The sequence below is a fragment of the Staphylococcus sp. 510 genome, assembly GCF_057219715.1.
The window spans coordinates 57672-115342 of the sequence record NZ_JBXVVK010000008.1 but is presented as its reverse complement, the minus strand read 5'-3'; the positions used below and the strand labels follow the sequence as shown (position 1 = coordinate 115342).

Genomic DNA, 57671 nt, shown 5'->3' with positions numbered 1-57671 from the left:
TACAAATACATAACATCTAGGAGGATCATATGGTTATTTCAAAAAAACTTGCTTCAGCTACATTAGGTGTTCTTATTATTGTTTTATGTGTTGCAACGTTTTTAGATCAATCGATTTCTAAACATTTAATGGATCAAAACTCGTTATTCGGCACTATTTTCCAAAATTACGGACTCTTCCCACCCACAATTGTACTAATAATATCTATGATTATTTTTAACTATTATGTGTTTAAGACATTTAAGAGTAGATTGGCTCAAACTATCATTTTGATAGTATCTTTTGTTTATACATTAATTAAGACTAATGCATTGGTATCTGAAACTGTACAATACATGATGTCTACATCAGAAAACATTAAAAAGCATAAACCTATGGGCATGGCAAATAACGAAGGAAACACTGGTGAAGCTTTATCTATTGGATTGAGTTTCTTAATTTCATTTATTATCTTAATCGTTATAGCATTCATTTGTTATCAATTTTGGCTAAAACGTATAGATATGTCAGAATTAGAAAGACTATTCAAAGTCTCTATGATTAGCTTTATGATATTACTCATCGGATTAGAACTCGTTGACAATATGAAAGAACTTTGGGGTCGTGTCAGACCATATGAAATTGAAGATAAAGCAGGTCATTTTACCAATTGGCTAACAATTAATGGTAATACAGGGCATAGTTCCTTCCCTTCTGGACATACTGGAAACGGCGCTTTCTTCATGTTCTTTGCATTTTACTTTAAAAAACTATCAACGAGACAGTGGATGTTTATTATAGGATTAATCTATAGTGTATTGATGGCTCTTAGTAGAATAAGAATTGGCGCTCACTTTACGAGTGATGTCACTATGAGCTTAATTATCATGTTTAGTTTAATGTTAATTGCTGATTTCCTTATCAAAAAATTAACAACTCACCACTCAACGCCACACTACGAATAAAAGTTTTATCATACTGATAGTAGCCTGAGACACGTAATTGATGTCTCAGGCTACTATTTTTACTTCCTATAAATCGACTTTGCCATTTCTAAAAATGCATATGCACCTTTGGACAAATGATTGAGTTTATCATATTTATAAGCTAACACAACGTGATTAGCATATTTAGAAGCATCGAGTTTGATAAAATGTCCTTTAAACTGAGACATACTATTTTTAACACTCTCAGGAACATAAGTCATACCTAATCCTTCATTTACTAATCTTAATGCATTATCAACACTCATTGTCTCCATTGCAATTTGTGGCGTGATATCATGATTTTCTAGAATTTGATCTGTAAGATGTCTTAACGCCATATTGGGTTTCAATAATATAAATCGTTCATTTCTTATATCATCATGTATGTCTTCCGCATTTTTTTCCTCACTTTGTTGACTTAAGAGTAATGCGTAATCAGGAGGTAATGCTAAATAAATCGCTTCTGAATATAAAACATCATATTTAAAAGTCCCTTGATAAAACGGTAATATCGTTAATGCGATATCTATTTTATTATCTATCAGAAGCTGCTCTATTCGATGAGACGGCTCTTCAATTAACTTTAATTCGATACCGGGATACGCTTTTATAAATTCAGGCAATATATCGTATAACGTATGAGCTGCTAATATGGGATTCACACCTATTACTAATCTTCCCTTTTTTAATTCTGAAATATTCTGTAATTCTTGCTTCATTTCTTTATATGTATAGTTAATTTGGTTCATATAATCTAAATAGCGTTCACCAGCATACGTTAATGTGATAGGGCTACTTTCTCTATTTATGAAAGTAACACCTAATTCAGTTTCTATGTCCTTAATAAACTTACTCAAATATGGTTGAGAAATATATAAATGTTTGGCTGCTCGAGATATACTACCAAAACGTCCTACCGCTTCTAAATATTGGACCGAATTTGTGTTAATCATTAACTCACCACTTTCTCCTTATAACTATTTAGTTATGACTTTTATATCTTAATACGTCTTTTACAAATCACGATTTCAGGTAGATAATAATCATTGTCAACAAATCGACAAAAATTAAAACTTAATATAATTAAATAGTTATATCTCATGAAATCTAATTTGTATGGCTTCTATAGAATTGATTTTTCAACAATTAAGTTAGTCGTATCCATTATTATAACTACTTTTACAATTTATTTACTATTAAAACACTATTCGAACCATTTTAGGTCATAATTCAAGCTTAGGAGGAATCATATATGAATAGAAATGTTATCGTAACAGAATCAGGTCAAAGTATTGGCTATGCTATCGCACAAGCGTTTGATCAACAAGGTGATCGTGTATTCATTTTTGATATGAGCAAAGACGCTGCTGAAGCAGCAGCTCAGTCATTAGAGAAAGGTGTTTAGATGTTACAGATGAAACGACGGTTAAAAATGCTATCAAAGATGTAACTAATCAATACGGTGCCATCGATGTTTTAGTTAACAATGCTGGCATTCAATATATATCTAAAATTGAAGACTTCCCATTAGACAAATGGAACCAAGTTATTGGTGTTATTCAAACAGGCACATTCTTAATGACTAAACATGTATTACCAAGCATGAAACAACAACAACAAGGCCGTATTATCACTATTTCATCAGCACATGGTGAAATGGCTGATCCATTCAAATCAGCGTATGTAGCATCTAAATTCGCACAAATTGGTTTCACAAAAACAATTGCACTTGAAACAGTCGATGATGGTATTACTGCAAACGCTGTATTACCTGGACCTGTTCGTACAAAATTAATCGAAAACCAACTTGCAAAATTAGCAGAACAAGATGGTACTACTGAACAAGAAGCAATGGAAAAACATATTACAAGTAAATCACCAATGAATCGCTTATTAGAACCTTCTGAAATAGCTGATACTGTTGTTTTCTTAGCATCAGATGGTGCATCTGCGATCACAGGTGAAACAATCAGTGTTTCTGGCGGTTCAAACGCATAATTCATAATTAATATTTAAGAAAGAAGGCATTTTAATATGAGTCAATTACAAGAACAATTAATCGGTACATGGTCATTAGTAAGTTATCAAGATGAAGATGAAAATGGCCAAATTTTCTATCCATTAGGCAAAGATGCAACTGGGTTTATTATGTATAATCCAGATGGTTATATGTCAGCTCAATTGATGCAACAAGGTCGTCCTGCTTATGCATCTGGTGATCTTCACACTGGTACTAAAGATGTAATGGCGAAAGCTGCACATGGCTATTTAGCTTATGCTGGTAAATATGAATTAGATGAAGAAAACCAAACCGTTTATCATACGATGAACGTTAGTATGAATCCAACATGGTTAGGTGATACACAACCACGTATATTCAAACTTGAAGGTCATACACTTAGCATTGAAAATGGAAACAATCCCAATCAAAAACTCGTTTGGCAACGCGTTAATCATTAATTATTCATAACATAAAGAGCAATCCCCGTCAGAAGGGATTGCTCTTTTTTGTATACATCAAAACACTGCCGATAAGTTATGATATCTTATCGACAGTGTATATTAAAAAGCTTGATTTTATGATGGTACTTCAGTACGTTTTGTACTATGTTTTCTAATAGCTGCTGCTAATAAACTAGATACAGCACCAAAAATCATAAATCCAATAAGCATCCACATTGTTGAATTCAACTCAATATGGTGGTTCATATAAATGATTTCTTTTAAGCTTGTAGCATAATGTACGAATGGATTCCAATCTACAATATAACGTTGATAGAACTTAGGTAACATTTGCTTTGGTAACATTACCATTTGCATACTAAAGAACATTGCAATGAAGAAGATTGGCACAGATTTCATACCTAACCAAGTCATTGTTCCTAATATTAAACCAACAAATCCCATAATCGCTAACGCTACAAACGTTGCAACACGGTTTGGATGATCGAAGTCAAATCCTAGTGCGCCTCCCATAAAGTACACATATGCAAAGCTACCAAGAAATGCTGCAATCACTGTAAAGATAATTTGTCCTACAGAAGCTATTAAACGATGTGCAATTTTAATATTACCACTTGTTCTAAATGCGAAGAATAGTAGAACAGAAATAACAATTGATCCCATCCAAATTGGCATAAACATTAAGAATGGTGCGTTACCGTCACCTTGATGGTCTTTTACTTTATTGATTTTTTCATTATCCACTTTAACAGGGTTAGTTACAGAATCAATATCTTTAGCATCAACTTTAACATTTTGTTTTTCTAATGTTTGAAGACTTTGTTTAGTAATTTGTTTGTTAATATTGTCACCCATACCTGACAATACATTTGTAGCCATTTGAGAACCTTGTAAACTTGATCCTTGGCTTACAATTGTTTTTAATTGTGCTTGTTTGACATCAACACTTTGATTACCCATTTTTTTAGCCATCATTTGTGCTTGTTGCGCTGGCACTTCACCAGATTCAACTTTCTCTTTCATTTCAGCTTTTTTGCTGTCCATGACTACTTTTTGAGTTTTACTCATCGCATGTTTAGAAAAATCTTTTTCAAATATAGCAGCGCCATAATATTTTTCATCTTCCATGCCTTGTTTAGCATCTTTTTCGCTATCTACTTTGACCCATTTGATTGCTTTAGAATCACTATCTAATAATTTATCTTCTAGTTTGTCACCAATATTCATCTTTTTACCTTGAATAGAAGTACCTTCATCGTGATTTACAATTGCGATTGGCATATCTTTAGGTTTAGGATTAAACGCTGGATAAAATGCAATTGCAAAAATCATTAATATTAAAATGATTGCGATTGGTGTCAACCATAGTAATTTGCTTTTAAATATATTCATAACTTTTCCTCCCTTGAAGCAATTCAACATTGTGTTGAATATTTATCACTTTTCCAATTATAATGAGTTTAAATAAATAAACAACAATCAATTAATAGAAAAACGTCCGTTATTGAACACAATGATGAATATTGTCTATTAACTAAGGGAGGTTTTACATTTTTGAAAGAAGATAGACGCGTTCGCAAAACTAAATCTGCAATTAAGTATGCTTTCATACAATTATTGAAAGAACGAAGCCTTGAAAATATTACAGTTCAAGATATTGCAGATAAAGCTGACATCAATCGAGGTACTTTTTATTTACATTATGAAGATAAATATTTACTCCTCACTGATATGGAAGATGAGTGTATAGAACAAATTTCTAAATTCACTCAATTCTCAGAGATTCAAGGCGATAATGTAGAAATGATAGCAACATTATTTATTGATAAAGTGTTGCGTAACATTATTCAACATGTGTATGATAATCTAGACTTTTACAATACGATTTTGAGTTTAGAAAGAAAAAGTCGCTTAGAAGAAAAAATAAGCGATTTGATACAATATAATATGAAACATCAAGTCAGTGTCGATAACAAAATTGAAGGCATCCCTGAAATGTATTTTCATAGTTACGTATCTGGTGCTACAATATCTATCATTAGGTATTGGGTATTAGACTCAAACCGTATCTCTGTTGACGAATTAGTGACACACATTTTTAAAATTATTTATTACGGTCCACTAAGGATTATGGCCGAACAGAGATATAACCATATGAATTAAACACATTGCTCGATAAACATAGTGATGCGTTTGAAAAAAAGCTTTGAAAGGACTTTAACAAATGATCACTGCATATAAACATTCAAATCAAATTAATAATGAAATTATTGAAACACCAATAGATCAACAAGCATTATGGATTAATGTTGTTGAACCTGATAGAGAAGAAATCGAATATTTAATGGATCACTATCATTTACCTGAAGATTTTATACGAGATCCATTAGATTCAGAAGAAAGCGCACGTATCGAATATGATGAAGACACTGGATACTCTCTCATTATTATCGATTTACCATTAATCAATTCTACTAATCGTAGTGTTTTATCATTTATTACGATTCCGCTGGGTATCGTCATTGGAAATGGTATTGTTATGACAATTTGTGATGCTGAAAATGAGTTCTTAGAGAATTTTTCAAGACAAGATAATATTAATCTCAAATTTCATAGTCGATTCGCTTTAGAAATATTAACTACTATTGCGAACCATTATAATAGAAACTTAAGATTGCTTAATAAATCAAGAATTCGTATTGAAAGAGAATTAAAGAATAACATTACAAATAAACAACTTTTCAAATTAATGGAAGTTGAAAAAAGTTTAGTCTACTTTTTAGCCGCATTAAAAGGTAACGATACCATTATTAAAAAATTATTCCGTTTGCCTGCTATTAAACGATTTGAAGATGACGAAGAGTTACTGGAAGATTTAATTATTGAAAATAACCAAGCGATAGAAACTACTGAGTTACATCAGCGCATTTTAGAAAGTATTACAACATCCTATGCATCACTATTATCTAATGATATGAACACCATTATGAAAACTTTAACAATGTTTACGGTGTTACTAACCCTTCCAACACTCGTATTTAGTTTCTTTGGTATGAATGTTCCATTACCATTAGATGATCATAGTTATATTTCTTGGATTATCGTTGTTGGTATCTCACTGATACTTGTTGCGATTGTCAGTGTATACTTATGGCGAAAACAGAAGTTATAACCAGTTTTAAATATAAAAAGATGGACAGTACTAGAGTTCAATGTACTCTAACTGTCCATCTTTTTATTTTATTGAACTTCTTTATATTTTTTTCTTTTAGATAAGACAAACGTTACAATCACAGATACTACAAATGCAATGACCATACCGATTAGATAATGTAACCAACCACCATGGTTAGGATTGATTGAAATAAATCCTGGTATACCTGCAGTCCCCAATGCAATAGCTTTGACTTTAAAGAATGAAATATAGGCTGCTCCTAAACCAGAGCCAACGATGGCACCAATAAATGGATATCGTAGTTTCAAGTTAACACCAAACATGGCTGGCTCTGTGATACCTAAAACTGCTGAAATACCTGCTGCTGAAGCAACACCTTTTAATTTTTTATTATTTTTTATAATAAAGAATGATGCTAAGGCTGCCCCACCTTGTGCCATATTAGACATCGTAGCAATTGGGAATATAAATGAACCGCCCGTTTTAGCTTGATCTGCAATCAGCGTTGTTTCCACTGCAATAAAGCTGTGATGCATACCTGTAATGACAATAGGTGCATATAATAAACCGAAAATTAATCCTCCAATAGCACCACCGAATTCATATAACCAAGTTAATCCATCAGATAACCAATAACCTAGTTGTCTTGTAATTGGGCCAACAAATAAAAATGTTAAAAACGCTGTGATAAAGATAGATAACAATGGTGTTAATAAATTGTCCAATACAGTTGGAACTACTTTACGCAACCACTTTTCAATTGTGGCTAATATATAAGCTGCCACAAGCATAGGCAATACTTGTCCTTGATAACCCACTTGGTTAATATGTAATCCAAATACATCCCAATGTGGAATCGCTTTACCTGCTTCTACTGCTTTTGGAAAATCATAGGCATTCATTAAACTTGGATGTACTAAAATCATACCGAGTGCAGCCCCTAAAAACGGATTGCCCCCAAACCTTTTAGCAGCACTAAAACCAATTAAAATAGGTAACAATGTAAATGGCGCATTCGCAAATATATTAATCATATCTGCTAGTCCTGCGAATTGGCTGTGTACCTCAATTAAAGATTTACCTGCATAAAATAAGTCTTTAGCTGTTAATAGATTGTTTAAACCCATTAATAAACCACCAGCTACGATTGCCGGAATAATTGGTACAAAAATATCAGATAGCATTTTGACAAATCGTTGTAATGGATTCATATTTTTAGTCGATTTGTCTTTCACTTCAGAAGTCGTAGACGCTTCTTTACCAGTGATATGTTCCATTTCGTTAAATACTTTATTAACAGTTCCAGACCCTATAATAATTTGATATTGTCCACCAGTTGAAAATGTTCCTTTAACAACATCCATTTTAGATAAGGCTTCTTCATCAACTTTACTCTCATCATTCAATATTAATCTAAGTCTGGTTGCACAATGGGCCATTGAATCTAAGTTCTCTTCGCCACCAATGGCATTAAGTATCTCTTCTGCAGATTGTTTATAGTTCATTTGTCTAATCCCTCCCATTTTTAGAACCGGTTCCAAAATAACTACTTTAATTGTAACCGGTTCCAATAATTAAATCAACACCACCTTTTTACTTTTTGATTAAATTTAAAAGTATTAGCTTTATCAATGTCATTGAACAGTTATGAATACGGGTATATATGAATACTATACGCATAGGGGGCTACAACTTGAAAGAACGTGGACACATCGAACAATTATGGCGAGAAGAAAAATATCGTGTTTTACTGCATAGTCAAAAACAATATGATGCTATTCGAGAAAAACTAAAATCGCAAGTTTCTTACGAGGAAATTCGTATGATGATTGAACATGCTATCACTATTGAACCCAGTCAAGGAAGTGTCATCAATGCTTATGATCATATGTGGGGATACTTTAAAAAATGGGCTACTGACGAAGAAAAGCAAAGTGCTCAAAAATTAAAGAAACTATTTATTAACCATGACGTATCCATTCATGATTTAATGTCATTTTTAAGTATATTAGCTGATAAATATAACGTGCAGTATATACAACAAAGTACAGTATTAAATGAATAAAAAAGAGGTCGTGACAAAAGCGTTAAGGATTTGTGCAGAACCAAACGATGATAAAGAACTACTTCCTTATTCATAGGTTAGTAGTTCTTACAAACTCAATAGTTGAGTTTGTTCATTTGAATTGTTTTCCAAATTTTGTCGAATCGTGAGTGTTTGCCCAACTTGCATTGTTTGCAGAAATTGGAATACCAATTTCTCTATGTTGGGTCCCTTCTGCCGATAATCCTGCTTTTGGGACGCCGTTAATCGGTTTCCCAGAGCAAAAAGCTTTATATCTCAACCTCTTAATTTTGTGTCAAAAAGGTAGTCACCTTTAATCCACATTAAATGTACATTATGTTAAATTCTAAAGAAAGATTAATTCTAAGATGTATCACAAAATAATAATAAACAATAAATAGAACTTAATGCTATAACATCCAGTGAAAGTTATTGTCATGCTTCATTTAATTTGTTATCACTTCGGGGGGAGTATTTCAAATTAATGATTATAAAAATCGCTACTTAAAAATTGATGCTTCATCATACTTTAATTTTCAGAAGATGTGATTTCTCAGGATGCCACCCTATTTCTATATTGGTCAAAATCAGCTGCATGTTCTAGTTGATATATCTTAAAGATTTCAAACCAATGTCATTATGCCTTTACACATAGAGTTTATGTGTGATGAAGAAATAAGGATTGTATGCGTTAAATCTCGATGTTTATTCTTATTTTAAGTTGATTATTTATTCACTAAATATGGCGTATGTGATTCTGTGTTGTCTCTCTCTTTTGTTGTTATATCTAAGATGTGAATATAACGTACATTTAAAACCACAGATTAACAATCCAAGATTTAAATGTTTTAAATTTCTTTTGGATTGAAATCTATTATTATTATCCACTAAATATTTCATTCTCACTCTATTGAAAATTTCCAAATACTCTTTACTACATTTCTAAATTTCCATTTGTATTGCAAACAACACAAAATTGACTACGTTTTCACAAAAATTGCTATAATAACTTTTATTTTTAACTATTACTATTTGAATGAAAATCTATTATAATAACTATTATTATTCAATCGCATATTAAATGACTTAGACTATGAATATTCTCATATATATTCAATTTGAACAATTTATAAGTGATTATTATATTTTAATACTAAAAAACTAAGAGGAGTCACATCACATAACATGTCATGCCATTTATCCCTATTCACTCAACATCAAACGCAGCCATGTCGTAATATTAATCAAATCATCATATTATTTTCATTAAGTCATGAATTAAGGATTAAAATTAACGGTGAACTTAAAGATTTAGATGCTCATATTGCAATTATTAATCATGGTGATATATATGAAATAAAAAATGCGACACATTTAGTTCAATTAAATATACCTATTTTTTATTTCTACATAGAAGATACGTCGTTTTTTGAATGTTACTTTGATAGACATTTATTGCAATCAAGTGATTACATCAAAACGCTATTACTTCAATTATTACAACAAGATTCAAAAGACCATAAAGACCAACAAGTCTGCTCTAAAATCATACAAACCTTATATAAAGAAGCAGTAATAAAATTAGAAGGCAATTATATACCTAACATTGCAGTAAATTCTCCTTTATTTGCAAATTGTCTTCAATTTCTAGATGAACAATTGACTCAGCCAATTTCTTTAAAGGATGTTGCTCATAATAGTAGTATTTCTGAATCTTATTGTTCTAATTTATTTAATCGATATTTGAATATGAATTTTAAAGACTACTTTACAAGTCTAAAATTATGTCATTCTATTAATCTACTTATGACCTCTCATTTATCAATCAACGCTATATCCGAAACATCTGGTTTTACTAGTCATACCAATTTTACTAATCAATTTAAAAACTATTTACAATTTAGCCCTAAACAATATCGTACTTATATCAATCAAATTGATACTATGCCACATTTAAACATTGTTGATTACGATAATGAGGCATTTTTACCACTCATAGAAAACTTTAATTTTAATGATCAAATAACTACAGAAATTACGAAAATTGACTTAGAACATTTTGATCCTAAAGATCATTCAAAAGCTTCCAAAGCATTTATCCGACTTGATAATTTCAATGAATTATTTCACTTCACCTTCAATGACTATTTCGATATAGACTTTTCATTTTTACCTGAACCGGTCATACTTATCAACGATATAAAGGATTTAACAACGAATCAAATCAATTATCATTTATTATATAGATGCTTTGATAAATTATTCGAACGACATATCGGCTTGGCAATGACCATTAAATCCAAAGAGGATTTTAAGGCAGTTAATCATTTCGTCTTGATGTTTTTACAAGGTCATACAGACTATCAATTAAATAAAAAGACAGTCAAACTGATGCTCATTTTTGATTCAGCAACAATGACCATACATGATATTCATCTATGTCATTTAAAAATTAGAAATAAAAATAGAGATATCAAATATGGTGTGACTATAGATGGATTATTGCATCAAGAACAAACGTTAGATAAAACATATGATATTTTAAGAAGACTCAATTTTGATTATTATTTAATAGATATTGAAAATATAGAAACGACATTATCCTTGATTAACAAAAGGAAAACATATAATCATACAACCACTCATTTTGATAATTATAAGCAATTTATCATGGATTCTGGTATAGACTCCACACGCTTTGTGTATGATTATTTATCATTAAAATGTTTCAAATATACTAACAACGGTACACATCCATTACAACTCGCCGACTTAGTGTGTCATATTATTGCGCTATTACGCTATGGTGGTGGCATTAGTTACCAATTGATTGCAACGGGGTCAATTTATATTTCTCTATTTAATGAATTCGGTAATGCACTTCCCCTCATTCATATTTATAAAATGGCACATGCATTTGTGAATGAACCTATTCAAATTTCTAATAATTACATCATGAGCCGAAAAGATGGTAATTATCATTTTATTTTATTTAATAAAATCAATGATCGATATTTATCTGATACACAACTAGAATTCATATTTAAAAATCATTTAAAAGCAAATTCATTAATTACTATCCAAACGTTGAATAATGAACATGGCACTATTGATAATTTATTACCGAAGAGTAGACAACAACTGTTTCTTGATAAGGAGATGGTTGAACAACTAGAACGTTCGAATCACCCAAAAACTGAATTGTCACTCCTAGAACACGATAATCAAGATATCAAGTTGATTTTAAAACACGATGAAGTGAAGTATGTTTGTATTAAACCTAATTAATGATTTAAATATAGCTAAAGTTTAACAATGGTCATTTAAGGATATAGTTGTCACTAAGGAGATGATTATATTGGATAATCAAAAAGCAACAGAAGCGATTGAAAAAGTATTAGATCATTCTAAAGTCGGTGTATTATCTACTGCTTTTAATAATAAACCTAATAGTAGATATATGGTGTTTTATAATGATGAATTAACGCTTTATACTAAGACAAATATCAACTCAATTAAAGTTGAAGAGATTGAAGATAATCCTTATGCCTATATTTTATTAGGTTATAATGAGACTACTAATCATAGCTTTGTTGAAATTGATGCAACGATTGAAGTTGTTAAAGATCAAAAAGTCATTGATTGGTTATGGGAAACACAGGACAAATCATTCTTTGATTCTAATAAAGACCCTGAATTATGTGTGTTAAAAGTTATTCCTAAGTCTATCAAACTAATGAATGACAAAGATTTAGATACACCTTTCACAATTGAATTATAATGATATAGCGAGTATAGAACACAACTCCAAAATCATAGCACAAAGGCGATTAAAAAATATAAATCATCTTTGTGCTTTTTTATATTTAATATCACATTTACACATGTAATTGAATAAATGCCACTTAACTAAATGATAGAGGAGCTTATGTATAAAAACATTTACGTGACTCAACTTGTACGACCAATGGATCGTCCAATACTAATCCGTAAAATTAATCCTTTCAGATATATTTTTTGTTAATTAATGACAAATGCGTATATTTTATGAATTTTCCAATTAATAATAAACACTTATATTTTGAATTTAATTGCAAATTACTCTAATTTTCTGTATAAATGAAATAGAAAACAACAATACTAAAGGAGAATATATAATGAAGAGTAAAAAAGGACTAGGTTTTGGTCTTATCGCAATTATGCTTATTGTATGTATTGTTTTAGTTGTCGCAATGATGGCTGGCGGCAAAAAAGAAACATACTATGGTGTTATGAAAAATGATACTACAATAGATAAAATGATTAGTGAAAAAGACGAAAAAATTGAAAAGAACATTAAACTTCCATCAGATGCAAAAGTATCTGTTAAAAAAGAAGATTTTGTTATGATTACTAAGAACGAAAAAACTGGCAAAATTGCTAAAGTGAAAAAAGTAGATCATGACGATGTACCACATGGATTAATGACTCAAATCCATGATATGGGACATATGCATATGTAATATAAAAAGGAAGCAAGTCATCAATGGCTTGCTTCCTTTTTATTTGTATATATTGCTCGTATTCACATAATTCCAACCATTAAAAATGGAAGTACTTTTAAGGGTCACAGTAGCTTTCGCTACTGCGTAAGAGGGTGAAGAACAGAAATTTTATATTTCGTCGTTCTTCACCGGCACAAGATGACTAGGTTTGTTACAAGCATCGCGTAGTAACTTACCAGTCATCCACTGCCTCTAACCATTAAAAATGGAAGTGCTTTTAAGGTTCACAGTAGCTTTCGCTACTGCGTAAGAAGTACTAACCATTAAAAATGGAAGTACTTCTTTAAATGCATAAGAGCCCCTAATCGCTAATGCGATTTTCTCCTCTTCGGTTCGCCTTAGCTTGCGCTAATGCATAAGAGCCCCTAATCGCTAAAGCGATAAGGGGCTCTAAAAATGTCAGATTTATTATTTTATAGTGATTTTAAATACTCTTGGCCTTGTTTCTTATCATATAAGTTTTCCCATTTTGCGATAACTACAGTTGATAAAGCGTTACCCATAACGTTAACGACTGTACGTACCATGTCTAATAAACGGTCAACTCCTATAATTAATGCAAGTCCTTGAGCTGGTAATCCCATTGCACCTAATGTTGTTAATAAAACAACGATTGAAGTACCTGGAACTGCTGCCATACCTTTTGATGTAAGCATTAATGTTAACATTAACACAATTTGTTCTGTTAACGTTAAATGCATACCATACATTTGTGCGACGAATAAAGCAGCGATTGATTGGTACAATGCTGAACCGTCTAGGTTAAATGTATATCCAATTGGTATAACAAATGATGTAATTTCTTTTGGTGAACCAAATTTTTCCATCTTTTTCATCATTACTGGTAATACAGCTTCTGAGCTTGATGTTGAGAAAGCTAAAAGAATTTCACTTTTTAGTATTTTCATAATAGAGAAAATACTTATGCCACACATTCTTGCTACAATTCCTAATACTACAACTACAAAGAATACCATCGCGAAGACGACAACTAATACAAGTTTAAGTAGAGGAAGTAAAGCTGATGCACCAAATGTAATAATGGTTGTACAAATAAATGCAAAGACACCTAATGGTGCTAATTTTAAAATTTTGTTAATCATCCAGAATACTGCTTCTAATGTACCACTTAAGAAAGATTTAACAGGTTCTGCTTTTTCACCGATGGCAGCTAAGCCTAAACCGAAGAATACAGCAAAGAAGATAATTGGTAATAATTCTCCTTTAGTTAAAGCTTCAAAAAAGTTTGTAGGTACAATGTTTACAATGGTATCAATAAAATGATTACCGTATGTAGATTGTTCTGCAGCGTGTGCAGATGATTGATATTTAGAAATATCGCCCTTTGGTAGTTTGGATGGATCAAGTCCAGAACCTGGTTTGAACAAGTTACCAAAAATAATCCCAAGACCAATAGCGATTGTTGTTATAATCTCAAAGTAAAGTATTGTTTTCCATCCATAGCGACCTACAGTTTTCGACTCCCCTACGTTCGAAATAGATAACGCTAAAGAACAGAACACAACTGGAATAACGATCATTTTAATTAAGTTTAAAAAGACGTCTCCAAATGGCTTTATGTAGTTAGCCGCTTCTTCATTTCCATATAATATAAGTCCAACGACAACACCTAGAACCAACGCAATTAATACTTGCACTGGAAGACTAATTTTTCTCTTGAATAGAGCCATATTGCAAACTCCCCTTCATCTGACATCACTTAATTATATCAGATAACTTAAAAATAGCTATAATTTTTTAAATAACAAATACAAATAATTGTGTTGAAATTTCTAAATATTTGTGAAACCAGAGTATTTTACTACGGTTACTTTTACCATTTTTATTGTTTTAATCACAATTCTAACTACATATTAAACTTACACAATAAGAAAAAAAGGTTACCGATTTTTTAAATCGATAACCTAAAAATATTTTGACTAATTTGAGGGCTTATAATTTTTATTAAAGTAATTATGTTTAGCACTCTTTAGACTTTTCTTAGTTTCAGTATCAAAACCTTCTGCAAAGATACCTTTATTTGTACTTATAGGTTGTATCACGTAAGTTACTTTAGGCTCATCTTTAAAAATAACTTCCTTATAATACACACCTTTTTTAGCACTATATAATGTTTCTTCTTTTTTTATCTTATCTTTTAGATGATGTTCTTTAAAATAACTATCGACCATTTCAATATTTTTATGGCCTTGATATGTTTTAAGTGCGAAGAAAAATGCAAATGCTAAAACTAACGAAATGATTAATATAATAATAATTCTAATTAATTTCTGTTTCCTACTCATTTTATAGACTCCTTTTGCCTTATCTTAATTAGTATGAACGAAAAGCATACATTTTTAAAGTCTTATAAAACTTTTGTAACAAAATATTCTTATCTGAATTTTGTACTTAAACGCTTGTCTATACGTTATTATAAATATTGTCTAACATCATCAAGTGGCAAACGTACTGATTCATGCGCTTCTTGCGCCCCTTTACCTACTGCAATAGCTACAACAGGTACAAAACGATCACTATCTAAACCTAAAACGTCTGCAATATTAGCTTTATCAAATCCACCGATTGGATTCGTATCATAGCCATGAGATTTAGCTACAAGCATAAATTGCATCGCCATTAAACTACTATCAATATTTACGATATCTTTCATGCCTTCTCTTGATAGCCCTTTATAATGAGGAAGCACCCAACTTAACATTTTATCTTTAATCTCTTCAGTCATATGTTTTTTACTTACTGCATCACCATAAATTTGTTCAGCTTTTTCATAATTTTTTAAATCACCAAAAACAATAATCATCGCAGAAGATGTGTTCACTTGTCTTGAGTTCATCCCAAATGATGGTAAGATTTTCTCTTTACCTTCTTCAGAATCCACTACCATTAATCTCCATGGTTGCATATTTACGGATGATGGTGCTTTCGTTGCTTTTTGAATCATTTCATCCATTTCTTCGTGACTAATTATATATTCGGTATCAAATACTTTTACAGATTTTCTTCCTTTTAATACATCATCAAATTTTGAGATTCTTTCCATAAAGTTCTCCTCTTTCTAAATAAGTCGTTTGATATTACAAAACAATTAAGTTTTATTATAATTTTGTAATTTTTAAATGAAAAGCAATTTGCCTATATCACTTAGAACGGCACTTGACAAGTCATACACTTCATAATATTGTTAGCTTAACAAGGAGTGATTTAATGTATGTAGAAAATAGTTATTTAAGCAAACAATTATGCTTTTTATTCTATGTTTCATCTAAAGAAATTATCAAAAAGTATTCTAGTTATTTAAAGGAATACGAACTCACGTACACTGGTTATATAGTGCTAATGGCGATTGAAGAAGATGAGAAACTTAACATCAAAACTTTAGGTGATAGAGTTTTCTTAGATTCAGGCACTTTAACACCATTACTAAAAAAATTAGAAAAGAAAAATTACGTCGTTCGAACTCGTGAAGAAAAAGATGAAAGAAACCTTCAAATTTCACTGACTGATCATGGTAAAAGTATTAAAAAACCATTATCTGAAGTGTCACTAAAAGTATTTGGCGAATTTGATATCGACGTTAACGAAGCGAAAGAATTAATCAACCATCTTCAAATGTTTGTTTCTAAAAACTTTGATAAATCCACAGAAAAGTAATACTTCTATAGAGAAAAAGACAAAAGTAAACTTTCCCTCAACATTCATATCTTTCTTTTATACATGTAAATCCAAGTTATGTGAACAAATGTTTCATATTGTAAGCTTTTGTCTGTATTCTCTAGAACTAATAATCACTCCATAAATCCTTTTTACTTTACCTCACCCTAAACAGTACATATAATGAATCTACAATTAAATATGATTCAAATTTAGTTAATTAAAAGGAGCGAATCGTATGCCTAGTAATGACTTCTTTAACAATGCATTTTTAAAAAATGACCCTACTGATATGTTTAGAGATTTAGGTAAGCAAGTGTTTAATCAGTTTTCCTCACAAGCATTTCCCGCCAACCTATATAATGAAAGTGATCATTATTTAATAGAAGCTGAACTTGCAGGCGTAAAAAAGGAAAATATATCATTAACTTTTGATCATCATACATTAACGATTAAAGCTAATAAGTTTCTAGAACCTCATCATGGACAAGCGCAATTGAATGAACGTTCTAACGGAGAACTTGTCCGTCGATTTGAATTTGAGGATGTAGATAAAGATTTAATCAAAGCAACATTTGAGGATGGCGTCTTAAATATACGCTTACCTAAACAACAACACGATTCTGAAGACGCAACAACTATATCTATATTATAAATCAAAAAATAACACCCTCGTCACGGTATAACCAAGATGAGGGTGTTATATATTTATGCTTCTTTTTTATTTAAATGAACCATTGTGATTAATGCGATGAGTCCGAAAATAGCTAAAAAGATAAATGCTAAATGACTTGAACCTGTTACCCCTGTAACATAAGTGATTACTAATGGTGGGAAAAAGCCGCCTAGTCCCCCCATCATTGATACAATACCATTCGCTGATCCAGCTTCTTTCGCGAAATATGATGGTACTAATTTAAAAATAAGACCATTACCAATACCTGCACACACACTTATCATTAAACATCCTATGGTAAATAATGCGATGTGATTAGAGAAACCTAAAATCAATGCACCTGTAATCATAATGATAAAATCTACCATTAGAACCTTAACTGCATTTAGTTTATCACCTAATATGCCTCCGACTGGTCTCAGGAAGGTCGCTAAAGCAATAAATATACCTGAACGAATGCCTGCATCAACTTTATCTATACCAAAATGTTGCACCAGATAGTTTGGCAAAAATAGTCCAAAAGCTACAAACGCACCAAATGTAATAAAGTACCAAAGACTTGTATAGTATAGTTTATAATTTTTAAATAAGATTTTCATTTGAGATATTAGCGGTACTTTTACTTTAGGCTCATGGTTATCTCCAAATATAAACATTAATACTGCAAATATAGCAATAATAATTAAATAACTTCTAACTGTTGTTTGCCAACCAATAATCCCTGCAATTGGCGGTGCTAAAAATGATGAAATCGCTGTCCCAATGTTTCCCATACCATAAATACCATTCGCTAATCCTACTTTATCTTTTGGGAAATATTTTGGAATTGATGTAACACCTACTGAGAATATAGCACCACCCACACCAAGAAAGAATCCAGATAACATCATCATTTTTGGTGATTGTGCTTGCCCTAAAAAGTAAATGGGAAATAAAAGCACTATAAAACTACAGAAAAATACCCATTTGGCTCCAATAATATTAGTTAAATATCCAAAAGGAACACGTAATATTGATCCCAAAATGACTGGTATTGCTAAAATAATGGATAGTTGTCCAGCTGAAATTTTAATGTCTTGAGAAATAAATGGCATTAATGGAGAAATAATGCTCCATGCCATAAAACCAACTACTAAGCTAAGTGTTTGTAATGTGAGCTGAAATCCACCTTTTGTCTTGTCCATATTTTCACCCTCGTCGAATTCATTTATTTATTAGTACTATGCGGGTTTGACCTTCAATAACTCTATTAATGAACATAGAACTAATCTTAATTTGATTTTATCGACTTTGTGAAAAGTTGAACATTAGGATAATCCCTTATTCGACTATGTAATTCCCCTATTAAAAAGGATCACAGTAGCTTTCGCTACTGCGTAAGAAGTACTAACCATTGAAAATGGAAGTACTTCTTTAAATGCATAAGAGCCCCTAATCGCTAAAGCGATTTTTCTCTTCGGTTCGCCTTAGCTTGCGCTAATGCATAAGAGCCCCTAATCGCTAATGCGATAAGGGGCTCTGAAATTCTAGGAGTTTCTTTTTCATGGCGTATTCTACGAGTTCTGGTTTTGATTTTAATTCTAGTTTGTTCATAATGTGTGTTTTATGTGCTTCTACTGTTTTAACTGATACAAATAGTTTTTCTGCTATTTCTTTATTGCCATAGCCTTTTGCTATTAATGGCAATATCTCTAATTCTCGTTTGGATAACACTTTGAATGGATCTGATGTATCTGTATATTCCTGATTACTACTATTCACAAATTCATTCACTAATGAGGTGGTCAATTTCATATCAACATATGTCTCACCATTATAAACTGTTCTAATAGCAAGCAATAGTTGTTCATCAGGTGCGTTTTTCAAAATATAACCTTTCGCACCGTTCCTCAATACATGAAATAAATACTCTTCATCATCATACATTGTTAAGATTAAAATCTTTGTTTCAGGAAAACTTTCATGAATTTTACTCGTTGCGATAAGCCCTGATTCACCTGGTGGCATACTTAAATCCATTAATAGTACATCAGGTTTAAAATCCAAAACTTTTTGATAGGCCTCTACACCATCAGCAGCGGTAGCAACTACTTCCATATCCTCTTGATAGTTCAATATCATAGAGAAACCGGTTCTAACAACTGCATGATCATCGGCAATAACTATTTTCAACATTATTCCCCCAAAAATTAATTTACAGTGGTACTTCTAAAGTAATAATCGTTCCTTTACCTATATGCGTCTCAATATTTAAATTCCCTCCAACAAGTTCGGATCGCTCTTTCATTCCATATAACCCTAGTCCAGATCCTCTCGGTTTGGAAGACGGATCAAATCCTTGTCCTCTATCAATAATTTCAGCGATTAACGTCAGTTCATTTTGTTGAATAGTGACTTCTACTTCACTAACACCAGCATATTTTAAAGCATTATAAACAGCCTCTTGCACAACTCGATACACGACGGTTTCCACCTCGCTATCAAAGCGATGATTAACGATATTAGAAACATAATTAATTTGCATACCATAATTTTCTTCGAATTGTTTAAAATAAGATTTAAATGCTGCCTCTAATCCTAAATCATCTAAAGATGCAGGACGCAATTCAACTGATAGATGTCTGACATCGTCAACGAGTTGTGACATTAAACCTTCAATATTTTTAACATCATTCAATATTTTCTCTTTATCTTGTTGATATTTTAACAAACGTAATTGAACATCAATATTCAACATTTCTTGAATAACACTATCATGTAGTTCTCTAGATATACGCTTACGTTCATTTTCTTGCGCGAATATTGTTTTTCTCATCATTCGGCGTTGATTCATTTTTTCTTGTCGTTCAATTTGAGGTGCAACATCTTGCAATGTAAATGCATTAATACCTTTAACCGGATCTATGGTTTGATAAGAAGCTGTAAATGGTGCGATTTTTCTGTTTTTTGTTTTCATAAATACTTGGAATTGTGAATGATGAGGTTGTGCTACATCTAAAAAGCAATCTCTACATGACTGTACGTCATACTCATTCGTGTAACCTTCGCATCGTCTACAAATCGCATTCGTCATTGCACTATAATTTTCTTCTTCCGAAATAACTTCTTTAGCTGCTTCATTCATTGCTATAATCTTTCCGCTATTATTCACAAAAACAATCTTTTCATTTGTGCTTTCAAAGTAACGTCTTAGCAACACTTCAAGTTGTTCATTATTAACCGTCAAGTTAATCACCTAAATTTCTTCATTAAATATGCCTAATTGTTTATAAATATCTATATCATACACATTAATTGGTAATGGCTTATGATTTCTTTGGCCAAACAACATAACCCCATACACCTGTTGTTGATACCAAAGTGGAATAGCTATGACCGCCGTTAAATTTTCACTTAATAATATAGGAAACTTCACCTTTTCATCAGGTGTTAAGGCCATATCTACATTAGCAATGATCATTCTCTTTCCCGTTTTCATCACATTACCAGCTAGACCTCGACCTTTACGTAATATAATCAATTTATATCTATCATTATTGTTACCTGATACATATTGCCATTTTATAGGTGAATAGGTGCTCGCTGATTCATAAAAAGCTAACGCCGCAAAATCAAAACCTTGTTCTAATCTAATTCTATCAATATTTTCTTGAAAACTTTGGCTTTCGAACATTGAATCTGGCATCATACTATTTCCACCTTTGAATTACTATAGTTTATTTTTTCGATAAATAATGTACCTTCTACTTGTATACGATAATGGTACACTCCATACATGAACTAAACGCGTAAATGGCCAACATGCAAAAATGGTAAACCCTAATACCATATGTAATTTAAATTGCAATGGTACATTGGCCATCAAATCTGCGTGCGGTTTAAACATAAAGAGTTGTCTAAACCATACTGAAATGGTTTCACGATAATTAAAGTCGATATGCATGATATTCGTAACTATTGTAGAGTAACATCCCATGAAGATAATAATTAATAAAAGAATATTTACAAAAATATCCGAAAATGAACTTAAACGCCTTACATTTTTAATTGTAATTCTTTTAGCAGTAAGTAACAACATACCTATTAACGTCATTATACCAAAAATACTACCAATATAGACTGCTCCAAAATGGTACATATGCTCATCAATCCCTAATGAGTCCATCCAATATTTCGGTATAACAAGACCAACTACATGTCCAAAGAAAACTGGAATTACGCCTAAATGAAATAGCAAGCTTCCCCATTTCAGTCTCTTTTTCTCAATTAATTCGCTAGACTTTGCAGTCCAAGAAAACTGGTCATACTTATATCTTGCAATGTGTCCTATGATAAATATAGCTAAACATAAGTATGGATAAATGACCCATAAAAATTGATTAATCATGTTGAGCCACCCCTTCTGGTACTTCTAAACATAATTTCAAAGTCTTTCTTAATGCTTGTATTACGTACCCATATGGATGATTTTGTTTTCCAAGTTCATTTGCCATTACAAATGTTCCATCTTCAATAATCATGATGACTAATTGAATATTTTCTTCTGCCCTTTCATCGCCACGCCATTCTATTGTCTGTAAAAATTGTAGCATCAATGGTAGATAATCTGACAATTCATTATCTACCATTTTTAATCCAAACATTTCGTACAAAACTTTGAGTTTTGCTAACATTTGGCCTCTCTCTTTTTGAGTGTCGAATTGATTATAGGTCATATATAATGGTGCTTTTTTGCTAAAATCAAAGGTATCTGTATATATTTGTTGAATTTCAGATAACGTATATTGCATCATCTGTTCTCTAAATGCTATTAGGTCTTCATACCCCGGATGACTAGGATCGATGACTTCGTTAAATATATTTTCATTAAATGTCTTTTTCTCAGGGAAGCATAATTGCATTGCGATATATCCTAAACTGTCTTGATATCGATATAAATTGTCAAAGTTAATCACGGAAAATCCCTCCATAAAACCGCTCGTTATAAATGTCTTGACCTGATTTGTCCGTAGCAACAGCGACGCCGCATCCTTCACAATTAACGCCGAAGTTTTCACCACCATAACCTTGCGAACCTTGAGCGTGATAAGTATCTAAATAAGTTTCTTTATGTGTCGTCGGTATCACAAATCGTTCTTCATATTTGGCTAAACCTAATAATCGATACATATCTTTCGTTTGACGTTCAGTAAGTCCTAGTTGCGTTAAACGTTCAACATCGAAATCTTTTTGAGTCACTTGTGCTCTCATATAACTTCTCATCATAGCCATTTTCTGTAGTGCTTGTTTGACCGGTTTTGTAGCACCGGCTGTAAACATGTTCGCCAAATATTCTATCGGTAAGCGCATTTCTTCTATGGCAGGGAAAATCATATCCGGATCTTGTTCTGAATTTTTACCTTCAAAATAACTCATAATTGGGCTTAATGGTGGGCAATACCACACCATTGGCATAGTTCTATACTCTGGATGCAATGGGAATGCTAATTTATATTCAATTGCTAATTTATAAATCGGTGACTGTTGTGCCGCTTCAATCCATTCATGATTGACACCATCTTTTTCAGCTTGCGCAATGACTTCTTCATCAAATGGATCTAAAAATAATTCCAATTGTTTTTCATATAAATCTTGTTCATTTTCAGTCGACGCCATTTCTTCCACTCTGTCAGCATCATATAATAATACGCCTAAATATCTCATTCGACCTGTACAGGTTTCTGAGCAGACTGTAGGCATGCCTGCTTCAATTCTAGGGAAGCAAAATGTACATTTTTCGGCCTTATTCGTTTTCCAGTTAAAATAAACTTTTTTATAAGGGCATCCAGTCATACAATAACGCCATCCACGACATGCATCTTGGTCGATCAAAACAATACCATCTTCATCTCTTTTATACATAGCTCCTGATGGACAAGATGCAACACAACTTGGATTAAGACAATGTTCACACAATCTTGGTAGGTACATCATAAAGGTTTCATCAAATTGAAACTTGATATCTTCTTCTATCTTTTGAATATTTGGATCTTTAGGTCCAGTCACATGACCACCAGCTAAATCATCTTCCCAGTTAGGTCCCCATTCAATATCCATCTTTTCTCCAGAAATAACAGAGTAAGCTCTTGCTACTGGTGAGTGTTGACCTGCCTTAGCTGTTGTTAAATGCTCATAGTTATAATTCCATGGCTCATAATAATCTTGAATTAATGGCATATCAGGATTATAGAAGATTTTTCCAAGGGCTATTTTAGACCACTTGCTACCAGATTTAAGTTGTAATCTGCCTTTTCGATTCAATACCCAACCGCCTTTATAGTGCTCTTGATCCTCCCAACGTTTGGGATATCCTGTACCAGGCTTTGTTTCAACATTATTAAACCACATATATTCTGCCCCAGGTCGATTTGTCCATGTGTTTTTGCAAGTAACGCTACAAGTATGACAACCTATACATTTATCTAAATTCAACACCATTGCTATTTGCGCTTTAATCTTCAAGCCAATTGACCTCCTTCATCTTTCTTACTGCTACATATACATCTCTTTGATTACCAATTGGTCCATAATAATTGAAATGATAACTAATTTGAGCATAGCCACCTATTAACTGTGTTGGTTTCAAATGAATTCGTGTTGGTGCGTTATGTGATCCACCTCTAGTATCTGTAATTTCAGAACCTGGCGTTTGAATATGTTTATCTTGTGCATGATACATAAACATGGTACCTTTAGGCATTCTGTGTGAAATAACAGCTCTCGCAGTAACGACACCATTTCGGTTATATACTTCTAACCAATCGTTATCCTGAATGTTGTGTTCTTTAGCATCTTCATCAGAAATCCAAACTGTTGGACCACCTCTAAATAGCGTTAACATATGTTTATTATCTTGATACATAGAGTGAATATTCCATTTACCATGTGGTGTAAGATAACGCAGAATTAAAGTATCAGTGCCACCTTTAATTTGTTTATCCTTAGTACCAAATACCATTGGCGGTAACGTAGGTTTGTAAATCGGTAAACTTTCTCCAAATTGTTGGAAAACCTCATGATCAATATAGTAACTTTGACGACCAGTTAACGTTCTAAAAGGAACGAGTCGTTCAATATTAGTTGTAAATGGTGAATAACGTCGTCCATTTTTATTTGATCCAGGGAACACTGCAGTTGGTATAACTTCTCTAGGTTGAGAACCAATATTTAAAAATGTTATTTTTTCAGACGCACGTTCACTTGAAATATCTGTTAACGTCATACCTGTTTGTTTTTCTAAGTCTTGATAAGATTTTTGTGATAATTTACCATTTGTAGCAGATGAAATATTCAACATTGCATCTGCTACATTTCGAGCAGAGTGAATTCTTGGTTTATCATTTTTGATAGAATTAGGGTCTTTATCATTCCAAGTCCCTAGCATACTTTTTAATTCTTCGTATTGTTCCTTCACGCTAAAACTAACGCCATGTGCCCCTACATTATCTGTCTCTAATTTCGGTCCAACAGAAACATATTTATCGTAAATTAACGTGTAGTCACGTTCTACGATTGTAAAGTTAGGCATGGTTTTACCGGGTATGGCATCTATCTCTCCTTTAGACCAATCTTTTACGATACCTAATGGTGTTGCTATTTCTTGTTTGGAATCATGACCTAACGGTGTTGTTACGACATCTTTATATGTACCTGGTAGATAATCCTTCGCCATTTCTGACACTGCTTTAGCGAGTGTTTTATAAATATCCCAATCTGATCGAGACTCCCACAATGGATCTATGGCTGGATTAAATGGATGAACATAAGGATGCATATCAGTAGAAGAAAGATCATGTTTTTCATACCAAGTTGCTGCTGGTAAAACAATATCCGAATATAATGGCGTCGCTGTCATTCTAAAATCGAGTGATACGAGTAAATCTAATTTACCTGTTGTTTCTTCTCGCCATTGAATTTCATCAGGTTTATCATCTTCGTTTGGTGATGCTAATAATCCTGATTTTGTACCTAATAAATGTTTCATAAAATATTCTTGTCCTTTAGCAGAACTAGAGATTAAATTAGAACGCCATACGAATAATGTTTTAGGATGGTTTTTTCTTAAATCCGGATCTTCTACTGCAAATTTTGTTTGTTTCGTTTTCACTTCATTAATCGCACGTTTTAATATGGCTTCATTTGAATCATCACCATTTTCTTTAGCTTCTTCTGCGAATAACAAACTATTCTTATTAAACTGAGGATACGATGGTAACCAACCTAATTTAGCAGCTGTAACATTGTAATCAGCTGGATGTTGATGTTTAATATGTTTCGCTAAAGGTGATTTCAATTTATCGACATTTGATTCTTCATATTTCCATTGATCTGTCGCGAAATAGAACCAACTTGTACCATTTTGTAAACGAGGTGGTCCTTGCCAATCTTTAGCAAATGCAATCGTATTCCAACCTTCAATAGGTCGACATTTTTCTTGTCCAACATAGTGTGCCCAACCGCCACCATTTACTCCTTGACAGCCACATAACATAATTAAATTTAAAATCGAACGATAAATTGTATCGGAATTAAACCAGTGGTTGATACCAGCACCCATAATGATCATTGAACGCCCTTCTGTGTCTATAGCGTTTTGGGCAAATTCTTTTGCAACTTGAACGACTAAACTAGATTTTATACCTGTAATGTCTTCCTGCCATGCAGGTGTATATTTAGAATGCGAATCATCATATCCCGTCGCTTCTAATTCATGATTAAAACGTTTGATACCATATTGACTAACCATCAAATCATATACAGTAGTAATATATCTTTCATCACCATTAGCTAATTTAATCTTCTTAGTAGGTATAGGGCGTTCAAAGACACCATCACCATTGCTATCAAAATATGGAAATTGAATTTGTTGTAATTCAAAATCGCTTTCATCCATGGATAAACTAGGTTGAATAACATTGCCATCTTCATCTTCTAATTTAAGATTCCATTGTTTACCATCTTCCCAACGTTGTCCCATCGTGCCATTTGGAACAACTAGTTGATTTGATAAGTTATCAAATAACACAGGCTTCCATTCTCCGTTTGTTGTATCTTGTCCAAGATCACTTGCTCTTAAAAATCGGCCTGCTTTCAAACCATTGTCATCTTGATCTAACATTAATACAAAAGGCATATCTGTATATTGTTTAGCATAATTAATAAATCGTGAATTAGGATTGTTGATATAATATTCTTGTAAAATAACATGTGTCATTGCTTGAGCAACTGCAGCATCAGTACCTGGGTTAGGTGCTAACCAATTATCAGCAAATTTTACATTTTCAGCATAATCCGGCGCGATAGAAACGACTTTAGTCCCTTTATATCTCACTTCTGTCATAAAGTGCGCATCTGGTGTTCGTGTTAATGGCACGTTTGAACCCCACATAATCAAGTAAGCAGCGTTATACCATTCACTTGATTCAGGAACATCTGTCTGTTCTCCCCAAATTTGAGGTGATGCTGGTGGTAAATCAGCATACCAATCATAAAAACTTAACATTTCTCCGCCTAATAAATTAATGAATCGTGCGCCAGCTGCATAGCTCACCATAGACATCGCTGGAATAGGTGTGAATCCAGCTATTCTATCTGGACCGTCCTTTTTGATGGTATATAATAATTGAGCAGCAATAATATCAGTTACATCTTTCCAATTTGATCTTACATGACCACCCATACCACGTGCTTGTTTATAACGTTTTGCTTTTTCTTCATCTTCTACAATAGATGCCCATGCAGCTATTTTGTTTCCATGATTTTCTTCAAGTGCTTCTTGCCATAATTCTAAAAGTTGACCTCTGATATAGGGATATTTAACTCTTAATGGACTATATTCATACCATGAAAATGATGCACCTCTAGGACATCCTCTTGGTTCATATTCCGGCATTTCTGGACCACAACTAAGATAATCTGTTTGTTGATTTTCCCAAGTAATGACGCCATTCTTAACAAAAACTTTCCATGAACATGATCCAGTGCAATTCACGCCGTGTGTTGTTCTCACTTCTTTGTCGTGACTCCATCGTTCACGGTACATTTTTTCCCATTCTCTGCTTTTACTTTCAAGTACTGACCAATTACCATTAAACTTTTCAGTTGGCTTAAAAAAATTTAATCCAAATTTCCCCATAAGTATCCTCCTAGACCTTTACTTCATATATGCGTTCCTAACTTTTCAATTAGATTGTACATTTTTTCACAATATTTATATATTAGGGAATGTCCTAATTGCACTTATAAATTCCCTACAAAAAAGCAGTGCCTATTCTAGATAGACACTGCGTTATAGTTAATATTCATTGTGGATTTATATTTCAATAAATTGATGTGCATACTGCTTTAGTACTGATTTGTATAATGCTTGTTGAGAATAATGATACGTCTCATCTACTTCAATCATGGATCCATAACCTTGTTCATATAATAATTCACATTTTTCCAATGCGTGATTTCTATTCCCTTTTACAATATATATGATTTCTGTATGCTTAGCCTTATTTTGAGGTAGTGAATAGTTGATGATATCTCCAATGATACAAATACCTGGTAATCCTTCTACATTATATTGGGTTAACTTTTGCTCAATATTACTGATATTTCCAGTCAATATTTTCTCATCAAAAAGTGATGCACGAAAGACAATAGCAATTGGGTAATCATAAGATGTATATTGTCTGATTTGCTTAATAATTCTAGGTAATCGTTTAACCCCCATATAAACTGCTAGCGTTCCTTTATTTAATAATGTACTAATATCAATGTCATTATCTTTTGAATCTTTAAAATGACCTGTTGAAAAAGTGACGTTTTTAGCTATACTCCTCATCGTTAGACCTAAGTTCATGGATTGCGCTGCTGCACTTGCCGATGTTACACCAGGCACAATTTCAAAGTCGATATTCAGCTTATTTAATGCTTCAACTTCTTCTTGGACTCGTCCAAATATAGCGGGATCGCCACCTTTAAGTCTAACCACATGATGATGTTTACTTGCAGCTTCAATCGTTTTTTGATTAATGCTTTCTTGTTGAATATGCTTAGTATATGGTTTCTTACCAACATCAACAATTTCTATTTCTGGCTTAGCATATTGTAAGATAAAGGGATTAACCAATCTGTCATATAATATGATATCAGCATTTTCAATGAGCCGTTGTGCTCTTTTAGTTAATAAGCTAGGGTTACCTGGACCTGCACCTACTAAGTAGACAGTTCCGTATTCATTTATAGACATATAAATATATCTCCATCTATGATTTCTACTGGATATGTTTTTACACAACCAGTATCTGGCTCCTGCACATTACCTGTCTTAAGGTCAATTTTTTGATCATGTAATGGACAATAAACATAACTTCCACTTACAGTACCTTCTGACAAAGGGCCTTCCTTATGGGGACAAATATTATTAACTGCAAATATCTCACCCTCATTTGTTAAAAACAAACCAATCTCTTTATCGTTTACGAATACTTTTTTACCAATTAGTGGTGTTAACTCATCTATACGAGACACTTTAATTTTCTGCATATTTTTCATGATTAAACCCTCTCAACTTCAAAGTTTTTTTGTGATGCTTTATCATTTACGATTGCTTGCCAAGGTTCATCTTGAATCGCTTGTTTCGCTTCCATCACTCTATCGAAAAGTGCTTGTTGACGTTCGGGATCTAACAATACTTCTTTCACATTTTCAAAGCCAAGACGTTCTAACCATGGCGCAGTTCTTTCAGAATAGATTCCCGTTTCACGATAATATTGCATCAATGCGCCACAAATACGAATCACTTCATCTTCTGTTTCTACAGTTGTTAGTAATTGTCCTTTTGTTACTTCAGTACCGCCATTGCCACCGATATAGAGTTGAAAACCGTTTTCTACAGATATTACACCAAAATCTTTAACACCAGATTCTACACAGCTTCTAGGGCAACCTGACACCCCCATTTTGAATTTATGAGGTGTATCAATATATTCAAATGTCTTCTCTAATCTAATACCAAGTTGAGTAGTATATTGTGTTCCAAATCTACAGAATTCTTTACCTACACAACTTTTAACTGAACGTGTTTTTTTACCATATGCCGAAGCTGAACGCATGCCTAAGTCTTCCCATACGCTTGGAAGTTCTTCTTTTTTCAATCCATATAATCCCACACGTTGAGAGCCAGTCACTTTGACAAGTGGTACATTATATTTTTTAGCGACTTCTCCCAATCTAATAAGTTGATCTGCATCTGTAACACCACCGCGCATTTGAGGAATAACGGAAAATGTACCGTCATTTTGAATATTTGCATGATAGCGTTCATTTGCGAATCGTGATTCCTTTTCATCTTTATGCTCATATGGATAAATCATGTTCAAATAATAGTTGATAGCTGGGCGACATTTCGGGCAACCATTTTTATCTTTGAAGTTGAGTACATGTCTCACTTCTTTAGATGTTTTGAGTCCTTTGGCTCTAATTTGAGTAACAATTTGATCACGTGATAAATCTGTACAAGCGCATATACCAGTTGGTTTGGATGCTACAAAATCATCGCCTAAAGCATATTGTAGAATATCTGCGATTTGCCCTTTACATTTCCCACACGAATTTCCTGCTTTAGTCATTTTTGTTACTTCAGCAACAGATGTTAGTCCATTTTTAGTAATTTCTTCTACAATTGTGCCTTTATTAACACCATTACAGCCACATATTGTTTCATCATCTGCCATATCCTCAATGGATACATTGGCATCTTCTCCACCTTTTGTTAATAAAGAGACTAACGTATAGTCTTCGATAGATTCATGTTTTTTCATCATATTATAGAATCGAGAGCCATCATCTGTATTACCATATAGCACTACACCGACAACTTCACCGTCTTTTAAAAATACTTTTTTATAATGATTATCGATACTATTAAATATTTCTATACCATGAATATCTTCAGTTTCTTCAATGGTACCTGCACTATATAAATCACATCCTGATACCTTTAAAGATGTAAATGTAGTGGAGCCATGGTAACCATTAGTTTCTTTTTGTGTTAAATAATCTGCTAGAACGATACCTTGCTCATATAATGGTGCCACTAAACCATATACTTTACCTTCACATTCTGCGCATTCACCCACAGCAAAGATATTTGGATCACTTGTTTGCATATATGCATTAACGATAATACCTCTATTGACCTCTAATCCTGCTGCTTTAGCTACCTCAGTATAAGGTCTAATACCTACTGCCATAACTACTAAATCAGCTTCTAGCACACGTCCATCTGCTAATCTAACAGCCTCAACATCTTTATCACCAAGAATTTCTTGCGTATTCGCTTGTAATTAAAAGCGCATGCCTTGTTGTTCTAAATCATTTTTTAGCATTTGACCTGCTTTTCGATCCAGTTGCATTTCCATAAGCCATTCTGCTAAATGTATCACGGTTACTTCCATGCCTTGGTCTAATAATCCTCTAGCACATTCTAATCCTAAAAGGCCCCCGCCTATAACAATCGCTTTTTGTTTAGTTTGAGCTATCTCCATCATGCGTTTAGTATCATCAATTGTTCGCCATCCAATAACACTCGGTAAATCAGACCCTGGAATAGGTAATACGAATGCCTTTGAACCTGTTGCAATTATACATTGATCATACTCAAATGATTGCCCACTCTCAGTTATAACGGTCTTATTTGCTCTATCTAATATCGTCACTGGATCGTTATTAATCAATTTAATATCATGTTCTGCGTACCAGTCATATGAATTCATGATGGTTTCTTCCACAGTCATTTTATTTTGTAAAATATTAGATAACATGATTCTATTATAATTTGGGTAGTCTTCTTTACCTATAATGGTAATTTCAAAACGTTGCGGATCTCTATCCAAAATTTCTTCGATTGTTCTCAAACCAGCCATGCCATTTCCTATCATCACTAATTTGTTCTTAGTCATATATATGCCCCTTTATCACTTAAGATAAGTTATTTAAAGGATTGGATATAAAGGCACATGTCTTAATTTTTAAAATCGGAGTGCTTCTAGACGTTCTCGAATAATGAGTCTCAATGTGTCATCAAAATTGATTGACGGTGTGATGTGTAATATACAATGAATAGCCATGTCATCAATGAGTCGTTTTACTTTATTGACCAATCTTCCATCAAATAAAAAGAGTGGCACGATGATTAATTCATCATATTGTTTTGATATCTCATCTAAATCATTTCTAAATGTTAAATCGCCGTATAAGGCTCTTGCATAAACAGGTCGATCCGAATCAATTGTTTTCACAAATGCTTTAAGTTCATCATGTGCTTTTGTAAAACGGCCACTTCCATTACCGTGTGCAATGATAACTGTTGCTGTTTTGGATGATTGATCGACTAGCTGCACATCGTCAATTCTTCTTTCTACTAGTGATTTCATATAAGGATGTGTGCCTAATGGTTCACTCATTTGACTTGAAATATGCGGATACTTTTCTTTCATCTCTGATAATATGTTTGGAATATCGCCAATATAATGCATCGCTCTAAAAATTAGCAACGGTACGATTCTAAATTGTGTGATTCCTTTTTCGATCATCTTTTCCATTGTAATTTCCAAACTCTGCGTGTCACTCTCTAAAAATGCTAATTCATAATGGTACTCTTCATCTTTAAGCAAGGTTGTAATGAATTCTTCTAAGGCTTTATTTTGATTTCCTTTTCTCATTCCATGTGCCACTAAAATGTTGCCTACCATAATACCAATCCTTTCAACTTGAATTGTAAACTAATTCATATTACTTTTGTGATTAAATTCACATTTTTAGCGAAAATTAGGGAATCCCCTTATAAAGGTTCTATGAACTAAATATATAAATATTTAACTTTACAAAAAGAGATGTATAAAGATTTAAATTACATGTAATAAGATATATAATTAAAATATTGGTGGTTAATATATGTACTACTTCAATCAGCACCTATTTCAAATACATAACGATGCAATGCGTACATGCCTTATTAACGACTTAGTAAATTTTCATGATTAGAAAACAGAGAGGAGTCAATGACATGAAAAGATTTACTATTCTGATAATTATAGTATCTTTTATTTTAGCAAGTTGTAGCAGTAATGCAACAAATAAAAAAAATACGCTTAATGTTGAAATTCCATTAAAAACAACATCAATTGCGCCGTATGAAACGGATGTGCCTGTGAAAATCGGTGCATTAGAGTCATTATTCAAAATGTCTAAAGATGGTAAAGTGAAACCACTATTGGTTAAATCATTCAAGCAAAAATCTGATGATACCCTTACCCTTAAAATTAAAGATGACATTCATTTCCAAAATGGTCACAAATTAACTGGTGATGCTGTCAAACGTAGTCTAGAACAAGGTGTAAAAAAGAGTGACTTATTAAGTGGGTCTCTTCCTATTGATAAAATCACTGCAAAAGGTCAAGACGTGACCATCAAAACGAAGGAACCTTATCCTGAATTAAAATCTGAATTAGCGAGTCCATTCGCAGCTATTTATGACACTCAAGCGAAAGGCAAAGTTTCGGATCAACCAGTTGGCACTGGTCCCTATAAAATTGACAAATATCAACGTTCACAAAAAATACAACTATCAAAATATAAAGATTATTGGCAAGGTACACCTAAATTAAGCAAAATCAATGTCACTTATCATGAAGATGGCAATACTCGTGTTAACCACTTATTATCTGGCAAATCAGATCTAACTACAGATGTAACTATCGATCAAATTAATGATATTAAGAAATCTAACAAAGCAAATATTCAAAGTACATCTGGTTTCAGAACACATTTATTGCTATATAATCATGACAGTAAAAAAATGAACAAAAATGTTCGAGAAGCATTTGATGTAGTCATTAATCGTAAAGAGATTGCTAAAAATGTTTCCAAAAATTATGCCAAACCCGCTTCTGGCCCATTTAATGACCGATTGAAACATATTAAAGATGGCAAGGTTCAACCACAAGATATTAACAAAGCGAGAAAACTATTAGCCAAAGAAGGCTACACTAAAGATCACCCTTTAAAAATCAATATAGTTACTTATGACGGTAGACCTGAATTACCTAAAATTGGACAAGTCATCCAATCTGAAGCTAAAAAAGCAAATATTGATGTGAAATTAAGAAATGTAGATGACATCGAAGGATACTTGAAAGATAAAGATGCATGGGATGCATCAATGTACAGTTACTTAACTGTTCCTAGAGGAGATACAGGTTATTTCTTTAATACTGCATACTTACCAAAAGGCGCAAATAACAAAGGTAACTATAATAATAAAGAGGTTACGCAACAAATCAAACAACTCAACCAAACATTCGGTCAACCAGAACGTGAGCAACTAACTAATCAAATATTGAAAACGTCTGACAAAGACATTCCAAATAGTTATATAACGTACAATGACCAAATTGACGGTGTAAGTAAAAATGTGAAAAACTTCAATGTAACACCTGAATCTATTTATTTAATTGATTACAAAGTAGACAAAAAATAATAGAATTAAAATAGCCAGTAAATGAATGATCCAACTCATTTACTGGCTATTTTTTAACTCTATGTGATTACTTTTAAAATGGGGGTTGTCCTAGAATCTTTTCTTCAAAGCGTTCAGGAATTAATATTTTCCTCATAATCACACCTAAATCACCGTCATCGTTTTCATGTTCAGCATATATTTCATATCCTCTTTTTTCATAAATACTTAATAACCAAGGATGTAATCGCGCGGATGTGCCTAATGTGACTGCTGAGGCCTTTAATGTATCTCTTAAAAAGTCTTCTTCTACATATTTTAACAATTGACTACCATAACCTTGTCCATCAAATTCTGGTTGTGTTGCAAACCACCAAACGAACGGATAACCTGAAATACTTCTGACACTCCCCCAAGGATATCTTACTGTAATTGTTGAGATGATTGTGTCGTTTAATTCTAATACAAATGTAGTATTATGTTTGATATTGTCTGCTACCATTTCCTCTGTGGCATTCACTGATGGCCAGTCGATACCTAGCTCTCTTAATGGCGTAAAAGCTTCATACATAAGTCGATGAATCGATAAAACATCACTTTGATCTGCAATTCTTATATTCACGTTACTCATTCTCTTCACGTCCTTCATTTTCTCTATTCATGACATTAAGCGTAAAAAGAAAAACGACAAGAGTCAATCAACTTGTTTGATAGGTATCTACAAAAAAGTAAGGGGGTGGGATAGAAATAATAAAGAACCACTAATCATTTATGATGTAGTGGTTCTTACGCATTAGCCACAGCTAATGTGTACTTTAAAATCTGTAGATTTTCTTTTCGAAATTCTCTATGTTTTGGGCCCGTCACCCCGGCAATGTTAACTAGAAATGAAAAAGCTTGGTACATTAGACCTTCTTTGTAATTTATTACTTAGACGATTTTATGCATGAACTTTAGTTCATGTATACCTCTAAAGCTTAATTTGAACACATGAGTCAATACGCATGTGTAAGTCAACTACTGCCTATATATGAATGTAACTTGAAATATATTTATGTCCCAACCTGTTACACACATATTATTATTTTAATTGTGAACGTTGCCCATTTAAGTATGCATAAACTAATCCAACAAAGATACCGCCACCAATGTAATTACCTATTAAAGCAAATACAATATTTTTTAACACACCTAAACCGGACATTCCATCAATATTGAAAAAAAGCATACCTGAGAATAACCCTGCATTAAATACAACGTGTTCATAACCCATGAAGACAAACACAACTACTCCACAAGCAATAAAGAAAGCCTTTGTTAATCCTTCTTTAAATTGCATAGAAACAAAGATACCTATATTAATAAAGAAATTACAGAAAATACCTTTTACTAATATATTTAACCACGTTGATGCTTCCGTTTTCTTTTGTACGGTTTCAGTTAGTGCATCAGTCATTTCTGGTGTCATCACATGTGCATATTTCATTAAGAAAAATAAGATAATTCCACCAAGTACATTACCGATAAAGCAAAATATAAATATCCATATCACTTTATTCAAACGTATCGCTTTATAATACCAACCTACTGTTAGATACATAAAATTACTTGTTAATAATTCTGAATTCGTTAATACAATTAATACTAAGGCTAAACTAAATGCGATGGCACCAAGTAAATTTATTAAACCATCAATTTGTGTAGCAGCAAATTGTGTTTTAATAGCTAGCATAAATACTGTGACAATAGATAACAAGAATCCTGCCATCATTGCTTTTAACGCATAACGCATAGGTGTTCTGTCAGCCATGACTTCTTTCATTTGTGCTTGGCTTACTACCGCTTCCATAATAGACTTAGTTGCGTATGTATCTTCGGTAGTTTTTCGATTTTCCATCATATTCTCAATTACTCCCATCTTTTTAAAATAATTTATTTCATATTTATTATATGAAGAAATAAAGATGATGAATAGTGGTAATTTTTTAACAAATGATAAAATGCTTTTTAAGTTATTTATAAATATTTGATAGAATTGGTTTTACATTTCAATTTAATGATTGTCTCATCTAACATTTGAGACAACTGAATAATCAAACCAATATAAAAGAGAAAAACTGAGATAGAGACATAATAATTGTCCCCATCCCAGTCCATATTTAAATATTAGCGATCCCATTATTTTCGTTTTAATTTTGAAAAATAATGTAATCCTGATGCAAAAATACTATACCCTAGTAGCGTTCTTAATATAAAACGCACATATTGGTTAGCAAAACATTTGGAGTTAATGACAACCGCCGAAATTAAATGTGTAAATGAGTATAATCCTAATACAATTAGATATCGTTTTTTCATCAAATCAACCTCTTTTTTTAATAAGATTTCAATTCAATGATACACCCATATGAACTTCCACGATTGGCACAATTTATTTACAATTATGATTTTAATAGTTTTTCTAATTGGTCTAATGTTGAATTCATACCTTCTTCGACCCCCATATCAAGCGCTTGTTGTGCAGCCTCTTTTGAAGGTAAAACGGATGTTGACGTCACTGTAGTTTGATTAGGTTGCTTTTCCTCAAATTCAATTGTGATATGCATACCAGGCATGTTAGGATCTTTGTCACCTTCAAGTGTAGCGAAAAAGTCTAAGTATTCAATGTAATTAGGTTTTTCAATTTTTTTATATTCTGAACGCGTGTAACTTGTCATATCAGGTGTGTGAATAGCAAAGAACGCATGTCCACCTTCTTCAACATTGAATTCAAATACTTCTGTAGAAGCACCTTCTGGGTGAAACCATTGTTTAAACAAATCTTCTTGTGTATATGCGTTAAATAGTTCATGAATCGTTCCTGTAAATGTTCTTGAAAAGATAATTTTATTTTTCTCTACTTTAATAGTCATTTATATTCTCCTAAGTTTTGATTATTAAAATCAATTTTATCATAGCAAAATAGATTAGAAGTTACTAAAAATTGAATCATAAAAACACCTCATCATGCTAGAATCAAATTCTAACATCTGAGGTGTTACTGTTTATCTCATATTAATTAGTGTTCATGCTCGTGTTCATGCTCTTCATCTTTTACTTTAATTTTACTATCTAAAGCTTTTTTAATGTTTTTAATGTTTTCTTTCATTAATGATTGATATGAAAGACCTTTTTTATTTTGTTGTTCTTTAGTTACAGATTCCATATTGTTGAATTTTAATGGTTTCGCGTCTGTTTCTTTTCTAATTGTGTCAGTGATCTTATTGGATACATTTTCTTCATATAAAATGTATTCTACTTTATTCTTTTTAATTTCTTTCACAATGTTTGTAAGATCTTTTTGTGATGGATCTTCTGCACTCATATTTTGAACACCTATTTGTTCGAATCCATAACGATTAGAAAGATAACCTAAAGATTCATGAGAGATAAATACTGCATTACCTTTTTTACCTTTAGTCGCATCTTTCATATCTTTATCAATATTCTCTAGATCTTTGTTTAATTTTTTATAGTTCTTTTCATAATATTTCTTATGATCTGGATCTTTTTTCACAAGTTGATCTTTAATCTCTTTAGCGAATGTTTGGTCCATCTTAGGATCTAACCAAACGTGCGGATCATATTTACCATGATGGTGATGTTCTTCTTCGCCATGATGTTCTTCTTCACCTTCATGATGATGGTGATCAGCTAATAAATCATTTTTGCTAATTTTATCTTGTAGAGATAGTTTTTTATCATCTTTTTTAATAGTTGAAGCCACTTTTTTAGCTACTGGGTCTAAATCGTCACCAGTGTAAATGAATAAATCAGATTTTGCTGCACTCATCATATCTTTTTGAGTAGGTTCATAACTATGTAAGTCTGCGCCCGCTGGATAAATTGATTTAACATCTACATATTTACCACCAATTTGTTCTGTAAATGATTTCAATGGATATACTGTTGTATTGACTTTTAACTTATCTCCTTTTTTATGATCATCACCGTTGCCACATGCAGCAAGTGCTAATATCATAAGAGGAATAAGTAGCAATAAACTTAATTTTCTTTTCATATCGTTCCTCCTAAATAGTAATTATTACGATTGAAAATTATATACCTTACTTTCACAAAAAACAAGCCTATCCATACAACTTTTTGTATCAATCTTATCTTTTAAATATTCAAAATAATTTAAACTTTATATGACCATACCCAGTATCACCATTACCTAGCTAGTTATCCATCATCTTAATTAAATTTTTACAATATCAATAAAAGGTCGAGATATAATGCTACTGCAAATTGGAAACGATTCCTCGTCGTCCAAAATACAGGCATAAATCCCGACCTCATTATATAAATGATTTATTTTGATTGAAGTAATTTATCATATTCTTTAAAGTGATATGGATCTTCCACTTTTTTGCCATTGATAAAAACTGTTGGCGCTGTCTCAATATGATGTGCTTTTGTATCTTTCTTATCTTTATTTGCAGCTTTCCATGCGGCACTATTTTTAGTTTTATATTCTGACTTTATTTTTTCTTTTTGATCTGCAGAAATATTCAAATGATCAATCTGTTGGTCAACTACTTTTTCAGTAATCCACGCTTTCTTTTCATCTTGTTGATGCTCGAACATTAATTTTTGAAATTGTAAATAAGAACGAGGTGCAATATTTTGAACTGCATGACCTGCTCTTGACCCTATAATTGAATCTTTACCTAAAAATGCCATATTAACGTATTTAATTTCCGCTTTATGGTTGCTTAAATATTTCTCTTTAAGTTTAGGCATCACATTCTTTTCAACCTTTTTACAATATGGACATTTAAAATCACCATAAATAACAATAAGTGGTTTACCATCTTTAGTGGCTTGAGGTGATTTCACCTCTTCTTTACCACAACCACTTACTAACACGATGATTAAACTTATACATATCATACCGATTAATTTTTTCATTGTTGCTCCTTATCACTTATAGCAGGCTAGCGCATATTTTCTTCTTTGTAATCCGGATCATGTTCTTGATAATAACCTTTTGAGTTAAAGTTTTCTTTATATTTAGCTTTTTTACCATTAAACTCATAAGTATAATAACGGACTTCTTCATCATCACTTAAAGGTTTATATGCTAAGATAACGTATTTACCTTTATCATAAACATAGATATTAGCATCCTTTTTATCAAAGTGCTTCACTTCATCGCCAGCATCTCTTTTGGCTATTTTAGTTTGTTTCTTTTCTTGTAGCTTAACCGCTTTATCAATTTTATCTGTATACTTTCCACTACTACATCCAACTAGTATTAGCGTTAATATACTAATCATCACTACGAATCTCTTCAATATGTTCACTCCCGATAATATGACTCATATGAAATGAAATCTTATTTTAAATCATGTCATCTTTCACTCTAAATTTTATCATAGAATGCAGAGCATAACAGTATCAATTAATACAAAAAACACAATTTTAAATTAATTTTAAAAATAAATAGAATGTATGATTTTATCACATCATACAAAAGTATGACGCTATTTTTTATGTTATGATGTGTAATGATAGTAGTATTTTGATAATATAATTATTGACGATTTATTCATTAGTTTTTATTTCTAGAGGGGAAGATATATATTGAAATTCGTAAACTTAACATCCGAAGAATTCGGTAAATTTACTTCAGAACATTTTTCACATTACACACAATCAAGCATTCATTATGATAATCGACATGAAATGCGAGGAGACGTTCATCTTGTCGGTGTTAAAAATGACAAAGATGAGGTCATTGCAGCTTGTCTTTTAACTGAAGCACGTACATTAAAATTCTTTAAATATTTTTATACACATCGCGGTCCAGTCATGGACTATAATAACTTATCACTAGTACATTTCTTCTTTAAATCTTTAACTTCATACTTGAAGAAACATCATTGTTTATATGTACTTGTTGATCCTTACATTCTCGAAAATTTAAGAAATGCTGATGGTGAAATTTTAAAATCATTCGATAACCGTGCTGTTATCAAAACAATGGAAGATTTAGGCTATAAACACCAAGGTTATACAGTTGGATATGATATGATGAGCCAAATTCGTTGGCTTTCTGTCCTAGATTTAAAAGGTAAATCAGAAGATCAATTAATGAAAGAAATGGACTATCAAACACGTCGTAATATTAAAAAAACATATGAAATGGGCGTGAAAGTACGTACGTTATCTATAGATGAAACGGGTACATTCTTTGATTTATTTAGAATGGCAGAAGAAAAACATGGTTTCAAATTCCGTGACCAACCCTACTTTGAAGAGTTACAAAAAACATATGGCGACAATGCTATGCTTAAATTAGCCTATATCGATTTACAAGAATATCTCACTACTCTAGAAGATAAACACAAGGATTTATCAAAACAACTTCATGATGTAGAAACATCTCTACAAGAGAATCCAAATTCTAAGAAAAATAAAACAAAGCATACGCAAATTAAACAACAATACGATAGCAACGAACGTAAGATTAGCCAAACTAAAGATGAAATTGCAAAAGAAGGTCAAGTATTGAACTTAGCCGCTGCAATATATATTTATAACGACCATGAAGTATATTACTTATCTAGTGGTTCTAATCCAAGATATAACCCTTATATGGGAGCATACCGTTTGCAATGGGAAATGATTAAATTTGCCAAAGCACATCATATTGACCGTTACAACTTCTATGGTATTACTGGCGACTTTAGTGAAGATGCTGAAGATTATGGTGTTCAACGCTTTAAAGAAGGCTTTAACGCTAATGTATATGAATATATCGGAGACTTTGTTAAACCGATTAAACCATTGTTCTACCATGTAAAAGAATTAATTGATAACAGAAAAAAATAAGTATACTAAAAAATCCCAGTGAAACTGAATTCACTGGGATTTCTTTTTCTTATAAATACTATTGAATAACATTTAAGAAACGTTTAAGTTCATCTGTTTGTGGACGGTTAAAAATATCGTCGGGTGTACCCTGCTCGCCTATTTTACCTTCATGAATAAATACAATTTGGTTGGATACTTCTTTAGCAAATCGCATTTCATGTGTAACGATGACCATCGTCATACCTTCTTGTGCTAAATCTTTAATCACTTTCAATACGTCATTAACAAGTTCAGGATCAAGTGCAGATGTTGGTTCATCAAATAGCATGACTTTAGGATTCATAGCTAAAGCTCTAGCAATCGCTACACGTTGTTGTTGACCACCGGATAATGCATGTGGGCGTTGATCTTTCACATGTGTTAAGCCTACTTTTTCTAGTAGCTCTAGTGCTTTTGTTTTAGCTTCTGATTTACTTTGCTTCTTAACAGTCACTAAACCTTCCATGACATTCTCTAGCGCAGTCTTGTGTGGGAATAAATTATAACTTTGGAACACCATCCCGGACTGTTTACGTACTTCAATCTGTGATTTTTTGTCCTTTGCAGTATATGTTTTACCATTAACAAAAACTGTACCTTCAGTCGGTATTTCTAAAGCATTCATCATACGTAAGAGTGTTGTTTTACCTGAACCGGAACGTCCAACTAAAGTCACAACTTCGCCCTTATCCACTTTTAAATCGATACCTTTAATCACTTCTGTTTGATTAAATGATTTATGAATATTCGATAATTCGATCATGAGCGATACCCTCTTTCAATGTATGATTCATAAAAGCTTTGAATAACTGAAATGATGAAACAAACAACCCAATACATTAATGCAACTAAAAGATAAATCGTTAAATATTCATAAGAAGTTGAAGCAACTTCTTGTGCTTTACGGAACATTTCAGCCACTAAGATAAATCCTAATAAAGATGTATCTTTAATAAGACCTAAGAAGGTATTACCTAATGCTGGAATTGATACACGAATCGCTTGTGGCAGAATAATACGTTGAACAGTTTGGCGATAATTCATTCCGATTGAATAAGCCGCTTCTGTCTGTCCTTTTGGTATAGAAATGATACCACCACGAATAATTTCAGATGCGTACGCACCCACATTAAGTGATAACCCTATAATAGCTGCGATAACTGGTGCTAATGTCCATTGGTTATCAGCATCGTTTGTTAAGAGTCTTCCTAATTCTGGAATACCATAAAATATAATAAATAATTGAACAATCATTGGTGTACCACGAATGATTGATACGTATACACGCGCAATACCTTTTAATACTTTACTTGTAGAAATACGCATTAGTGCTGTAAATAAGGCAATGATTAAGCCTAATACAAATGTTACAAGTGTGATTGGGATAGAATATTTCACTAATCCTTCTAACATAGGTCCAAATGCTTGCTTTGCAGCGTCTAAAGCATGAAGTTGTTCACTATTCAGGTTTAGAAACATCTTGACCAAACCATTTCTTACCTATTTTTTTAAGTTCGCCACTCTCTTCAATTTTCTTCAATCCGTCATTGAATTTTTGTACAGTTTTATCATCAACTTTTTTAGAGAAAGCGAATGCTGATTTGTTTTTCTCAGCGTCACCTTTAATTGCCTTGATTTTAGCGTTAGGTTTTTGCTTTTTATAATCTAAATATGAGAGGCTATCGTTAAATGTAGCATCTACACGATTAGATAATAATAAGTCCATTGATTGGTTAAATCCATCAACTTTTGTGATTTTAGCGCCTTTATCTTTAGCTAATTGACCATAGTTAGAAGTAAATGTTTGTGCTAACTTTTTACCTTTAACATCATTGAATGATTTAATATTTTTTTCATTTTCACGTACGACTAATACCGCACTTGAATAAGTATAAGGATTAGAGAATTTGTATTTTTTCTCTCTATCTTTATTAATACCTACTTGGTTGGCAATCACATCAAAACGACCTGCATCTAGTCCTGCAAACATTGAGTCCCAAGATGTTTCGTTAAATTTCAATTTAAGGCCTTCTTCTTTCGCTACTGCTTTAATAACATCAATATCGTAACCAGTTAACTTGTCTTGCTTATTGTGGAATGTGAAAGGTGCGTATGTACCTTCCGTACCCACTCGGATTGTATTGTCATCTTTACTACTTGATTTACTATCTTTGCTTGAATTGTTACCACATGCTGCTAATACAAATACTAATGCAATGACACAAAATAAAAGTCTTTTCATTAAACTATTCCCCCTTAATCTTATTATTCTAATCGGAATAAAAACATTTTAATCCTTAATGGGTGGTAAGTCAATAACTAGTTACTGGCTTTTGACTGTCATCACAACTCTGATGAGCTATTGTTTTTCTGTCGATTTTGTATTTTTCTTTAACATAAATGAGCATAAGAAGCTCACAACTGTAATTATAACTGCAAATAAGAAACCAGCATGATAACCATGTAATAATGTATCTATTTTAATTTGTCCTAACATTTCGCTACGTTTCATACCATCATAATTACTCATATCTGGTGAATAGTGCTTACTTGCCTGCGTTAAAATAGTAATTAAAATAGCTGTACCAATTGATCCGGCAATTTGTTGTACTGTGTTAGTCATAGATGAACCATGTGCATTCATTTCATATGTTAATTGGTTCATTGTATGTGTCATCACAGGCATTAAACCTAAAGCAATACCAATCATACGTATGCCATAAACGGTAGCTAACATCACTGAACTTGTATTTTCATCCATAATGACAAAATAACCTGTGGTAATAATTACAATCATCATACCGATAAGCGCTAAAGGTTTGGCACCGAATTTTTCATAAAGTCCACCTGAAGCGAATGACATAATCGCCATAACAATGGCACCAGGTAATAAAATCAATCCAGAGTCTAAAGGCGTACGGTTTAATAGATTTTGAACAAACATAGGTAATACTGTTTCAGAACCAATCATAGAAACCATTGTGACTGCCATAATTAATATACCGATAGTAAATTGAGTATTTTTAAACACACTAAAGTTTAATAATGGTGTTTCAAGTTTAGATTGTCTCCAGATAAATAAGGCAACAAGTATCACACCGCCAATAATAGTAGTTAGAACGATAGGATCATTCCAACCGTCGTGAGAAATTGAACTTGTTCCATATAACAAACCACCAAATCCTAAGACAGATAAAATGATAGACATGATATCAATAGGTACTTTGATTGTTTCGCCCACATTTTTCACTGTAAATAGTGCAATGATAAATGTGATTGCAGCAATAGGAGCAACTACATGGAATAGTGATCTCCAATTTAAATACTCAACTAAATAGCCTGATAATGTTGGTCCAATAGCTGGCGCAAGTCCAATAACTAAACCAAACATCCCCATATATTTACCACGTTCATGTGGCTCAAATATATTCAATATGGTTGTCATCATGAGGGGCATCATGATACCTGAACCTAATGCTTGAATAATTCTAGCTATTAATAAAATAGTAAAATTAGGACTAAATCCACCTAACATTGTTCCTAAGAAGAATATAAAAATACCAACTAAAAAAACCTGTCTTGTCGTATAACGTTGGATAAATAATGCTGATAATGGAATCACTACCCCATTAGTTAATAAAAAGGCTGTTGTCAGCCATTGTACTTGTGAATATTCAATGTTGAAATCTTTCATAATACTAGGTAAAGCTGTTGTTAGTAATGTTTCATTTAACAAACCAAAGAAACCGCCTAATAACATCGTAATCATCATTACTAATTTTGCTCTAAGCGTCACTGATACTCCTCCCTACTTTCCTTTTTCATTTATCTGGTCATTATACAGTTATTGAATGTAATATGCATTTTTTAAGTTCAAAAAGTCCCAATTCTACAAATCGTAATAATTACTATTTACATTTTAGAATCTTTACGCCATAATATAAACAGATAAAGGAGGTCATATTATGAAAACAGATGTACAAACTGCACGCCGTAATTTGCACAGTCCCAATATTAAAACAAGAAAACGTGCTTTAAAAATTATCAAACAACATAAAAGAGCAAAGTAATACTTTCCTATTTCTATATATACATTTACAAGAGATATGATACTTTCATTTGATGCAAATCATCATATTGCTAGACATCATTAATCCACATTAATATTACTCCACAAAAAGGTCACCTATTGATGCAACCATCAACAAGTGACCTTTTATTTTTTGATTATAAATAGTATTTGTCTTTAACTTCTAATTCATCTGTTAATTCATAGACTAATGGCGCCCCTGTTTTAATTTCATAACCGATAATATCTTCATCTGATACATTTTCTAAGTACTTAATTAATGCTCGGATTGAATTACCATGTGCTGAAACTAATACCGTTTTATCATCTAATAAATGTTGAGAAATTTGGTCAGTCCAAATTGGAACTACACGTTCTAATGTATCTTTCAAGCTTTCAGAGTATGGCATCATTCGATGATCTAAATGACGATATCGTCTATTTTTCAAATATTCATTACGTTGTTCTTCACTTTCTGCAGGTGGTTGAATATCGTAAGAACGGCGCCATTGATGAACTTGTTCTTCACCAAATTGTTGTCTTGCATCATCTTTATTTAATCCTTGCAACGCACCATAGTGACGTTCATTTAAGCGCCAGCTTTTATATACTGGTATCCATTGTTGTTTTGATTGTGCTAAGATATACTGCGTTGTTTCCAATGCGCGTGTTAATAATGAAGTAAAGGCAACATCTATTTCTAACTGATTTTCTAATACTTTCTTACCTGCTGCAGTTGCTTCTTCAATACCTTGCTCAGATAAGTTAACATCTGCCCATCCTGTAAATAAATTTTTCGCATTCCATTCACTTTGACCGTGACGACATAAAATTAATTTTGGCATCATTTAACACCTTCCTATTTATATAACAAACTATCTTGAAGGATAGTTGATATGTATATTCAAATAAAAACTCGTTTAATAAATCGATTTATTAAATTTATATCTTCATTATAGAACTACCATATAGAATTTCAATCATTTACATTTGCTCTTATGTTGTAATTTTTTGACATATTTTTATTGCAATGAATGTATTCTCACTAACATGTGTGTCATCATCTTTTTATTTTCATGTAACCTACGCAATCAATTGAGATGTTATAGTATGCAATACATCTTTAGAACATCATCCGTTTTAACAATACATTCAGACTCATATCCTTGGGAGATATCACTTTAAGTCGAATGATTTACACTAACTAAAGGAGTTAACTATAATGAAAAAATCTATTTTAGCAATTATCGCTACAATTTCTATAGGTGCTACAGGCATGGAAGCACATCAAGCTCATGCAGCTGAAAACAACCAATCATCACAACAAAATTATTCAGAAAGTAATGAATCTACAAATAGTGTTTATCAAGAATTCATAGATGCAGGCGGTACTAAAGCATTGTGGGATAGCATTGTTATGCCAGAATCAGGTGGTAATCCTAATGCATCAAATGGACAATATCATGGTTTAGGTCAAACGAACCAATCTTGGGGTTATGGTTCCGTTGAAAACCAAACTAAAGGTATGATTAATTATGCCAAAGAACGTTACGGCTCAATCGATAAAGCTATTTCATTCTGAGAAGCTAACGGCTATTGGTAAGATGTAAATATTAAAAAAGCGTCGAATAGAATCTTTATCGATTCTATTCGACGCTTTTACTATATTATTCTATTGATTTGATTGATGTATTTCATTTTCAATAGCTTCATCTATTTTCGGTTCAGGATGTACATATACAGATGATATTCCCTTCTCGTGAAGATGTGATTCAACTTTATCACAAATTAAATGTGCTTCATTAATAGATAAATTAGGTTCAACTACAATGGTCACATCTAAAAAGATACTACTGCCATGATAACGTCCTTTAATACTTCGAACGTCAAGCACGTCATCCACTTCTAAAATATCATTTCGATATTCTTCTAAATCCTTCTCATTAAAACCATCACTTAATGTAAAGATGGATTCTTTAAATATTCCAAAGCCTGTGTAAATGATTAATAAACCTAGTATTGTCGCTAAAACAATATCAATAATAGGAAATCCGATTTGTGTAAATACCAAACCTACTGCAGTACCGATACTAACTAAGCTATCTGACAGGTTATCTTTAGCTGCAGATTTTAAAGAACTACTATTTGTTTTTTTGGCTAATCTATGATTAATGACATAAACACCAAGCATTATGAGACCACTAATAATACTAACTAGAATAGTAACAGGACTTGGCACATGTTTATCATGGGTTAATAATCGAGGTGCATTTTCAATGACAACTTGTATACCCACAAACATAATAATAAATGATACTAATAATGTTGAGATATTTTCAGACTTTAAATGACCATACGGATGATTTTTATCTGCTGGTTTAATAGAAATTTTCAGCCCAACAATCACAGCAATAGAAACCATAATATCCGTCATATTGTTCAATGCATCCGCTCTAACTGCTGCCGAATTATATATGAATCCTGTCACGTATTTAGCTACTGAAAGGATGACATAAACAACTAAACTTAAATATGCCCCACGTTGTGCGATTTTCAAATTTTCATTTTGAGACATGACAATAGACCACCTTGATTTCCTTTAGTAATCATAGTATGAATCATAAAAAATGTTTTTACAACGTTTTTTAATTTCTATATTTTTTATATAATTAAGCTAATTATTTTTTTAGATTTGCCTAAAAAATAACCTGCTTATCGCTAAGAATAAAAGTACTTTTGCAATTCAATTCTTCATATTATATTTGAACATATGAAAAAGTCTCGCAAACGATCATCACTGTTCATCTGCGAGATTACAATATTATACCTGCTTTATATAATGAAGATGACTCAAACGTCAATCTTTTAAAATCCATTTTGACAATATGAATGTGACCGGTATTGTAATGATCAAGCCAGCGAAAGGTGCAATTTCTGAAGGTATATTTAACCACTGCACAAATACGTATAACAATACGGTCTGCATTCCCATATTAACAACTTGTGTTAAAGGGAAACTAATAAATTTACGTAGTGTAGGTTTCACTTTATAAACAAAGTAACAATTCAAATAGTAAGAAATAATAAAGATAACTAAAAAGCCAGTAATATGACTAACTAAATAATTTACATTTAAAAGTTTTAGTAAAAGTAAATACACCACATAATAATTAAATGTATTCACCCCACCTACGATAATAAATTTAATTATCTCATAGTGTGTTTGAGTCAATTTCATACTTAATCTCCTTCAAGTTTTGCCATGTTTGAACCATACGGTACAATTTTTAATTTAATATTCTGTGGTATATCATAATATATTTTAAATAAATTGTGTTGTATATCATCGCTAGGTGTTACTTTATTAAGCATATTTTCAAATGGTAACTTCTCCAGTACAACCACATGTTTAATATGTTGTGTATCTAATTGATGTTCAATCGAATGTAACCGTTGTATATGAGTAAAATATATCATACCAAAGGTTACTATGAATATCATAGATAATCCTAATGCTAGCGTTCTTAATCCAATAAGTATTGATTTCATATTTACACTGCATTGAGTCATTAATAATAGTAAATACAATACCCATAACACATAATTAGTATAGAAGTTACCTGGCGTTATTGGAGATACTAATAACAATGGCACTGTGACTAATAATATAGATCCAAGTGTATAATAACCTAACATTCTCACCAACTGTGTTTTAAAAATCACATAAGTTGCGATAAACAACGCAATGTAGAACCATCCACAAATCATAAAATTTAATAAAGCGACACTTAGTGATCCTTTTAATTTATAAAATTGAAGAAAATCATATATAAAGAATTTATAGAAAGGCAAAATAGCGATACTAATGACTAAAACCACTTTCCAACGTAATATCCAATGGTTGAAAAAGGCATTTTTAAACAATAAATAAATCATTATCAATGCAATCAAGGTTAATATTAAATATTGATTAAAGAAAATATATTCCGGTAATTCCTTAAATATTGTATGTAATATCTTATGTTTCAAACCTTGATTATCTGAGAAGCGTAAATATTCGTTCCCACCTCTATATATACTAATATATATTGGATTGATAAACATGAGCATACCACCTATTAAGCTCAGCATAAAGCCCATAATTAAATAATAATTGATATGTCGATGTTTAATGCAAAAGATGACATTCCCAATAATCAAAATTAGCATATTATAAAGTGTTAAATTCTCAACAAATAATTGACCTAACAGCGTGGATATTAAAAATAAATTTAACCACGTAGCATTAAGTTCTTCCCATTTGTATATTGATACTACAACTACAAATAATATTAATATCGATAACATTGTACTAGGCACATTACTAAAGAAACCTGCGAAGTTACCATATGTATCTCTATAAATGATTCTTGGCATCATTAATATGAGAATAAACGCAATGACGATATAAATTCTACGTTGATATTTGCCTGTCATCATTGTTAATAAATAAATCATGCCCAAAGATACACCAGCATAGATTAGATATCGTAACACACTCATTTTCATTGCTATTAACTCTAATAAGTTATCTAAATATCTACCATTTGTGTATTCAATCAACCCTTTATATACCGTTAAATTATGTGCGATTGCCCATTTGAAATCATTAACTGCTAAAGGCGTTAGAATACTAATTAATAAATAAAAAAGAAAAATGAAGGTACACCATACGTAGAATTCATTAAATTTAAAGTTGATCTTGTTGTTCATGTCTAAGTTGTTCACCTTACCTATATAAATATTAAGCTATATTATTATACTATTATAAAATATATTTTCCATAATTAATGTTGTATCTTTCATCCTTGATGAATATGCCACTGAAAATGTTTTGCCTTTTGTTTTCAAGTCGTCTCTTTTACAATAAAGATAATCAAATCGATGAGGAAGTGTCGACCAATGAAAATAGTCATCGCACCAGATTCATTTAAAGAAAGCATGTCAGCTCGAGAAGCAGCAGAAGCGATACAAGAAGGATTTTCCAAAATATTACCCTCAACTGTTGAATATGATTTAATTCCTATGGCTGATGGTGGCGAAGGTACAACTGAAGCCTTAATGGAGGCATTAAATGCTAAGACAATAGCTACAACCGTAAAAGATCCGCTATACCGAGACATTACCGCAAAATATGCTTACGCATCATCTCAAAAGATAGCAATAATAGAAATGGCCGCTGCATCTGGTCTTGATTTATTAACTAAGGAAGAACGAAATCCGTTGAAAACCACTACTTTCGGCACTGGCCAACTTATTAATCATGCTTTAGAGCTAGGTGCCCAAAAAATTATACTTGGTATTGGCGGTAGTGCTACGAATGATGGCGGTGTAGGCATGTTACAAGCATTAGGCGTAAAGTTTTTAGATAGCAATGGTCACTCTATTGAACCTGGTGGATTACATCTACTTGATATACAAACTATTGATACCACTCAGTTAAATTCAAAATTTAAAAACATCGATATGAGCGTAGCTTGTGATGTGACTAATCCATTATTAGGAGATAATGGTGCAACCATGATATATGGCCCACAAAAAGGCGCCACAGCAAAGATGATACCAAAGTTGGATACCGCGCTTTGCCATTATCATGATAAGATAAAATTACAACTAGATAAAGATGTTAAAGATATACCTGGTGCTGGCGCAGCTGGTGGCATGGGCACCGCTTTATTAGCTTTCTTAGATGCCCAGTTATCTAAAGGTATTGATGTCGTTTTAGAAGAAACACATTTCCAATCTAGAATTATAGATGTAGATTTAGTCATAACAGGTGAAGGCAAATTAGATTCCCAAACGATTTACGGTAAAACGCCAATTGGTGTTGCACAAGTAGCTAAACAATTCAACTTACCTGTCATAGCCATAGGTGGTAGTTTGGGTGAACAATACGAAACGGTTTATGATTATGGTATAGATAGCGTGTTTAGTATCATGAATCAACCTACAGATTTGCAATATGCACTAGATAATGGTCCTACCCTTTTAAGCCAAACTGCACACAATATTGCCCGTTTACTAAGATTAAACATGTCTTTTGATTCATAAATAGGCTAACCCAATAATGATGAGGTGAATGAAATGAAGAGAACGGATAAGTATAAAGAATCATATCGTTACGATAATCAATATCAAAATCATCGTAGTCAAAGTGAAGAACGTGAATACAGAAATCAAAGCCAATATCGCGATCAAAATGAATTTAACGATCCAGAGCAACACCCTGAACGCTATTACAATGGTAGAGATTATAGAAGAGAGCAAGAATTACAAGAAGAAAACCAAAAAACACGTAAATCTAAAAAATGGCTAATCGCTATTATCGTTATATTATTAATTATCGTAGCTATTTTCGTAACAAGAGCAGTGTTAAATCATAATAATAACAAAGTAAATAACGACCCTAACGTCTCTCAAAACTATAAAAAAGAAGTCGAAAATCAAAACGACGATATTAATAAACAAGTGGATACAGCTAAAAACGAAATTAAACAAAATAAAAATAGTCAAACTCAAATTAATCAATTGCAACAACAAATCAATAACTTAAAACAAAAAGAAGAAACTAATGCAGATTCAAAACTTACTCAATTTTATCAAGACCAAATCGATAAATTAAAAAATGCAAATAACGCACAACAAAACAATGAGAACCAAAACAAAGTAGATAGCATGCTACAAGATATTAATACTAAATTTGATAGTATTAAATCTAAAATTGATGAACTCATTAATGGTTCCGGTAACTCTAATAATCAACAACAATAGTAATCAACTACATTACTTTTATTTTTCATATGCATTCTCTAAGTTGGGCTCTATGCCTCTCTTATGGGAATGCTTTTTATTTATTAAAATCACTTATTTCATGAAGTAATTTTAATAGTAATAATGCCATTTTTCTTCTAAGATAGTATTTTATGCAAATACATAAAAATTTAAATTACTACATACAAATATGGTCAAAACATATATAATTTGTTCTATAACTTCTTTAAAAGGAGAATGATTATGCAAAATACAAGTGCCAAGCACTTCCCTTTCATATTAATTATCATTTTCGGTGTAATGACCACTTTTGGTCCTTTATCGATTGATATGTATTCACCATCGTTACCGGATGTGCAACATGCATTTAGTTCAACTACATCTGAAATTCAATTAACTATTTCCTTTGCAATGATTGGCTTAGCACTTGGACAATTTTTCTTTGGTCCTTTATCTGATGCATTTGGTCGAAAAAAAATTGCTTTAACGATTCTAGTGATATACATGCTTGCATCCTTGATTGCAGTATTTACGACGGATTTATACTTCTTTCTATTTTTAAGATTGATTCAAGGTTTAACTGCAGGTGGGTCAATTGTTATCGCGAAAGCATCTATTGGTGATAAATTTAGCGGTGACGAAATGGCTAAGTTTTTAACTTCTCTAATGGTAGTCAATGGAATCATTACGATTATAGCGCCATTACTCGGTGGATTTGCTTTAACCATATCTACTTGGAGAAGCATCTTTGTCATTTTGACAATAATTACAATCATCGTCATTATCGGTGTATTGATGAAAATGCCATCAACAAATCACGCCGATCGAACAACATTAAACTATGGACGTATATTTAAAGATTTTGGTCAGTTGTTGAAGAAACCGTCATTTGTGATTCCAATGTTGTTACAAGGATTAACTTATGTCATGCTATTTAGTTATTCAGCTGCGTCACCTTTTATAACACAAAAAATTTATAGCTTATCACCACAGCAATTTAGTGTGATTTTAGCAGTCAATGGAATCGGCTTAATTCTAATAAGCCAAATCGTAGCATTATTAGTGGAAAAGTTGAGTAGATATACATTATTAATCTATTTAACACTAATCCAAATCATTGGGGTACTATTGATTATTTTAACGTTAACAATGCATTGGCCTATTTGGATGTTAATCATCGCCTTCTTCTTAAATATAAGCCCGGTTACGTCTATCGGACCGTTAGGCTTTGCACTCGCTATGGAAGAACGAACTGGTGGTAGTGGCAATGCTTCAAGTTTATTGGGCTTATTCCAATTTATTTTAGGCGGTGTGATTTCACCATTAGTTGGTCTTAAAGGACAGTTTGACGCTTCACCATACCTAGTTATCATTTCAATAACGGCCATACTATTAGTCATATTACAAGTCATTTATTTCAAACTTATTCCAACTAAATATCGTTCATAACATATAAAACGCAAGTGAGATGATGACAGGCTATTCAGTCTGAAAGCATCTAACACTTGCGCTTTTTTATGATTTATTTTGTTCTATGGGTAACCAAATTTCAGTAATATAATTGTCGTCTTGCGTATCGCCTTCAGGATACAATTCGAAAAACGGTGCACGCTTTAACTGAATATTCTCAGTTGGAATCAATTCCTGATGAATTTGACGCATCGCTTGTCTAATGGATTGAGGTACTTTCCCTTTCGCATTGACCACAAGATAATCATTATCCTCTAGTTGATACGTTTCTAAACCGTCGTTTGGATTAGTCTCACAAGACACCCCAATCATATAATTCATTTTGCCATCTTGCTGTGGTAAACAGAGGCCAAGCAATCCATTAAGTGCTAGGTCACTTTTTTCTGCAAGTCTACAGTCTAATCCCATAGACGTCACATCTTCCCAAAAATCGGGAATATTACTTTGAGCATGACCGCCACTTTTAAATTGGCGTGTCACGCCAATAATATGTGTCGCTTTCATACTTTTAATTTGATAATCCATCTTTGACTCCCCTTAAAAATTTCTACTCCCATTTATTTATAACCTATCTTGGGATTGAATAACACTAAAATGATTATTTCTAAACATATCATTATCCAAAAAATGGTGCACGGTATATAATATTGAATATTATTTAAAGTGTATTTAAGTCGAAGGAGATTAACGATGAACCAAACTATTTTACCTGTTAAACCGATGAGTCAGTTATTTCCAATACCAATGATTATGGGCTGTGAAGGCGTATCAGCGTCTATGATGCTTCACTATAATGAACAACCTGTTAAAGCTACAGACATTATGAAAAATTGGCCCACCCACCCAAACAATCCATATAAAGGTTATGTTGGTCATCATTTACTTGTTAAATTTGGCTATCACCAAACCATTTTCCCAGAAGCCTATGTTCCGTTTTTACAAAAATACAACTCACATATCATTGACGGCACAGGTACTAGCTTGGCTGAATTAGAAAAGATCATTGATAAACAACAACCTATTGTGATTTATCATACGAGTTTAGGTGCTCGACCAATGCGTCGTAGCTTCAAATTTGATGGTCGTAAAATTCGTCTTGTTTCGAATATCCATGTCACATTACTAATTGGCTATGATGATCAACACTATTATTATATAGACCCACTATGGAGTCATATAAAGAAAGGTATTATTTTCCCAGCTATCTTCCTTAATCAAAAACAAATCATTAAAATTAAGAAATCTAAAATGGAACGCAGTTTTAATGCCCCAGGGCGCATGTGTTTATACGTTAATCCTGAATAACTGATATCAAAAATTATCGCTAACACTCGCTATTATTATGAGTGTTAGCGATTTTTAAATTGTAAAGTCCATAAGTGCATGGTTTATTTCCTGAGAAATATTATCTGTACGCCATTGTCTTTGATATCCTAGACATGGGCATAGATAGTGTACACTTTTCTCCGTCAAAGTTTTTCTGAAATGAACGTGACCCATAATACTGTATTGAATGTTATAGCTATCATATATATAATTGAAATCTTTGGTTCCAATATAAGCATTAAAGAAATCAAAAATACGATGTGGTGTTGGCACTACGAAAGCTGGATGCGTAACAATATGTGTGACTAAAATCATCTTGCGTGTTCCAACTCGTTCTATATCCGCTTCCACTTGTTGCGCCGCTTGTAACGATAGTGCCTTATCTGTCATATCACAATCCATTCTCACTTTATCTTGCCATGTTGCACCATAATGTTTACCTCGTTCTAATTTTTCTAATGAAAATTTGCCATTAGCAAAGGCGTAATCATACCATCCTGTGTGCCCCACAATAGCCCATTCATCGTCAATAATATAAGGTTGTTTAATCAAACATGCATCTTGTTGTGTATAAATGTCGAAAATTTCTTGTGAACTTTTATCTGTACCATCAGACCATAAATCATGATTCCCAGGTACAAATAATATAGGTATATTTAACTTTTCTTTTAAGTCATTGATAAATTGAATCACTTGTCGATAATCATTTGAAATGTCACCCGCAATGACGAGTAATTCTATCTCTCTTTTGATTACCACATCAACTAAAGTATCCAAATAATGTTGTGCATTTAATTTGGGATGTCGATCGATATGTAAATCAGAAATCGCCCCTATTTTCATTTTACATTCCTTCTTCACGTATCATTTATCATTGCTAATCATTATTACACATCTCTTTTTCAATTCAAAAAATTATGATTGATAATCATTATCACCATATCATTTCAAAAATTATTCTTTTATCTTTATAATAGTTATGTTTTCGAAATTAATTACTATTGAAAGCACCCCTATTTAACAGAATTATGTGATTATTCAAAAAAGTCATAAGTAATATTTATCATACAAAGCCTAATAAATGTATTTACTTATATTTTGAAAATTAATTGCTTTATTACAACTATTTCTATAGTATCAATAAAAAGAAAACGCTTTCACAAAAAATGTTTATTTTGCTTTCCTGAGGAGGAAGATTATGGCAAGACAACTACATAGAGAGTTGAATAACAGACATATCCAATTAATTGCAATTGGGGGTGCAATTGGTACGGGGCTATTCTTAGGTTCTGGACAGACGATTTCACTTACAGGACCTTCACTGTTATTCACATATATGATTATCGGAATGATACTTTTTGCTTTTATGCGTGCTTTAGGGGAATTATTATTAAGTAATACGAAATTCAATTCATTTGTTGATATAGCCAATGAATACATCGGACCTTTTGGCGGTTTCGTGATAGGTTGGACATATTGGATTTGTTGGATTGTTTCAAGTATGTCTGACTTAACAGCAATGGGACAATATTTCGCTTTTTGGTATCCACAAGTCCCACACTGGTTAACAGTGTTATTCATTGTATTAATTTTAATTTCGTTTAACTTACTAGGTGCAAGACTATTTGGAGAGTTAGAGTTTTGGTTCTCAATTATTAAAGTAGTCACAATTGTTGCGATGGTTATTGTAGGTTTAGTATTGATATTCTTTTCTTTTAAAACACATTACGGGCATGCATCATTTACTAACCTCGTTAAACATGGTGGTATGTTCCCACATGGTGCATTTGGGTTCTTAATGTCATTCCAAATTGCTGTGTACTCATTCATAGGTATAGAATTAATTGGGGTTACAGCTGGGGAAACAAAAGATCCTCAGAAAACGATTCCTAAAGCAATTAATAATGTGCCTATTCGTATTTTATTATTCTATATTGGTGGGCTACTCGTTATCATGTCTGTCATTCCATGGAATGGTATAGATCCTGATAGCAGTCCATTCGTGAAGTTGTTTACATTGATTGGTATCCCATTTGCCGCTGGTATCGTTAACTTCGTGGTATTAACAGCTGCTGCTTCTGCGACAAATAGTGGGATTTATTCAAACAGTCGTATTTTATTCGGCTTATCTAAACAAGGTCTAGGGCCAAAAGTGTTAAGTAAAACTAATTCAAATGGTGTCCCTTACCTATCAATGTTTGTGTCATCATTTACTTTATTAGTTGCAGCATTACTTAACTTTATCTTTCCGGATGCCATTCAATTATTTATATATGTCACTACGCTATCTACAGTATTGTTCTTAGTTGTATGGGCAATGATTATTGTGTCTTATATCATTTATGTTAAAAAGAATCCTCAAGAACATAAAGATAATAAGTTTAAATTGATTGGAGGACAAGCTACAGCATACGTTGTATTAGCATTCTTTGTATTTGTATTCATATTATTATTCTTTAGTGATGATACTAGAGCCGCTATCTTTATTTCACCATTCTGGTTCATCTTCTTATACTTCTATTATAAAAAGTATAAAAATAATGCTAAAGACCTAGCTGATAAACAACGTTTATCTGATCAAAAACACGTAGAAAACACATAATAATTATATTATTATAAGGTATAATCGAACTTGTCGATTATACCTTTTTTTGTCTAATTTGTTTAAATTGTAAATATGAAAATATAAGGTAGAATAATATATATCATTCTCACAAGGAGATTTCTATGGAATTATTAGAAGCTTTTATTATATTTATAATTGCAGTAGTGATTAGTTCGATTATACATAATCGATTCCCTAAAATCCCTACAGCTTTTATACAAATCGCGCTAGGTGTAGCTATCTTCACCTTACCGATTCCCATACATTTTGATTTCGATTCTGAGGTCTTCATGATGGCAGTCATTGCACCTTTACTATTCGTCGAAGGTACGCATGTTTCAAGGACCAAATTACTTGAATATAAAAAACCAATTATTCT

At 32.3% G+C, this 57671-nt stretch carries 57 protein-coding genes and 1 pseudogene (1 of these 58 only partly in view); 22 read left to right on the top strand and 36 right to left on the bottom strand.

Annotation, left to right across the window (positions count from 1 at the left end):
- The first annotated feature begins 29 nt into the window (after positions 1–29).
- Positions 30–944, top strand: a complete 915-nt coding sequence (locus AC2D8K_RS07920; RefSeq protein WP_002452430.1) for a phosphatase PAP2 family protein — start codon at positions 30–32, stop codon at positions 942–944.
- A 59-nt stretch (positions 945–1003) separates the two neighbouring features.
- Here AC2D8K_RS07920 and AC2D8K_RS07915 read toward each other — a convergent pair whose 3' ends face one another.
- Complete coding sequence (locus tag AC2D8K_RS07915; protein ID WP_002452431.1) at positions 1004–1918, bottom strand: LysR family transcriptional regulator; 915 nt, start codon at positions 1916–1918, stop codon at positions 1004–1006.
- 299 nt (positions 1919–2217) lie between these two features.
- Here AC2D8K_RS07915 and AC2D8K_RS07910 point away from each other — a divergent pair, with 299 nt between their 5' ends.
- Genes AC2D8K_RS07910 through AC2D8K_RS07900 form a run of 3 tightly spaced genes read left to right on the top strand, consistent with a single transcriptional unit; the run spans position 2218 to position 3425 of the window.
- Positions 2218–2370 (top strand): SDR family NAD(P)-dependent oxidoreductase, encoded by a 153-nt coding sequence (locus tag AC2D8K_RS07910; RefSeq protein ID WP_484698411.1) that lies wholly within the window; start codon positions 2218–2220, stop codon positions 2368–2370.
- Complete coding sequence (locus AC2D8K_RS07905; RefSeq protein ID WP_347813353.1) at positions 2352–2963, top strand: SDR family oxidoreductase; 612 nt, start codon at positions 2352–2354, stop codon at positions 2961–2963. Before AC2D8K_RS07910 ends, AC2D8K_RS07905 begins: the two co-directional genes overlap by 19 nt.
- A 36-nt stretch (positions 2964–2999) precedes the next feature.
- Positions 3000–3425: a lipocalin-like domain-containing protein gene (locus AC2D8K_RS07900; RefSeq protein WP_002452434.1), complete on the top strand. Its 426-nt coding sequence runs from the start codon at positions 3000–3002 to the stop codon at positions 3423–3425.
- A gap of 117 nt (positions 3426–3542) precedes the next feature.
- Here the strand turns inward: AC2D8K_RS07900 and AC2D8K_RS07895 are convergent, their stop codons facing one another.
- Positions 3543–4820: a YhgE/Pip domain-containing protein gene (locus tag AC2D8K_RS07895; RefSeq protein WP_207023741.1), complete on the bottom strand. Its 1278-nt coding sequence runs from the start codon at positions 4818–4820 to the stop codon at positions 3543–3545.
- A 162-nt stretch (positions 4821–4982) separates the two neighbouring features.
- Here AC2D8K_RS07895 and AC2D8K_RS07890 point away from each other — a divergent pair, with 162 nt between their 5' ends.
- Both AC2D8K_RS07890 and AC2D8K_RS07885 read left to right on the top strand, forming a co-directional pair.
- Complete coding sequence (locus AC2D8K_RS07890; protein ID WP_002452436.1) at positions 4983–5591, top strand: TetR/AcrR family transcriptional regulator; 609 nt, start codon at positions 4983–4985, stop codon at positions 5589–5591.
- A gap of 61 nt (positions 5592–5652) precedes the next feature.
- Positions 5653–6600: a magnesium transporter CorA family protein gene (locus tag AC2D8K_RS07885; protein ID WP_002452437.1), complete on the top strand. Its 948-nt coding sequence runs from the start codon at positions 5653–5655 to the stop codon at positions 6598–6600.
- A gap of 68 nt (positions 6601–6668) precedes the next feature.
- On the opposite strand, the gene AC2D8K_RS07880 is transcribed toward AC2D8K_RS07885, so the two are convergent.
- Complete coding sequence (locus AC2D8K_RS07880; RefSeq protein WP_002452438.1) at positions 6669–8108, bottom strand: sucrose-specific PTS transporter subunit IIBC; 1440 nt, start codon at positions 8106–8108, stop codon at positions 6669–6671.
- A gap of 188 nt (positions 8109–8296) precedes the next feature.
- Here AC2D8K_RS07880 and AC2D8K_RS07875 point away from each other — a divergent pair, with 188 nt between their 5' ends.
- On the top strand, positions 8297–8668 hold the full coding sequence (locus AC2D8K_RS07875) for a YbgA family protein (RefSeq protein ID WP_002452439.1): 372 nt from the start codon (positions 8297–8299) through the stop codon (positions 8666–8668).
- A gap of 112 nt (positions 8669–8780) precedes the next feature.
- Here the strand turns inward: AC2D8K_RS07875 and AC2D8K_RS07870 are convergent, their stop codons facing one another.
- Complete coding sequence (locus AC2D8K_RS07870) at positions 8781–8948, bottom strand: hypothetical protein (protein ID WP_157748009.1); 168 nt, start codon at positions 8946–8948, stop codon at positions 8781–8783.
- A gap of 905 nt (positions 8949–9853) precedes the next feature.
- Between AC2D8K_RS07870 and rsp the strand changes: the two genes are divergently transcribed.
- The 3 genes from rsp (at position 9854) to AC2D8K_RS07855 (ending at position 13170) form a co-directional block, all read left to right on the top strand.
- Positions 9854–11956 carry an AraC family transcriptional regulator Rsp gene (rsp, locus tag AC2D8K_RS07865; protein WP_206140833.1) on the top strand — a complete coding sequence of 701 codons (2103 nt, stop codon included), beginning with the start codon at positions 9854–9856 and terminating at the stop codon, positions 11954–11956.
- A 70-nt stretch (positions 11957–12026) separates the two neighbouring features.
- Positions 12027–12449 (top strand): pyridoxamine 5'-phosphate oxidase family protein, encoded by a 423-nt coding sequence (locus AC2D8K_RS07860; RefSeq protein WP_002452442.1) that lies wholly within the window; start codon positions 12027–12029, stop codon positions 12447–12449.
- 376 nt (positions 12450–12825) lie between these two features.
- Positions 12826–13170, top strand: a complete 345-nt coding sequence (locus tag AC2D8K_RS07855) for a DUF4889 domain-containing protein (RefSeq protein WP_002452443.1) — start codon at positions 12826–12828, stop codon at positions 13168–13170.
- Positions 13171–13625: 455 nt separating this feature from the next.
- Here the strand turns inward: AC2D8K_RS07855 and AC2D8K_RS07850 are convergent, their stop codons facing one another.
- From AC2D8K_RS07850 to AC2D8K_RS07840, 3 genes are all read right to left on the bottom strand, one after another.
- Positions 13626–14903: a cation:dicarboxylate symporter family transporter gene (locus AC2D8K_RS07850; RefSeq protein ID WP_002452444.1), complete on the bottom strand. Its 1278-nt coding sequence runs from the start codon at positions 14901–14903 to the stop codon at positions 13626–13628.
- A 249-nt stretch (positions 14904–15152) separates the two neighbouring features.
- Positions 15153–15518 carry a DUF3139 domain-containing protein gene (locus AC2D8K_RS07845; RefSeq protein ID WP_002450326.1) on the bottom strand — a complete coding sequence of 122 codons (366 nt, stop codon included), beginning with the start codon at positions 15516–15518 and terminating at the stop codon, positions 15153–15155.
- A gap of 128 nt (positions 15519–15646) precedes the next feature.
- Positions 15647–16276, bottom strand: a complete 630-nt coding sequence (locus tag AC2D8K_RS07840) for a nitroreductase family protein (RefSeq protein WP_002450327.1) — start codon at positions 16274–16276, stop codon at positions 15647–15649.
- 164 nt (positions 16277–16440) lie between these two features.
- Here AC2D8K_RS07840 and AC2D8K_RS07835 point away from each other — a divergent pair, with 164 nt between their 5' ends.
- Entirely contained in the window at positions 16441–16887 is a 447-nt protein-coding gene (locus AC2D8K_RS07835; RefSeq protein WP_002450328.1) for a MarR family winged helix-turn-helix transcriptional regulator, read from the top strand.
- 238 nt (positions 16888–17125) lie between these two features.
- Positions 17126–17542, top strand: coding sequence for an Hsp20/alpha crystallin family protein (locus AC2D8K_RS07830; RefSeq protein ID WP_002450329.1), 417 nt, complete (start codon positions 17126–17128; stop codon positions 17540–17542).
- Between the two features lie 53 nt (positions 17543–17595).
- On the opposite strand, the gene AC2D8K_RS07825 is transcribed toward AC2D8K_RS07830, so the two are convergent.
- The 12 genes and pseudogenes from AC2D8K_RS07825 to AC2D8K_RS07770 all read right to left on the bottom strand — a co-directional run bounded on the left by AC2D8K_RS07825 (position 17596) and on the right by AC2D8K_RS07770 (position 32346).
- Positions 17596–18747 carry a nitrate/nitrite transporter gene (locus AC2D8K_RS07825; protein WP_002450330.1) on the bottom strand — a complete coding sequence of 384 codons (1152 nt, stop codon included), beginning with the start codon at positions 18745–18747 and terminating at the stop codon, positions 17596–17598.
- Between the two features lie 316 nt (positions 18748–19063).
- A complete protein-coding gene (gene nreC, locus AC2D8K_RS07820; protein WP_484698405.1) occupies positions 19064–19735 on the bottom strand; it encodes a nitrate respiration regulation response regulator NreC in 672 nt (223 codons plus the stop codon).
- A 22-nt stretch (positions 19736–19757) separates the two neighbouring features.
- A complete protein-coding gene (gene nreB, locus AC2D8K_RS07815; protein WP_484698403.1) occupies positions 19758–20789 on the bottom strand; it encodes a nitrate respiration regulation sensor histidine kinase NreB in 1032 nt (343 codons plus the stop codon).
- Positions 20790–20798: 9 nt separating this feature from the next.
- Positions 20799–21251 carry a nitrate respiration regulation accessory nitrate sensor NreA gene (gene nreA, locus AC2D8K_RS07810; protein WP_002450334.1) on the bottom strand — a complete coding sequence of 151 codons (453 nt, stop codon included), beginning with the start codon at positions 21249–21251 and terminating at the stop codon, positions 20799–20801.
- A gap of 21 nt (positions 21252–21272) precedes the next feature.
- Positions 21273–21950: a respiratory nitrate reductase subunit gamma gene (narI, locus tag AC2D8K_RS07805; protein ID WP_002450335.1), complete on the bottom strand. Its 678-nt coding sequence runs from the start codon at positions 21948–21950 to the stop codon at positions 21273–21275.
- Complete coding sequence (narJ, locus tag AC2D8K_RS07800) at positions 21943–22518, bottom strand: nitrate reductase molybdenum cofactor assembly chaperone (protein ID WP_002450336.1); 576 nt, start codon at positions 22516–22518, stop codon at positions 21943–21945. Before narJ ends, narI begins: the two co-directional genes overlap by 8 nt.
- The gene (narH, locus tag AC2D8K_RS07795) at positions 22511–24064 is read right to left on the bottom strand and encodes a nitrate reductase subunit beta (protein WP_207023732.1); all 1554 of its coding nucleotides are present in this window, start codon (positions 24062–24064) and stop codon (positions 22511–22513) included. Before narH ends, narJ begins: the two co-directional genes overlap by 8 nt.
- A complete protein-coding gene (locus tag AC2D8K_RS07790) occupies positions 24054–27737 on the bottom strand; it encodes a nitrate reductase subunit alpha (protein WP_484698400.1) in 3684 nt (1227 codons plus the stop codon). The genes narH and AC2D8K_RS07790 overlap by 11 nt, the downstream gene beginning before the upstream one ends.
- A 177-nt stretch (positions 27738–27914) precedes the next feature.
- Positions 27915–28841, bottom strand: coding sequence for a uroporphyrinogen-III C-methyltransferase (gene cobA / locus AC2D8K_RS07785; RefSeq protein WP_002450339.1), 927 nt, complete (start codon positions 28839–28841; stop codon positions 27915–27917).
- Positions 28832–29146, bottom strand: coding sequence for a nitrite reductase small subunit NirD (gene nirD, locus AC2D8K_RS07780; protein WP_002450340.1), 315 nt, complete (start codon positions 29144–29146; stop codon positions 28832–28834). Before nirD ends, cobA begins: the two co-directional genes overlap by 10 nt.
- Before the next feature lie 2 nt (positions 29147–29148).
- Positions 29149–31554 (bottom strand): annotated as a pseudogene (nirB, locus tag AC2D8K_RS07775) (nitrite reductase large subunit NirB).
- Between the two features lie 69 nt (positions 31555–31623).
- Complete coding sequence (locus tag AC2D8K_RS07770) at positions 31624–32346, bottom strand: sirohydrochlorin chelatase (RefSeq protein WP_002450342.1); 723 nt, start codon at positions 32344–32346, stop codon at positions 31624–31626.
- A gap of 314 nt (positions 32347–32660) precedes the next feature.
- Between AC2D8K_RS07770 and nikA the strand changes: the two genes are divergently transcribed.
- On the top strand, positions 32661–34133 hold the full coding sequence (gene nikA, locus AC2D8K_RS07765; protein WP_002450343.1) for a nickel ABC transporter substrate-binding protein: 1473 nt from the start codon (positions 32661–32663) through the stop codon (positions 34131–34133).
- Between the two features lie 73 nt (positions 34134–34206).
- Here the strand turns inward: nikA and AC2D8K_RS07760 are convergent, their stop codons facing one another.
- From AC2D8K_RS07760 to AC2D8K_RS07730, 7 genes are all read right to left on the bottom strand, one after another.
- Positions 34207–34743, bottom strand: coding sequence for a GNAT family N-acetyltransferase (locus AC2D8K_RS07760; protein ID WP_002450344.1), 537 nt, complete (start codon positions 34741–34743; stop codon positions 34207–34209).
- Between the two features lie 450 nt (positions 34744–35193).
- Positions 35194–36012 carry a formate/nitrite transporter family protein gene (locus tag AC2D8K_RS07755; protein ID WP_002450345.1) on the bottom strand — a complete coding sequence of 273 codons (819 nt, stop codon included), beginning with the start codon at positions 36010–36012 and terminating at the stop codon, positions 35194–35196.
- Positions 36013–36290: 278 nt separating this feature from the next.
- Positions 36291–36470 carry a hypothetical protein gene (locus tag AC2D8K_RS07750; protein WP_075778128.1) on the bottom strand — a complete coding sequence of 60 codons (180 nt, stop codon included), beginning with the start codon at positions 36468–36470 and terminating at the stop codon, positions 36291–36293.
- Between the two features lie 83 nt (positions 36471–36553).
- Complete coding sequence (locus AC2D8K_RS07745; RefSeq protein WP_002450346.1) at positions 36554–37024, bottom strand: SRPBCC family protein; 471 nt, start codon at positions 37022–37024, stop codon at positions 36554–36556.
- A gap of 146 nt (positions 37025–37170) precedes the next feature.
- On the bottom strand, positions 37171–38172 hold the full coding sequence (locus tag AC2D8K_RS07740; RefSeq protein WP_002450347.1) for a metal ABC transporter solute-binding protein, Zn/Mn family: 1002 nt from the start codon (positions 38170–38172) through the stop codon (positions 37171–37173).
- A 293-nt stretch (positions 38173–38465) separates the two neighbouring features.
- Positions 38466–39065 (bottom strand): thioredoxin domain-containing protein, encoded by a 600-nt coding sequence (locus tag AC2D8K_RS07735; RefSeq protein ID WP_002450348.1) that lies wholly within the window; start codon positions 39063–39065, stop codon positions 38466–38468.
- 26 nt (positions 39066–39091) lie between these two features.
- Complete coding sequence (locus AC2D8K_RS07730) at positions 39092–39433, bottom strand: DUF4467 domain-containing protein (protein WP_228077266.1); 342 nt, start codon at positions 39431–39433, stop codon at positions 39092–39094.
- Positions 39434–39740: 307 nt separating this feature from the next.
- On the opposite strand from AC2D8K_RS07730, the gene AC2D8K_RS07725 reads away from it, so the two are divergent.
- Positions 39741–40991 carry an aminoacyltransferase gene (locus tag AC2D8K_RS07725; protein ID WP_145505604.1) on the top strand — a complete coding sequence of 417 codons (1251 nt, stop codon included), beginning with the start codon at positions 39741–39743 and terminating at the stop codon, positions 40989–40991.
- Positions 40992–41049: 58 nt separating this feature from the next.
- Here the strand turns inward: AC2D8K_RS07725 and AC2D8K_RS07720 are convergent, their stop codons facing one another.
- From AC2D8K_RS07720 to AC2D8K_RS07705, 4 genes are all read right to left on the bottom strand, one after another.
- Positions 41050–41775: an amino acid ABC transporter ATP-binding protein gene (locus tag AC2D8K_RS07720; protein WP_002450351.1), complete on the bottom strand. Its 726-nt coding sequence runs from the start codon at positions 41773–41775 to the stop codon at positions 41050–41052.
- The gene (locus AC2D8K_RS07715) at positions 41772–42491 is read right to left on the bottom strand and encodes an amino acid ABC transporter permease (protein WP_002450352.1); all 720 of its coding nucleotides are present in this window, start codon (positions 42489–42491) and stop codon (positions 41772–41774) included. Before AC2D8K_RS07715 ends, AC2D8K_RS07720 begins: the two co-directional genes overlap by 4 nt.
- Complete coding sequence (locus AC2D8K_RS07710; protein ID WP_002450353.1) at positions 42472–43254, bottom strand: transporter substrate-binding domain-containing protein; 783 nt, start codon at positions 43252–43254, stop codon at positions 42472–42474. The genes AC2D8K_RS07715 and AC2D8K_RS07710 overlap by 20 nt, the downstream gene beginning before the upstream one ends.
- 117 nt (positions 43255–43371) lie before the next feature.
- Positions 43372–44808: an MDR family MFS transporter gene (locus AC2D8K_RS07705; RefSeq protein WP_002450354.1), complete on the bottom strand. Its 1437-nt coding sequence runs from the start codon at positions 44806–44808 to the stop codon at positions 43372–43374.
- A 169-nt stretch (positions 44809–44977) separates the two neighbouring features.
- Here AC2D8K_RS07705 and AC2D8K_RS07700 point away from each other — a divergent pair, with 169 nt between their 5' ends.
- Positions 44978–45082: a putative metal homeostasis protein gene (locus AC2D8K_RS07700; protein ID WP_100066962.1), complete on the top strand. Its 105-nt coding sequence runs from the start codon at positions 44978–44980 to the stop codon at positions 45080–45082.
- A 157-nt stretch (positions 45083–45239) separates the two neighbouring features.
- On the opposite strand, the gene AC2D8K_RS07695 is transcribed toward AC2D8K_RS07700, so the two are convergent.
- Entirely contained in the window at positions 45240–45926 is a 687-nt protein-coding gene (locus AC2D8K_RS07695) for a 2,3-diphosphoglycerate-dependent phosphoglycerate mutase (RefSeq protein ID WP_002450355.1), read from the bottom strand.
- Positions 45927–46303: 377 nt separating this feature from the next.
- Here AC2D8K_RS07695 and AC2D8K_RS07690 point away from each other — a divergent pair, with 377 nt between their 5' ends.
- Positions 46304–46663, top strand: a complete 360-nt coding sequence (locus tag AC2D8K_RS07690) for an aggregation-promoting factor C-terminal-like domain-containing protein (protein ID WP_002450356.1) — start codon at positions 46304–46306, stop codon at positions 46661–46663.
- Positions 46664–46753: 90 nt separating this feature from the next.
- On the opposite strand, the gene AC2D8K_RS07685 is transcribed toward AC2D8K_RS07690, so the two are convergent.
- The 3 genes from AC2D8K_RS07685 to AC2D8K_RS07675 form a co-directional block, all read right to left on the bottom strand.
- Positions 46754–47656 (bottom strand): cation diffusion facilitator family transporter, encoded by a 903-nt coding sequence (locus AC2D8K_RS07685; RefSeq protein ID WP_484698393.1) that lies wholly within the window; start codon positions 47654–47656, stop codon positions 46754–46756.
- A gap of 282 nt (positions 47657–47938) precedes the next feature.
- Positions 47939–48319 (bottom strand): GtrA family protein, encoded by a 381-nt coding sequence (locus tag AC2D8K_RS07680; RefSeq protein WP_002450358.1) that lies wholly within the window; start codon positions 48317–48319, stop codon positions 47939–47941.
- 2 nt (positions 48320–48321) lie between these two features.
- Positions 48322–49833 (bottom strand): hypothetical protein, encoded by a 1512-nt coding sequence (locus AC2D8K_RS07675; RefSeq protein WP_484698391.1) that lies wholly within the window; start codon positions 49831–49833, stop codon positions 48322–48324.
- 189 nt (positions 49834–50022) lie between these two features.
- Between AC2D8K_RS07675 and AC2D8K_RS07670 the strand changes: the two genes are divergently transcribed.
- From AC2D8K_RS07670 to tcaB, 3 genes are all read left to right on the top strand, one after another.
- The gene (locus AC2D8K_RS07670; RefSeq protein ID WP_484698389.1) at positions 50023–51171 is read left to right on the top strand and encodes a glycerate kinase; all 1149 of its coding nucleotides are present in this window, start codon (positions 50023–50025) and stop codon (positions 51169–51171) included.
- A gap of 33 nt (positions 51172–51204) precedes the next feature.
- The gene (locus tag AC2D8K_RS07665) at positions 51205–51891 is read left to right on the top strand and encodes a hypothetical protein (RefSeq protein WP_002450361.1); all 687 of its coding nucleotides are present in this window, start codon (positions 51205–51207) and stop codon (positions 51889–51891) included.
- Positions 51892–52134: 243 nt separating this feature from the next.
- Positions 52135–53340 (top strand): putative multidrug effflux MFS transporter TcaB, encoded by a 1206-nt coding sequence (gene tcaB / locus AC2D8K_RS07660; RefSeq protein ID WP_484698386.1) that lies wholly within the window; start codon positions 52135–52137, stop codon positions 53338–53340.
- A 66-nt stretch (positions 53341–53406) separates the two neighbouring features.
- Here the strand turns inward: tcaB and AC2D8K_RS07655 are convergent, their stop codons facing one another.
- Entirely contained in the window at positions 53407–53886 is a 480-nt protein-coding gene (locus AC2D8K_RS07655) for a GyrI-like domain-containing protein (RefSeq protein ID WP_002450363.1), read from the bottom strand.
- Between the two features lie 165 nt (positions 53887–54051).
- Here AC2D8K_RS07655 and AC2D8K_RS07650 point away from each other — a divergent pair, with 165 nt between their 5' ends.
- The gene (locus AC2D8K_RS07650) at positions 54052–54666 is read left to right on the top strand and encodes a C39 family peptidase (RefSeq protein ID WP_002450364.1); all 615 of its coding nucleotides are present in this window, start codon (positions 54052–54054) and stop codon (positions 54664–54666) included.
- A 54-nt stretch (positions 54667–54720) separates the two neighbouring features.
- Here the strand turns inward: AC2D8K_RS07650 and AC2D8K_RS07645 are convergent, their stop codons facing one another.
- A complete protein-coding gene (locus tag AC2D8K_RS07645) occupies positions 54721–55530 on the bottom strand; it encodes a metallophosphoesterase (RefSeq protein WP_002450365.1) in 810 nt (269 codons plus the stop codon).
- Positions 55531–55885: 355 nt separating this feature from the next.
- Here AC2D8K_RS07645 and AC2D8K_RS07640 point away from each other — a divergent pair, with 355 nt between their 5' ends.
- The gene (locus tag AC2D8K_RS07640; RefSeq protein WP_484698383.1) at positions 55886–57289 is read left to right on the top strand and encodes an amino acid permease; all 1404 of its coding nucleotides are present in this window, start codon (positions 55886–55888) and stop codon (positions 57287–57289) included.
- Positions 57290–57414: 125 nt separating this feature from the next.
- A protein-coding gene (locus AC2D8K_RS07635) for a cation:proton antiporter (RefSeq protein WP_207023702.1) crosses the window boundary here: on the top strand, positions 57415–57671 show its 5' end (the start). It continues 1903 nt past the right edge of the window; the window shows 257 of its 2160 coding nt (coding positions 1–257); the start codon lies at positions 57415–57417; its stop codon lies off the right edge, out of view.

Bases quoted from the DNA above. Each gene is read 5' to 3' on its own strand.
- AC2D8K_RS07920 (WP_002452430.1), top strand. From the start codon at position 30: ATGGTTATTTCAAAAAAACTTGCTTCAGCTACATTAGGTGTTCTTATT.
- AC2D8K_RS07915 (WP_002452431.1), bottom strand. From the start codon at position 1,918: ATGATTAACACAAATTCGGTCCAATATTTAGAAGCGGTAGGACGTTTT.
- AC2D8K_RS07910 (WP_484698411.1), top strand. From the start codon at position 2,218: ATGAATAGAAATGTTATCGTAACAGAATCAGGTCAAAGTATTGGCTAT.
- AC2D8K_RS07900 (WP_002452434.1), top strand. From the start codon at position 3,000: ATGAGTCAATTACAAGAACAATTAATCGGTACATGGTCATTAGTAAGT.
- AC2D8K_RS07895 (WP_207023741.1), bottom strand. From the start codon at position 4,820: ATGAATATATTTAAAAGCAAATTACTATGGTTGACACCAATCGCAATC.
- AC2D8K_RS07885 (WP_002452437.1), top strand. From the start codon at position 5,653: ATGATCACTGCATATAAACATTCAAATCAAATTAATAATGAAATTATT.
- AC2D8K_RS07880 (WP_002452438.1), bottom strand. From the start codon at position 8,108: ATGAACTATAAACAATCTGCAGAAGAGATACTTAATGCCATTGGTGGC.
- rsp (WP_206140833.1), top strand. From the start codon at position 9,854: ATGTCATGCCATTTATCCCTATTCACTCAACATCAAACGCAGCCATGT.
- AC2D8K_RS07855 (WP_002452443.1), top strand. From the start codon at position 12,826: ATGAAGAGTAAAAAAGGACTAGGTTTTGGTCTTATCGCAATTATGCTT.
- AC2D8K_RS07850 (WP_002452444.1), bottom strand. From the start codon at position 14,903: ATGGCTCTATTCAAGAGAAAAATTAGTCTTCCAGTGCAAGTATTAATT.
- AC2D8K_RS07845 (WP_002450326.1), bottom strand. From the start codon at position 15,518: ATGAGTAGGAAACAGAAATTAATTAGAATTATTATTATATTAATCATT.
- AC2D8K_RS07840 (WP_002450327.1), bottom strand. From the start codon at position 16,276: ATGGAAAGAATCTCAAAATTTGATGATGTATTAAAAGGAAGAAAATCT.
- AC2D8K_RS07835 (WP_002450328.1), top strand. From the start codon at position 16,441: ATGTATGTAGAAAATAGTTATTTAAGCAAACAATTATGCTTTTTATTC.
- AC2D8K_RS07830 (WP_002450329.1), top strand. From the start codon at position 17,126: ATGCCTAGTAATGACTTCTTTAACAATGCATTTTTAAAAAATGACCCT.
- AC2D8K_RS07825 (WP_002450330.1), bottom strand. From the start codon at position 18,747: ATGGACAAGACAAAAGGTGGATTTCAGCTCACATTACAAACACTTAGC.
- nreA (WP_002450334.1), bottom strand. From the start codon at position 21,251: ATGATGCCAGATTCAATGTTCGAAAGCCAAAGTTTTCAAGAAAATATT.
- narI (WP_002450335.1), bottom strand. From the start codon at position 21,950: ATGATTAATCAATTTTTATGGGTCATTTATCCATACTTATGTTTAGCT.
- AC2D8K_RS07790 (WP_484698400.1), bottom strand. From the start codon at position 27,737: ATGGGGAAATTTGGATTAAATTTTTTTAAGCCAACTGAAAAGTTTAAT.
- cobA (WP_002450339.1), bottom strand. From the start codon at position 28,841: ATGTCTATAAATGAATACGGAACTGTCTACTTAGTAGGTGCAGGTCCA.
- nirD (WP_002450340.1), bottom strand. From the start codon at position 29,146: ATGAAAAATATGCAGAAAATTAAAGTGTCTCGTATAGATGAGTTAACA.
- AC2D8K_RS07770 (WP_002450342.1), bottom strand. From the start codon at position 32,346: ATGGTAGGCAACATTTTAGTGGCACATGGAATGAGAAAAGGAAATCAA.
- nikA (WP_002450343.1), top strand. From the start codon at position 32,661: ATGAAAAGATTTACTATTCTGATAATTATAGTATCTTTTATTTTAGCA.
- AC2D8K_RS07760 (WP_002450344.1), bottom strand. From the start codon at position 34,743: ATGAGTAACGTGAATATAAGAATTGCAGATCAAAGTGATGTTTTATCG.
- AC2D8K_RS07755 (WP_002450345.1), bottom strand. From the start codon at position 36,012: ATGATGGAAAATCGAAAAACTACCGAAGATACATACGCAACTAAGTCT.
- AC2D8K_RS07750 (WP_075778128.1), bottom strand. From the start codon at position 36,470: ATGAAAAAACGATATCTAATTGTATTAGGATTATACTCATTTACACAT.
- AC2D8K_RS07745 (WP_002450346.1), bottom strand. From the start codon at position 37,024: ATGACTATTAAAGTAGAGAAAAATAAAATTATCTTTTCAAGAACATTT.
- AC2D8K_RS07740 (WP_002450347.1), bottom strand. From the start codon at position 38,172: ATGAAAAGAAAATTAAGTTTATTGCTACTTATTCCTCTTATGATATTA.
- AC2D8K_RS07735 (WP_002450348.1), bottom strand. From the start codon at position 39,065: ATGAAAAAATTAATCGGTATGATATGTATAAGTTTAATCATCGTGTTA.
- AC2D8K_RS07730 (WP_228077266.1), bottom strand. From the start codon at position 39,433: ATGATTAGTATATTAACGCTAATACTAGTTGGATGTAGTAGTGGAAAG.
- AC2D8K_RS07720 (WP_002450351.1), bottom strand. From the start codon at position 41,775: ATGATCGAATTATCGAATATTCATAAATCATTTAATCAAACAGAAGTG.
- AC2D8K_RS07715 (WP_002450352.1), bottom strand. From the start codon at position 42,491: ATGTTTCTAAACCTGAATAGTGAACAACTTCATGCTTTAGACGCTGCA.
- AC2D8K_RS07710 (WP_002450353.1), bottom strand. From the start codon at position 43,254: ATGAAAAGACTTTTATTTTGTGTCATTGCATTAGTATTTGTATTAGCA.
- AC2D8K_RS07700 (WP_100066962.1), top strand. From the start codon at position 44,978: ATGAAAACAGATGTACAAACTGCACGCCGTAATTTGCACAGTCCCAAT.
- AC2D8K_RS07695 (WP_002450355.1), bottom strand. From the start codon at position 45,926: ATGCCAAAATTAATTTTATGTCGTCACGGTCAAAGTGAATGGAATGCG.
- AC2D8K_RS07690 (WP_002450356.1), top strand. From the start codon at position 46,304: ATGAAAAAATCTATTTTAGCAATTATCGCTACAATTTCTATAGGTGCT.
- AC2D8K_RS07685 (WP_484698393.1), bottom strand. From the start codon at position 47,656: ATGTCTCAAAATGAAAATTTGAAAATCGCACAACGTGGGGCATATTTA.
- AC2D8K_RS07680 (WP_002450358.1), bottom strand. From the start codon at position 48,319: ATGAAATTGACTCAAACACACTATGAGATAATTAAATTTATTATCGTA.
- AC2D8K_RS07675 (WP_484698391.1), bottom strand. From the start codon at position 49,833: ATGAACAACAAGATCAACTTTAAATTTAATGAATTCTACGTATGGTGT.
- AC2D8K_RS07670 (WP_484698389.1), top strand. From the start codon at position 50,023: ATGAAAATAGTCATCGCACCAGATTCATTTAAAGAAAGCATGTCAGCT.
- AC2D8K_RS07665 (WP_002450361.1), top strand. From the start codon at position 51,205: ATGAAGAGAACGGATAAGTATAAAGAATCATATCGTTACGATAATCAA.
- tcaB (WP_484698386.1), top strand. From the start codon at position 52,135: ATGCAAAATACAAGTGCCAAGCACTTCCCTTTCATATTAATTATCATT.
- AC2D8K_RS07655 (WP_002450363.1), bottom strand. From the start codon at position 53,886: ATGGATTATCAAATTAAAAGTATGAAAGCGACACATATTATTGGCGTG.
- AC2D8K_RS07650 (WP_002450364.1), top strand. From the start codon at position 54,052: ATGAACCAAACTATTTTACCTGTTAAACCGATGAGTCAGTTATTTCCA.
- AC2D8K_RS07645 (WP_002450365.1), bottom strand. From the start codon at position 55,530: ATGAAAATAGGGGCGATTTCTGATTTACATATCGATCGACATCCCAAA.
- AC2D8K_RS07640 (WP_484698383.1), top strand. From the start codon at position 55,886: ATGGCAAGACAACTACATAGAGAGTTGAATAACAGACATATCCAATTA.